Origin of the sequence: Enterobacter asburiae, from assembly GCF_008080435.1 — a bacterium.
Lineage (GTDB): Bacteria > Pseudomonadota > Gammaproteobacteria > Enterobacterales > Enterobacteriaceae > Enterobacter > Enterobacter asburiae_C.
In genome coordinates this window covers 1-56,959 of sequence record NZ_VRKN01000007.1, presented here as the reverse complement: position 1 = coordinate 56,959, position 56,959 = coordinate 1, and the positions used below count along the sequence as shown (strand labels likewise).

General features: G+C 55.8%; 51 protein-coding genes and 5 tRNA genes (1 of these 56 cut by a window edge). 29 read left to right on the top strand and 27 right to left on the bottom strand.

Features of this window, described 5'->3' with window-relative positions; genetic code table 11:
• Together FU672_RS14750 and FU672_RS14745 are read right to left on the bottom strand one after the other, a co-directional pair.
• Positions 1–297, bottom strand: the beginning of a protein-coding gene (locus FU672_RS14750) for a glycoside hydrolase family 127 protein (RefSeq protein WP_148243913.1). It extends 1,653 nt beyond the left edge of the window; the window shows 297 of its 1,950 coding nt (coding positions 1–297); the start codon lies at positions 295–297; the stop codon falls past the left edge of the window.
• 10 nt (positions 298–307) lie between these two features.
• Positions 308–1,708, bottom strand: coding sequence for an MFS transporter (locus tag FU672_RS14745; protein WP_148243786.1), 1,401 nt, complete (start codon positions 1,706–1,708; stop codon positions 308–310).
• A gap of 225 nt (positions 1,709–1,933) precedes the next feature.
• On the opposite strand from FU672_RS14745, the gene FU672_RS14740 reads away from it, so the two are divergent.
• Positions 1,934–2,743: an AraC family transcriptional regulator gene (locus FU672_RS14740; RefSeq protein WP_148243785.1), complete on the top strand. Its 810-nt coding sequence runs from the start codon at positions 1,934–1,936 to the stop codon at positions 2,741–2,743.
• Here the strand turns inward: FU672_RS14740 and araD are convergent, their stop codons facing one another.
• From araD to yiaK, 8 genes are all read right to left on the bottom strand, one after another.
• The gene (gene araD / locus FU672_RS14735) at positions 2,744–3,439 is read right to left on the bottom strand and encodes an L-ribulose-5-phosphate 4-epimerase (RefSeq protein ID WP_148243784.1); all 696 of its coding nucleotides are present in this window, start codon (positions 3,437–3,439) and stop codon (positions 2,744–2,746) included.
• Positions 3,433–4,293 carry an L-ribulose-5-phosphate 3-epimerase gene (locus tag FU672_RS14730; RefSeq protein WP_148243783.1) on the bottom strand — a complete coding sequence of 287 codons (861 nt, stop codon included), beginning with the start codon at positions 4,291–4,293 and terminating at the stop codon, positions 3,433–3,435. Before FU672_RS14730 ends, araD begins: the two co-directional genes overlap by 7 nt.
• A 2-nt stretch (positions 4,294–4,295) precedes the next feature.
• Positions 4,296–4,949 (bottom strand): 3-keto-L-gulonate-6-phosphate decarboxylase UlaD, encoded by a 654-nt coding sequence (gene ulaD / locus FU672_RS14725; RefSeq protein WP_148243782.1) that lies wholly within the window; start codon positions 4,947–4,949, stop codon positions 4,296–4,298.
• On the bottom strand, positions 4,946–6,451 hold the full coding sequence (locus FU672_RS14720) for an FGGY-family carbohydrate kinase (RefSeq protein WP_148243781.1): 1,506 nt from the start codon (positions 6,449–6,451) through the stop codon (positions 4,946–4,948). The genes ulaD and FU672_RS14720 overlap by 4 nt, the downstream gene beginning before the upstream one ends.
• Positions 6,452–6,527: 76 nt before the next feature.
• A complete protein-coding gene (locus FU672_RS14715) occupies positions 6,528–7,847 on the bottom strand; it encodes an MFS transporter (protein WP_148243780.1) in 1,320 nt (439 codons plus the stop codon).
• Positions 7,848–7,891: 44 nt separating this feature from the next.
• Entirely contained in the window at positions 7,892–8,818 is a 927-nt protein-coding gene (locus FU672_RS14710; protein WP_148243779.1) for a DUF4862 family protein, read from the bottom strand.
• A gap of 26 nt (positions 8,819–8,844) precedes the next feature.
• On the bottom strand, positions 8,845–9,312 hold the full coding sequence (locus FU672_RS14705) for a YhcH/YjgK/YiaL family protein (protein WP_148243778.1): 468 nt from the start codon (positions 9,310–9,312) through the stop codon (positions 8,845–8,847).
• A gap of 10 nt (positions 9,313–9,322) precedes the next feature.
• Positions 9,323–10,321 (bottom strand): 3-dehydro-L-gulonate 2-dehydrogenase, encoded by a 999-nt coding sequence (yiaK, locus tag FU672_RS14700; protein ID WP_148243777.1) that lies wholly within the window; start codon positions 10,319–10,321, stop codon positions 9,323–9,325.
• A 225-nt stretch (positions 10,322–10,546) separates the two neighbouring features.
• Here yiaK and yiaJ point away from each other — a divergent pair, with 225 nt between their 5' ends.
• On the top strand, positions 10,547–11,365 hold the full coding sequence (gene yiaJ, locus FU672_RS14695) for an IclR family transcriptional regulator YiaJ (RefSeq protein WP_148243776.1): 819 nt from the start codon (positions 10,547–10,549) through the stop codon (positions 11,363–11,365).
• A gap of 3 nt (positions 11,366–11,368) precedes the next feature.
• On the top strand, positions 11,369–11,824 hold the full coding sequence (locus FU672_RS14690) for a 4Fe-4S dicluster domain-containing protein (RefSeq protein ID WP_148243775.1): 456 nt from the start codon (positions 11,369–11,371) through the stop codon (positions 11,822–11,824).
• 4 nt (positions 11,825–11,828) lie between these two features.
• Here FU672_RS14690 and avtA read toward each other — a convergent pair whose 3' ends face one another.
• The gene (avtA, locus tag FU672_RS14685; RefSeq protein WP_032643757.1) at positions 11,829–13,085 is read right to left on the bottom strand and encodes a valine--pyruvate transaminase; all 1,257 of its coding nucleotides are present in this window, start codon (positions 13,083–13,085) and stop codon (positions 11,829–11,831) included.
• 196 nt (positions 13,086–13,281) lie between these two features.
• Positions 13,282–15,312 (bottom strand): alpha-amylase, encoded by a 2,031-nt coding sequence (locus FU672_RS14680; protein WP_148243774.1) that lies wholly within the window; start codon positions 15,310–15,312, stop codon positions 13,282–13,284.
• Positions 15,313–15,626: 314 nt separating this feature from the next.
• Between FU672_RS14680 and FU672_RS14675 the strand changes: the two genes are divergently transcribed.
• Positions 15,627–16,451, top strand: coding sequence for a protein bax (locus tag FU672_RS14675; RefSeq protein ID WP_148243773.1), 825 nt, complete (start codon positions 15,627–15,629; stop codon positions 16,449–16,451).
• Positions 16,452–16,490: 39 nt separating this feature from the next.
• Here the strand turns inward: FU672_RS14675 and xylR are convergent, their stop codons facing one another.
• The 4 genes from xylR to xylF all read right to left on the bottom strand — a co-directional run bounded on the left by xylR (position 16,491) and on the right by xylF (position 21,467).
• Positions 16,491–17,669, bottom strand: a complete 1,179-nt coding sequence (gene xylR, locus FU672_RS14670; protein WP_148243772.1) for a D-xylose utilization transcriptional activator XylR — start codon at positions 17,667–17,669, stop codon at positions 16,491–16,493.
• A gap of 32 nt (positions 17,670–17,701) precedes the next feature.
• On the bottom strand, positions 17,702–18,883 hold the full coding sequence (xylH, locus tag FU672_RS14665) for a xylose ABC transporter permease XylH (protein WP_111964333.1): 1,182 nt from the start codon (positions 18,881–18,883) through the stop codon (positions 17,702–17,704).
• Entirely contained in the window at positions 18,861–20,402 is a 1,542-nt protein-coding gene (locus FU672_RS14660; RefSeq protein ID WP_148243771.1) for a xylose ABC transporter ATP-binding protein, read from the bottom strand. Before FU672_RS14660 ends, xylH begins: the two co-directional genes overlap by 23 nt.
• A 72-nt stretch (positions 20,403–20,474) precedes the next feature.
• The gene (xylF, locus tag FU672_RS14655; protein ID WP_032650791.1) at positions 20,475–21,467 is read right to left on the bottom strand and encodes a D-xylose ABC transporter substrate-binding protein; all 993 of its coding nucleotides are present in this window, start codon (positions 21,465–21,467) and stop codon (positions 20,475–20,477) included.
• A 371-nt stretch (positions 21,468–21,838) separates the two neighbouring features.
• On the opposite strand from xylF, the gene xylA reads away from it, so the two are divergent.
• The 4 genes from xylA (at position 21,839) to FU672_RS14635 (ending at position 26,239) form a co-directional block, all read left to right on the top strand.
• On the top strand, positions 21,839–23,161 hold the full coding sequence (xylA, locus tag FU672_RS14650) for a xylose isomerase (RefSeq protein ID WP_148243912.1): 1,323 nt from the start codon (positions 21,839–21,841) through the stop codon (positions 23,159–23,161).
• Positions 23,162–23,221: 60 nt separating this feature from the next.
• Positions 23,222–24,676 (top strand): xylulokinase, encoded by a 1,455-nt coding sequence (gene xylB, locus FU672_RS14645; protein ID WP_148243770.1) that lies wholly within the window; start codon positions 23,222–23,224, stop codon positions 24,674–24,676.
• A gap of 103 nt (positions 24,677–24,779) precedes the next feature.
• On the top strand, positions 24,780–25,319 hold the full coding sequence (locus tag FU672_RS14640) for an isochorismatase family protein (protein ID WP_063145360.1): 540 nt from the start codon (positions 24,780–24,782) through the stop codon (positions 25,317–25,319).
• Positions 25,319–26,239 (top strand): GlxA family transcriptional regulator, encoded by a 921-nt coding sequence (locus FU672_RS14635; protein ID WP_148243769.1) that lies wholly within the window; start codon positions 25,319–25,321, stop codon positions 26,237–26,239. The genes FU672_RS14640 and FU672_RS14635 overlap by 1 nt, the downstream gene beginning before the upstream one ends.
• Here FU672_RS14635 and FU672_RS14630 read toward each other — a convergent pair.
• Positions 26,232–27,227: an acyltransferase gene (locus tag FU672_RS14630; protein WP_148243768.1), complete on the bottom strand. Its 996-nt coding sequence runs from the start codon at positions 27,225–27,227 to the stop codon at positions 26,232–26,234. The two genes, FU672_RS14635 and FU672_RS14630, sit on opposite strands and share 8 nt — an antisense overlap.
• A gap of 183 nt (positions 27,228–27,410) precedes the next feature.
• Between FU672_RS14630 and FU672_RS14625 the strand changes: the two genes are divergently transcribed.
• The 4 genes from FU672_RS14625 (at position 27,411) to FU672_RS14610 (ending at position 32,741) form a co-directional block, all read left to right on the top strand.
• Positions 27,411–27,716 (top strand): YsaB family lipoprotein, encoded by a 306-nt coding sequence (locus tag FU672_RS14625; protein ID WP_148243767.1) that lies wholly within the window; start codon positions 27,411–27,413, stop codon positions 27,714–27,716.
• 160 nt (positions 27,717–27,876) lie between these two features.
• On the top strand, positions 27,877–28,788 hold the full coding sequence (glyQ, locus tag FU672_RS14620; RefSeq protein WP_003860141.1) for a glycine--tRNA ligase subunit alpha: 912 nt from the start codon (positions 27,877–27,879) through the stop codon (positions 28,786–28,788).
• Between the two features lie 9 nt (positions 28,789–28,797).
• A complete protein-coding gene (glyS, locus tag FU672_RS14615) occupies positions 28,798–30,867 on the top strand; it encodes a glycine--tRNA ligase subunit beta (protein ID WP_148243766.1) in 2,070 nt (689 codons plus the stop codon).
• 254 nt (positions 30,868–31,121) lie between these two features.
• Entirely contained in the window at positions 31,122–32,741 is a 1,620-nt protein-coding gene (locus tag FU672_RS14610; RefSeq protein WP_148243765.1) for an ABC-F family ATP-binding cassette domain-containing protein, read from the top strand.
• A 39-nt stretch (positions 32,742–32,780) separates the two neighbouring features.
• Here FU672_RS14610 and FU672_RS14605 read toward each other — a convergent pair whose 3' ends face one another.
• On the bottom strand, positions 32,781–33,068 hold the full coding sequence (locus FU672_RS14605; protein WP_148243764.1) for an HTH-type transcriptional regulator: 288 nt from the start codon (positions 33,066–33,068) through the stop codon (positions 32,781–32,783).
• Between the two features lie 331 nt (positions 33,069–33,399).
• On the opposite strand from FU672_RS14605, the gene FU672_RS14600 reads away from it, so the two are divergent.
• Together FU672_RS14600 and cspE are read left to right on the top strand one after the other, a co-directional pair.
• A complete protein-coding gene (locus FU672_RS14600) occupies positions 33,400–34,110 on the top strand; it encodes a DUF3053 domain-containing protein (RefSeq protein WP_148243763.1) in 711 nt (236 codons plus the stop codon).
• A gap of 246 nt (positions 34,111–34,356) precedes the next feature.
• Positions 34,357–34,569: a transcription antiterminator/RNA stability regulator CspE gene (cspE, locus tag FU672_RS14595; protein ID WP_014168131.1), complete on the top strand. Its 213-nt coding sequence runs from the start codon at positions 34,357–34,359 to the stop codon at positions 34,567–34,569.
• A gap of 58 nt (positions 34,570–34,627) precedes the next feature.
• Here the strand turns inward: cspE and ghrB are convergent, their stop codons facing one another.
• The 6 genes from ghrB to FU672_RS14565 all read right to left on the bottom strand — a co-directional run bounded on the left by ghrB (position 34,628) and on the right by FU672_RS14565 (position 40,680).
• Positions 34,628–35,602: a glyoxylate/hydroxypyruvate reductase GhrB gene (gene ghrB, locus FU672_RS14590; RefSeq protein WP_148243762.1), complete on the bottom strand. Its 975-nt coding sequence runs from the start codon at positions 35,600–35,602 to the stop codon at positions 34,628–34,630.
• Positions 35,603–35,628: 26 nt separating this feature from the next.
• Positions 35,629–36,909 (bottom strand): MFS transporter, encoded by a 1,281-nt coding sequence (locus tag FU672_RS14585; protein WP_148243761.1) that lies wholly within the window; start codon positions 36,907–36,909, stop codon positions 35,629–35,631.
• 117 nt (positions 36,910–37,026) lie between these two features.
• Positions 37,027–37,965, bottom strand: a complete 939-nt coding sequence (locus tag FU672_RS14580; RefSeq protein WP_148243760.1) for a sugar kinase — start codon at positions 37,963–37,965, stop codon at positions 37,027–37,029.
• 3 nt (positions 37,966–37,968) lie between these two features.
• Positions 37,969–38,718 (bottom strand): sugar phosphate isomerase/epimerase family protein, encoded by a 750-nt coding sequence (locus FU672_RS14575; RefSeq protein ID WP_148243759.1) that lies wholly within the window; start codon positions 38,716–38,718, stop codon positions 37,969–37,971.
• 103 nt (positions 38,719–38,821) lie between these two features.
• A complete protein-coding gene (locus FU672_RS14570) occupies positions 38,822–39,838 on the bottom strand; it encodes a LacI family DNA-binding transcriptional regulator (protein ID WP_148243758.1) in 1,017 nt (338 codons plus the stop codon).
• Between the two features lie 179 nt (positions 39,839–40,017).
• On the bottom strand, positions 40,018–40,680 hold the full coding sequence (locus tag FU672_RS14565; RefSeq protein ID WP_148243757.1) for an OmpA family lipoprotein: 663 nt from the start codon (positions 40,678–40,680) through the stop codon (positions 40,018–40,020).
• 212 nt (positions 40,681–40,892) lie between these two features.
• Here FU672_RS14565 and FU672_RS14560 point away from each other — a divergent pair, with 212 nt between their 5' ends.
• Complete coding sequence (locus tag FU672_RS14560) at positions 40,893–43,172, top strand: molybdopterin guanine dinucleotide-containing S/N-oxide reductase (protein WP_262349020.1); 2,280 nt, start codon at positions 40,893–40,895, stop codon at positions 43,170–43,172.
• On the opposite strand, the gene FU672_RS14555 is transcribed toward FU672_RS14560, so the two are convergent.
• Entirely contained in the window at positions 43,135–43,581 is a 447-nt protein-coding gene (locus tag FU672_RS14555) for an N-acetyltransferase (protein WP_148243755.1), read from the bottom strand. The two genes, FU672_RS14560 and FU672_RS14555, sit on opposite strands and share 38 nt — an antisense overlap.
• Complete coding sequence (gene tag / locus FU672_RS14550; protein ID WP_148243754.1) at positions 43,559–44,140, bottom strand: DNA-3-methyladenine glycosylase I; 582 nt, start codon at positions 44,138–44,140, stop codon at positions 43,559–43,561. The genes FU672_RS14555 and tag overlap by 23 nt, the downstream gene beginning before the upstream one ends.
• 162 nt (positions 44,141–44,302) lie before the next feature.
• Here tag and FU672_RS14545 point away from each other — a divergent pair, with 162 nt between their 5' ends.
• From FU672_RS14545 to dppF, 9 genes are all read left to right on the top strand, one after another.
• Complete coding sequence (locus FU672_RS14545) at positions 44,303–45,001, top strand: autotransporter domain-containing protein (RefSeq protein WP_148243753.1); 699 nt, start codon at positions 44,303–44,305, stop codon at positions 44,999–45,001.
• Between the two features lie 238 nt (positions 45,002–45,239).
• Positions 45,240–46,442, top strand: a complete 1,203-nt coding sequence (locus FU672_RS14540; RefSeq protein ID WP_148243752.1) for an L-lactate MFS transporter — start codon at positions 45,240–45,242, stop codon at positions 46,440–46,442.
• 236 nt (positions 46,443–46,678) lie between these two features.
• Positions 46,679–48,373, top strand: a complete 1,695-nt coding sequence (gene eptB, locus FU672_RS14535) for a kdo(2)-lipid A phosphoethanolamine 7''-transferase (protein WP_148243751.1) — start codon at positions 46,679–46,681, stop codon at positions 48,371–48,373.
• 91 nt (positions 48,374–48,464) lie between these two features.
• Positions 48,465–48,541: transfer RNA gene (locus FU672_RS14530), tRNA-Pro, on the top strand.
• A gap of 620 nt (positions 48,542–49,161) precedes the next feature.
• Positions 49,162–50,769 (top strand): dipeptide ABC transporter periplasmic-binding protein DppA, encoded by a 1,608-nt coding sequence (gene dppA / locus FU672_RS14525; protein WP_148243750.1) that lies wholly within the window; start codon positions 49,162–49,164, stop codon positions 50,767–50,769.
• A 161-nt stretch (positions 50,770–50,930) separates the two neighbouring features.
• Complete coding sequence (gene dppB, locus FU672_RS14520) at positions 50,931–51,950, top strand: dipeptide ABC transporter permease DppB (RefSeq protein WP_024909087.1); 1,020 nt, start codon at positions 50,931–50,933, stop codon at positions 51,948–51,950.
• A 9-nt stretch (positions 51,951–51,959) separates the two neighbouring features.
• The gene (gene dppC / locus FU672_RS14515) at positions 51,960–52,862 is read left to right on the top strand and encodes a dipeptide ABC transporter permease DppC (RefSeq protein WP_148243749.1); all 903 of its coding nucleotides are present in this window, start codon (positions 51,960–51,962) and stop codon (positions 52,860–52,862) included.
• A gap of 10 nt (positions 52,863–52,872) precedes the next feature.
• Positions 52,873–53,856, top strand: coding sequence for a dipeptide ABC transporter ATP-binding protein (dppD, locus tag FU672_RS14510; protein WP_148243748.1), 984 nt, complete (start codon positions 52,873–52,875; stop codon positions 53,854–53,856).
• Positions 53,853–54,866 (top strand): dipeptide ABC transporter ATP-binding subunit DppF, encoded by a 1,014-nt coding sequence (gene dppF, locus FU672_RS14505; protein WP_148243747.1) that lies wholly within the window; start codon positions 53,853–53,855, stop codon positions 54,864–54,866. The genes dppD and dppF overlap by 4 nt, the downstream gene beginning before the upstream one ends.
• Positions 54,867–54,909: 43 nt before the next feature.
• Here dppF and coaA read toward each other — a convergent pair whose 3' ends face one another.
• On the bottom strand, positions 54,910–55,860 hold the full coding sequence (gene coaA / locus FU672_RS14500) for a type I pantothenate kinase (protein WP_021242480.1): 951 nt from the start codon (positions 55,858–55,860) through the stop codon (positions 54,910–54,912).
• 317 nt (positions 55,861–56,177) lie between these two features.
• Here coaA and FU672_RS14495 point away from each other — a divergent pair.
• The 5 genes from FU672_RS14495 to FU672_RS14475 all read left to right on the top strand — a co-directional run.
• Positions 56,178–56,253, top strand: a tRNA-Thr gene (locus FU672_RS14495).
• 8 nt (positions 56,254–56,261) lie between these two features.
• A tRNA-Tyr gene (locus FU672_RS14490) sits at positions 56,262–56,346 on the top strand.
• 117 nt (positions 56,347–56,463) lie between these two features.
• Positions 56,464–56,538: transfer RNA gene (locus FU672_RS14485), tRNA-Gly, on the top strand.
• A 6-nt stretch (positions 56,539–56,544) separates the two neighbouring features.
• Positions 56,545–56,620, top strand: a tRNA-Thr gene (locus FU672_RS14480).
• 118 nt (positions 56,621–56,738) lie between these two features.
• The coding region (locus tag FU672_RS14475) for a GTP-binding protein (RefSeq protein WP_227502482.1) at positions 56,739–56,959 on the top strand (221 nt) is incomplete at its 3' end.

Here is a 56,959-nt window from a genome sequence, read left to right as displayed (position 1 = left end):
CTCATCGGCGGTTTTTTCCAGTTCCGGGTCAGGCTTTTGGCACAGCGACCACGCCACGGCCTCCAGCCATTTCGCGACGTCGCTGTCCTGAAACACCATGCCGTAGAATTCACCTTGTTCCAGGCCCGCCGCAATGCGGAAGTTGGTGATGGCGTGGCTGGGTTCGGCTTCCGTCACGCGATCGTTTAGCGCATCCCACTGGTAGGGGATCACTACCTCACGCACCAGTCGTTGATACTGCCCGAGAAACGGGTCGTTAATTTTCAGTTTATGCAGGTCGGCTTCCATTATGGACATCATGTTCTCCTCAGGATGGTACGTGACGCTGGCGCAGGTCGGTGGCAATGCGCGACATCACAGGGTTGTTGAGTCTGCACCAGCGGATAGAGACGGCCAGCAGCAGATGGAAAAGGGCGGGGAGCAGCGTCTCCATGGCGGTGATACCCTGCAGTGAAGCCGGCGTTTGATTGCCCGCGCCTGGCTGGTAGGCGACGGCGATAAACATCAGGCTGATGATCCCGGCGCTGGACGCCCACGCGAGTTTGATGAAAAACAGGTTGAAGGCGAAGTTCATGCCCGACGAACGCACGCCGGTTTTCCACTCGCCGTAGTCATCGGCAAACGCCATCAGCGAGAAGTGCAGCGGCAGGGTAAACCCGAGAATGACGCCGTTGCTCAAAATGACGATCAGCCAGAGTGTCTGGTGGGCCGGGCCGCCTGGCAGGAACCACATGCCCACCGCGAGCGCGGCGAGTACCAGGTTGGTGCAGGAGTAGAGTTTGACGGTATCAATACGGCGCGACAGCGGGCTGACGATCACCGCGCCCAGAATGGCCGCAAAGGTCACCATGGTGAAAAACAGCGAGGTATAAGCGGTGCTGCCCTGCAGCACGTAGGTGATGAAGTACATATACCCGCCGCCACGAATGTTGAAGACGTTGATCAGCAGGAACGACATCACCAGCATCAGCAGCAGCTGATCGTTTTTACGCAAACCGGCCAGATGCTCACGCAGGGTGAATTTGCCCATCAGCGCCAGCGGGACGCGCTCACGTACCCAGAAGAAGCAGCACAGGAACATTACCACGGCGACAGCGCACAGCACCCCGACGCCTAGCTGGTAACCTTTTGCGGCATTGCCCTGGCCCAGTTCCGCGACCAGCCACGGCAGACCCACCGAGACCAGGAAGCCCGCAACGCCGCAGAGTACAAAGCGCCATGACTGGCAGGAGATCACCTCACTGTGACGGGTCGTCATGGTGTTGATCAATGCGCAGTAGGGCACGTTGATGGCGGTATAGCCCACGGACAACAGCAAATAGGTACCGAATGCCCAGGCGATTTTCACGCCCATGCTGGCTTCCGGAACGGTGAAAGTCAGTACGCCGATAATCCCGATCGGGAAGGCAACCCACAGCTGCCACGGGCGAAAGCGCCCCCAGCGGCTTTGCGTGCGGTCAGCAATAATGCCCATTACCGGATCGGAAATGGCGTCAAATACACGCAAGGCAATAAAGAGCGTGCCAACGAGCGCAGGCGTCAGACCAAAAATATCGGTATAGAAAAAGGTCAGAAAATTCATGATCAGGCAGGTAATAACCGTACCGCCAGCATCCCCCAGGCCGTAGCCAATTTTTTCGCGGATGGACAAGTGGCCATCTGTTGCCTCTTGTGTCACGTCTGATTCTGTAATCGGTGTGGAAGTCATGAAGTAACTCCTCGGTAATCGAATTTATTATCGTATTTGTGCAAGGTACTCATTTATTCTGCACCGAATGGAAAGGCCAACAAGGGAAGGGAAAAGTATAAAAAGATGACGATTCCGACCTGATGATAAAAATGTGATTCCGATCGGACAGTTATTCGAATATTAATTAATAATCAAAGCGTAAGTTGAATATTAATGGCAATAAAAGCGGAATGGTGAATATCAATGCTTGAATTATCCATAGCGCTTCCGATTAAGGTCCAGAATGGCGGGTTATTTATCTCCCGGGGCGTAGGCCGCCACCCTGCGCGAAAATTAACGTCATGGGAGATTATTTTTGTCGAAAAAGGGACATTAACGATCCAGGAAGAAAGCACGTTATTTGAGGTAAAAGCAGGAGAGAGTTTGCTGCTTTGGCCAGACCGACGCCATGTGGGCGTGGACGACTTTCCGGCCGATCTTAAATTTTACTGGCTGCATTTTGAGGTTGAGCATCACCCGCCCCGGTTGCCAAATTTGGCAATAGAACAACATTGCCGAGTGAGGGATGCACAGTATGTGATTTCTCTTTTTCGCCAGTTCCTGAGTGAGCAGGAGAAATTACAGCGAAGCGTGGCGCTGGAAATCATTTTATTACTGATTTTGCAGCAAATTTCCATTTCATCAGGATATGAAGATAAAGCTGATGAAGCCGGTGCGGCGATAGCGTGGAAGGCGAAGCAGCTTATTCGCACGCAGTTTCATTTGCCCCTTTCTACGTCGCAACTGGCAAAAGCGTTGCACTGCAATGCCGATTACCTCGGACGCGTGTTTCGCCGGACTTTCCATTTAACCCTGACGGAGGCGATACATCGCCAGCGCGTCAGGGCAGCGGAAAAGCTGTTGCTGGATGGCTCCGCCTCGCTCACCGAAGTGGCAACCCGCTGCGGTTTTAATGACGTGGGGTATTTTCGGCAGATCTTTTCAAAGCATACCGGGCTAACACCCGCCGTCTGGAAACGGCGGTACTGTAAAGAGCATATTAATTCCGGCTGATCACTGGCCGTAATAGGCATTCGCCCCGTGCTTTCGCAGATAATGCTTGTCGAGCAGCTCCTGCTGCATAACCGGCAACTGCGGTGCAAGCTGGCGTGAGAACAGGCCCATGTACGCGCACTCTTCCAGTACAACGGCATTGTGGACCGCATCGGCAGCGTCTTTACCCCAGGCAAACGGGCCGTGGGAGTGGACCAGCACTGCCGGGATCTGCATTGGGCTGAGATCGCGCTCCTCGAAGGTTTTGATGATCACTTCGCCCGTCTGATACTCGTATTCCCCGGCAATTTCTGCCGAGGTCATCAGGCGCGTGCAGGGAATGGTTCCGTAGAAATAGTCCGCGTGCGTTGTGCCCCAGGCGGGTAAGTCCTGCCCCGCCTGCGACCAGATGGTGGCGTGGCGAGAATGGGTATGCACGATGCCGCCGATCCCCGGATAACGACGGTACAGCGCAAGATGGGTGGGCGTGTCTGAAGAGGGTTTTTTATTACCCTCGACAACCAGGCCCGTGGCGATATTCACCACTACCATATCCTCCGCCGTCATCACGTCGTACTCCACGCCGGAGGGCTTAATCACCATCATGCCGCTTTGGCGGTCCACTGCGCTGACGTTGCCCCAGGTAAAGGTCACCAGCTGGTGGGCGGGCAGCGCCAGGTTTGCTGCCAGCACCTCGGCTTTGAGTTGTTCTAACATGTCATGCCTCCTTCCTGCATACGGGCTTCAATCCAGCGGCGTGCCTGGATAATCTCCAGCACCGGCTCTTTTGCTTTTTCGGTCCACATTTCAATCAGAAACGCGCCGCGATAGTTCAGCTTATTCAGCGTGTTAAAGACGCCGACAAAATCGACGCAGCCTTCGCCAAACGGTACGTCGCGGAACTGCCCGGGGCTTTGCGCGGTGACGGGTTGGGTATCTTTCAGGTGAATAGCCGCAATGCGGTCAATGCCCAGCGTCAGCTCGGCGGTGACGTCGTTGCCCCACGCGCTCAGGTTGCCAACGTCCGGGTAAACGCTGAACCACGGCGAGGCGAGCATGTCGTCCCACTTTTTCCATTTGCTGATGGAGTTCATAAACGCGGTATCCATGATTTCCACCGCCAGCATCACCTGCGCGGCGGCGGCCTGCTCGACGGCCCACGCCAGCCCTTCGGCAAAGCGCTGCTGCGTGCCCTCATCGTGCTCTTCGTAGTAGACGTCATAACCCGCAAGCTGGATGGTGCGAATACCTAAGTCACGCGCCAGCTTAATGGCTTTGGTCATGATCTCGCGGGCGCGTTCACGCACGGTCTCGTCGCGGCTGCCAAACGGGAAGCGACGGTGGGCTGACAAACACATGGACGGGATCGCCACGCCGGTTTCCAGCATCGCTTCCACCAGAGAGGTACGCTGCGTGGTGCTCCAGTCGAGGCGTGATAAACGCTCGTCGGTTTCATCAACCGACATCTCAACAAAATCGAACCCGCAGCTTTTTGCCAGAACCAGGCGCTCGGGCCAGGAGAGATCTTTTGGCAGCGCTTTTTCGTAAATCCCTAACGGATGCTGACGCATAGTTACGCTCCCCAGATGTCGCGAATTTGCGAATGGAATGCCTGTGCCACCTGCGACGGATTAGCGGCGCCTGCCAGCGCGCGCCCGGCAATAAAGGCTTTAACGTTGATCTGCTTAAACAGCGGCAGATCGGCGGGGGTGATACCACCGGTAACCGAAAGCTGTAAACCGATGTCGGAGAGCGCTTTCATTTTCGCGAGATCCGTTTCGCCCCATTGCTGACCGCTCGCCTGTGCGTCGCGCCCGCGGTGGTAGATTGCCTGCTTCACGCCGACGCGATGCCATGCGCGAGCGTCGTCCAGCGTCCAGTTACCAAAGAGTTCCATCTGAATTTCTCCCCCGCAGCGCAGTGCCACCTCATGGCCTCGTTCAACGGTCGCCAGCGGAGCGGCGCAGATGATGGTCATCCAGTTCGCGCCCGCGCCAAACGCCTGTTCTGCCAGCGTTTCTCCAGCATCGGCGACTTTCCAGTCCGCAACGATGATTTTATCCGGGCATTGCTGACGCAGGGCGCGCACGGCATTCAGCCCTTCGGTCAGGCACAAAATGGTGCCCGCTTCGACGATATCGACGTGATCTGCAAGCGTCACGACGTCGCGCTGCGCGGCCTGAAGAGAGGTGTGGTCGAGCGCCAGCTGCAGTAATGGTCGGCTCATAGGTCGTACTCCTTAACGCGGGCGTGATAGCCCTGTAGTGCTGAAATCAGTAGCTGGTAGCGCTGATACTTGCGCTGATAGGCCTCATGGGCGCGCATGTCAGGTTCAATGACACGAATGTCGTGTCGGAGGGCGCATTGCGCCGCATGGAAATTGGGGTACACACCGGTGCCGACCAGCGCCGCGAGCGCCGCACCGGAACACCCCGTCTCTTCCACCTGTGGCAGCTCAATCGCCAGCCCGCTGACGTCGGCGAGCATTTGCATCCACACGTCGGAATGGGTCGGGCCACCCGTGACGCGTAGTGCCTGCACCAGGGTAAAGCGCTCAAGCATGCGGTTGAGGTGGGTCATGTGGCTGAACACCACGCCCTCGTAAACGGCCTGCAGCAGGTGCGCGCGGGTGTGTAGCGCCTGCATGCCGTAGAAACCACTGGTCATCTCCAGCCCGGCGTTGCTGCCGTAGAGGAACGGCAGGAAGAACAGATCGCTTTCGGCTTTCGGCAGGCTGGCGACGGCCTGGTTGATCTCATCGAATGAGATGTCGCCCCACTGTGCGGTAAGCCATTCAAGGTTGCCGGACGAGGTGGGGCTGGCTTCGTGAACGATGTACTGCTGCGGATGCACGTAGCGGCCATAGACGTACGGAAAGGGTTCGTTGTCGCGAAGCGCATTGGCGATCCCGCTGGTGACGGCCCAGGTGCCCATCACGGCATTTAGCGTGTGTTGGTCTTGCAGCCCGGCGCAGACTGCGGTGGAAACCACATCAAACAGTCCACCCACGACGGGCGTGCCCGCCGCGAGACCGGTAAGTGCGGCTGCCTGAGTGGTGATTTCCCCGCAAATTTCTGCTGAACCGACAATCGGCGGCAGGGCGCCGTCAATTTCGCTGATACCGAGCCAGCGCGTAAGTTGTGGGTCGTATTTCCCGGTATTCATGTTGTAGAGATTGGACTCGGAGATATTGCTCTCCTCGCAGCCTTTCACGCCGGTCAGACACCAGCGCAGATAGTCGTGCGCCATCATTACGCAGCCAATCTGTTGGTACCGCTGCGGTTCGTTCTCTTTGACCCAGCGCAGAAGCGAGGCCGGGTGCCCGGTCCACAGCGTCTGGCGCGTATGCGGATAAAGTTTTTCGGGAATACCGTCCTGCTGCCAGCGCTGCACTATTTCCAGCGCCCGGCGGTCAGAGGAGAGTATGGCGTTGCCCAGCGGTTGGTCCTGTTTATCGAGCAGAAACAGTCCTTTGCCCTGTGCAGAAATGCCGACGCCTTTGATCTGTTTACCGTTTACGCCTGAATGTTTGAGCAGCGTGGCGACGGTAGTGTGGCAGTGCTGCCACAGTGGGGGCATATCCCGTTCGGCGTAGCCAGCACGCGGGCTGAGCGTGGCAACGGAGCGACGTTCGATACACACTTCCTTACCCTGGCTGTTGTATAAACCGGCTTTCAGATAAGTACCGCCACAATCGATACCCAGCCAGAAGGGTTCTTTTTCACTCATCTTCATCTCACTTAATTGCCGGGTGGCGCTTCGCTTACCCGGCCTACGGTTCGGTTTAGTGGGTCAGGTGAGGGCATCAGGCCGCACGCTTGTGTGGCGTCACCTTGGGATTAGGCTCTCCGCCGGCATCGCATTTCGCCGGTAACAGCAGGGCCAGCAGCGACGCCAGCGCCAGAGAAACGGCCAGGCAGTAAACGCCTGCATCTTTGTTGTACAGGGTGATCAGCACGCCAACCGCATACGGGCCACAGAAGCCGCCGAGGTTGCCCAGAGCGTTGATCACGCCGCGCGCACCGCCTGCCATTTCGGCGCTGAACAGTCGCGCCGGAATGGTCCAGAACACGCCCGCGGCGGATTGCAGGAAGAACCCGCAGCCCACCAGGGCGGCATAGGCCAGCCAGGTGTTTGCTTTCAGCGCCACGGAGAGGAACATGCAGAGCGCAAAACCAATCAACGGAAGGGAGACAAACAGCTTGCGCTTGCCGGTGCGGTCAGAAAGCGTAGAGAACAGGAACATCCCCGCAATGGCGCCGATGTAAGGCAGAATAGCGAGCATCCCCACCTGACCAATGCTGGTGTGCGTCAGCTCCTTCAGAATGGTGGGCAGCCAGAGGGTGTAACCGTAAATCCCGGTCTGGTAGAAGAAGTTCAGGGCGATCAGCTGCCACATGGTTTTGTCAGACAGCACTGCGCTGAGCGAGGCATTTTTCACCTCTTTGCCGGCGATGGCCTGCTGTTCAGCCGCCAGCGTTTGCACCAGATAGTTTTTCTCAGCGTCTGAAATCCAGCGCGCTTCCTGCGGTCGGTCGTAAACGGTGAATGCCCACAGCACCAGCACAACGACGGACATCAAACCTTCAATGATGAACAGCCAGCGCCAGTCGAGTGCGGTAATAATCCAGCCCGACAGCGGGGCGGTGATGATCCCGGCGATGGGCACGAACATGATCACAATCGCGTTGGCGCGACCGCGCTCGGCATCCGGGAACCAGTTGCTGATCATGGTGAGCACAACGGGCAGCATCCCACCTTCCGCCACACCGAGTAAGAAGCGCAGCACCAGAAGCTGATACTGATTCGTCACGAGACCCGTGAGCACCGAGATCACCGCCCAGGCAACCAGCGACCAGCCGATGAACTTCTTGCCGCTGCCGTGCACGGCAATCTTGCCGCCGGGAACCTGCAGGAACAGATAGCCGATAAAGAAGATCCCGCCCGCCAGGCCTGCCATCGTCGCGGTAATACCTAATTCTTCATCCATACCACCCGGCATCGCAAACGCGATATTCACGCGGTCCATATATGAAATAATGCAGGCGATAAGAATGGGAGGAATGATTCTTAGCCAGCGCTGGCGCGGAATGTCCGCATGTAGAGCATGAGTAGAAATATTCATAGTTAATCTCTCAGTAATGTAACCGGAATAAACTTTTATTATTGTTATTGCGTCGCTTTATTCATTTCGCTAATACCGTCGCGCAAAATGGCGATGCGATGGCTGACGTCAGCATTAGCATTTATTTCCAGTAATTTAATACCGGAGAATTTCAACGTTGCGGCGCTCGCCGCAGTAAAGAGTGATTTTGCGTGTTCAGTTGACATCAAACTGTCGGCGCAGAATGAAGAAAACGGCGCGTGCTGATCCTGCCATTCACCGTACTCCCCGCGTGTGGTTGTGCCCGAAAACATCAGCGCCCCCAGTTTCCCGGCTTTGAGCGCAGCCTGAACATGGTCAAGCGGAAGGGTCATGCTACGACCTTCGATGGCCGAACGCGCCCAGTTGATGCAAACGCTGATATCCGTCTCTTTCACCACCTCCAGCACCTGCTCTAAGGGCAGGAAACCCTTGCGCGGTGCCGGGCCGTTCATAGCATCGCAGTGTTCCAGTACCAGATCGCAATCCCAGTCCCAGCCCGCGATTTCCCGGATCGAACGGGAAAACGCCTCGGTGGCCTGTTCGACGGAAACATTCCCCGCCTGCGGGGCTGCCTGCATTTCCAGGGCAATCACTTTGCCCGGATAACGGGCGTTCACGGCGTTAACTTTCTGGTGCAGATGACGGTAGAAATCGACGCAGGCTTTACGCTGCGCTTCGTCGGCTGACGCCAGGCCAAACGCGCCGTTGATGCCGCGGCGGCGCATGGTTTCCATCACTGCCGTGACCACAATTTGCCATTCACCCGGCGTATGGCGGAACAGCCATTCGTCGCCAAGAGGATGCAGATTTTCAAGGCAAGGCTGTTCCAGCCCGCGGATATGCGGCGTGTCGGAAAGTTCCCGCCAGAAGGTTTGTTCTTCTTGTTCCCCTTTCTGGTGAAACGAAGGTGCACAGGGGTACGCACCAATAATAAAACCGGTGTTGGTCATTTCGCGTTCCTGTATTTATTAGAAAATTAATCTAATTCGCTGATTGCCACTTTCACCACAATTTTACGAATTGTGGATCCCTTGTTTTTAATACAGGCAGGACGATGCACATCCTGCGGAAAAAATATGGCATAGCTGCCGGGTATCATTTCGATAAACGATTCATTTTCACTGTCGCGATAAAAAATAATATCTCGCTGTTCCAGTAATGATTCGCTTATTTCGTTATTACCGGTATCAATAGCGATACCGATTTTCTCTTCACCCCATGCCAGAAACTGAATATCCAGATAGCGGCGGTGCACTTCCGGGCGATTCTCGTGCCGTTCCTTTGTTGTAAGGTCGAGAACCTGGGCAAAAATAGTGCGGCCTTCAATTTCCACCACGCCTGGCGGCAGGGTGGTGAAATCCGTGGTGCGCAAAAAATTCAGTGCTTTTTCAATCGCCCGCGGCAGACGACACGGATTGGGCTGGGAAATATGTCCGAATATCATGGTCCACTCCTTACAGAGACTGGATTTTCGCCCACACGCTGTCGTCAACCGTGATGCCGTTACGGCGGTTCTCTTCCAGTAAACGGGTGAATTCATGCCCCGGCAGACGGACGGCGATATTTTCATCAGCGCGTTCGGCGGTGGTAACGAAGTCCATGATGCGCTGAAGTTTGGCATCTCGGGTTGGGCCGTCGATCAGGCGATCAACCTCGATGGCGATAAAGATCTGCGACACGCCATACTCGTCGCTGTTGTCCTGGGTCACTTCCGCGACGGAGGAACCGTTGGAGAGCAGGGTGGCGATCATATCGAGCACGATGGATAAGCCGGAACCTTTCCAGTAGCCCATCGGCAGAATACGGCGGTTTTTCTCAATCACGCCCGGCTCTCTGGTCAGATTGCCTTCATCGTCAAAACCGCCGTCTACCGGCAATTCGCGACCGGCCAGACGGTTCACTTCCAGCATGCCGTAGGAGAACATCGACATCGACATGTCGACCATGGTGATCGGGCTGGAGGGGATCGCAACGATCAGCGGGTTGGTGCCGATGCAGCATTCTTTTGATCCCCACGCGGGCATGACGGCAATGGAGTTGGTCCAGCAAATGCCGATATAGCCTTTCTCCGCTGCCTGCCAGCCGTAGCTGCCGCCGCGCATCCAGTGGTTCGCGTTACGCAGTGCCACCAGACCAATACCGTGGTCGGATGCCAGCTCGGTGGCGCGATCCATCATCTTTTTCGCCGTCAGGTTGCCGATAGCGCGCTGGGCGTCCCACTGTTCGATGGCGCCTAAAGTCATCACCCGTTTTGGCTGAGCGTCGGGAATGATATCGCCTGCATCAAGCTGCTGAATAAAGCGCGGGAAGCGGTTCACACCATGTGAATAGACGCCGGACTCCGTGGTGCGGGCGAACATGTCGGCGCAGGCGTCTGCGGTTTCCGCTTTCACGCCGCGATCGAGCAGAACCCGATTGAACGCCGCTTTCAACTCTTCAAAGGTCACTTTCATCCCTGTTCTCCTGTTCTTTTAAGGGGCAAGTGCGAATGCTTTTTTATCGCCAAATTTCACTATGCGAAATCTGATTTCAAATATAGCGATCAAATTTTGTCAGATCAACGACATTCATGTTTTTCAAAATCGATTAAAATCAAATGGTTGTGTTTTTTCTGTTGAGATCGTGAACTGAACCACACTTTGCGCTACCATCAGGGCGCGATAAAAAGGAGCCATTTAATGAGCATGAAAGAGAGCGAAATGACGCAAGAAAAAGAGAGGCCAGCAGGCAGCCAGAGCTTGTTTCGCGGCCTGATGCTGATTGAGATCCTCAGCAACTATCCGAACGGGTGTCCGCTTGCGTATTTATCGGAACTGGCGGGGCTGAATAAGAGCACCGTGCATCGCTTGCTGCAGGGGCTACAGTCGTGCGGGTACGTCACGCCGGCACCCGCGGCGGGCAGCTATCGCCTGACCACCAAATTTATCGCCGTTGGTCAAAAGGCGCTGTCGTCGCTGAATATCATTCACGTGGCCGCTCCGCACCTCGAAGCGCTGAACATTGCGACCGGCGAGACGGTGAACTTCTCCAGCCGGGAAGACGACCACGCGATCCTGATTTACAAGCTTGAGCCGACAACCGGTATGCTGCGCACGCGCGCCTATATCGGTCAGCATATGCCGCTCTACTGCTCCGCAATGGGCAAAATCTACATGGCGTTTGGTCATCAGGATTACGTGGCGAGCTACTGGGAAAGCCATCAGGAACAGATCCAACCTTTGACCCGCAACACCATCACTGAGCTGAGTGCCATGTATGATGAGCTGGCGGAAATCCGCGATCGCAGCATGGCGATGGACAAAGAAGAGAACGAGCTGGGCGTTTCCTGCATTGCCGTGCCGGTATTTGATATCCACGGCCGCGTCCCGTATGCGATCTCTATCTCGCTATCGACGTCGCGCATGAAGCAGGTAGGTGAGAAGAACTTGCTCAAGCCGCTGCGCGAAACGGCAGAGGCTATCTCAAAAGAGCTGGGTTTTAACGTGCGCGAGGCGTAACAGATGAACCGATTTATCATGGCGGATTCGGAAAAATGCATTGGGTGCCGCACCTGCGAAGTGGCCTGCGCGATGTCGCACCAGGGCGCTGTCTCCGCTAATGCCTTTACGCCCCGCCTTCGGGTGGTGAAGGGAGGCGCCTACACTACGGCAGTGGGTTGCCATCAGTGCGAGGATGCGCCCTGTGCTAACGTCTGTCCAACCCATGCCATCAGCCGTACGGCGGGAGCCTGGCTCGTTGAGCAGACGCGCTGCATTGGGTGCAAAAGCTGTATGGTGGCGTGTCCGTTTGGGGCGATGCAGGTTCGACTGGTGGGAAATAGGGCGCAGGCGCTGAAATGCGATTTATGTGTGCATCGCGAAGGCGGACCGGCCTGCGTTCAGGCTTGCCCGACCCACGCGTTAAGTTATGTCGATCCCACCAGATTACGTGCCGAGCGGCTGCATAATCTGGCGTAAGAACTTATTGACCGTCTTCGCGCCAGGCTTTTTCGATTTCTTCGGCGAGAATCTTAACCCCCGCTTCGATTTTTTCCGGGTCGGGCACATAGTTCATGCGCATGCACTGGTGCGTATGCGGCCACGGCTTATCCAGTCCCGGGAAGAAATAATCGCCCGGTACCATCAGCACACCGCGCTTTTTCAGGCGCTGGTAGAGCAGCTCGGTGGTGATAGGCAAATCCTTAAACCACAACCACAGGAAAATCGCCCCTTCAGGCTTGTGGATCAGGCAGCGTTCTTCCGGCAAGTAGCGGCGAATTGTCGCAATTGTCTCCTGAACGCGCTGATAATAGAACGGTTTGATCACGTCATTCGACAAACGCAGCAGGTCGTTGCGCTTAATCATTTCGCACATCATTGCCGGGCCAATGCCGCCCGGTGAAAGGCTGATAATGCCGTTCATATTGGTAATGGCGGTGATGATTTTCTCGTTAGCGATGATGATGCCGCAGCGGCTGCCCGGCAGACCGAGCTTAGAGAGGCTCATGCACAGGACGATGTTCGGGTTCCACAGCGGACGTGCTTCGCTGAAGATAATGCCCGGGAACGGCACGCCGTAGGCGTTATCGATCACCAGCGGAATACCGTGCTGATTCGCCAGCGCATCCAGCTTCATCAGTTCGTCGTCGGTGATCACGTTGCCCGTTGGGTTAGTCGGACGCGATACGCAGATCATGCCCGTCTCTTCACCAATATGCAGGTGTTCAAAATCGACGTGATATTTGAACTGGCCTTCCGGCAGCAGCTCAATATTCGGGCGCGCGGAGACGAACAGATCCTCTTCCAGGCCGGAATCGGCGTAGCCGATATACTCCGGTGCCAGCGGGAACAGCACTTTTTTGGTGGTGCCGTCGGCGCGACGACCTGCGAACAGGTTAAACAAGTAGAAAAATGCGCTCTGGCTGCCGTTTGTCAGTGCAATATTCTGTGGTTCGATATCCCAACCCAGCTCGTCACGCAGCATTTCGGCGAGGAGTGCCAGCAGCTCGGTTTTACCCTGCGGGCCGTCGTAATTGCAAAGCGCATCGGTTGCTTTGCCGCTTTCCAGCATCTGAGCGAGCAGTGTCTGGAAATAGGTCGTCATCTCCGGGATTTGAGCCGGGTTTCCGCCGCCGAGCATGATGGCGCCCGGTGTGCGCAGCCCGTCGTTGAGGTCCTCCATCAGGCGAGTAATGCCTGAATGGCGGGTAAATTTGTCGCCGAAAAGTGAAAACGTCATAGCAGGTGATCTGTCGAGCTTATTTTGAAAGTGGGTAACCATAACGCTAGCACCGTGCTGGTGCAAATCGGGTGATGTGGTCGGATTTGTTGTTTTGTATGGCGGAGTTGGATTTGTGTAGTGAATAGTTCTTGTGGGTTCCCCCCTCACCCCGGCCCTCTCCCCTGCGGGGAGAGGGTTAGGGTGAGGGGGATGATTATTGATTACCTGCCCATACCACCATTACCTTATCGTCCTTGTGCTCGCGCACGAAGCCGTACCCCTCTTTCAGCGACAGCGTGGTTTGCTTGCCTTCACCGATCGCGGGATGACGGGCGCGGAACTGGCCCAGCGTTTGCCAGTGGGCGACGGTTAGGGCCTGCTTGCCCGTGACGTCCTGCCAGTTCATATCCGAACGGGTGCCCTGCAGCGGGTCGGAGCCTGTCGGCCCGAACGGACGCTCGGATTCATCCCCGTAATAGATTTGTACGCTACCCGGAGCCAGCAGAAGCAACTCCGCCGCACGCTGGCCCCCTTCGCGGAACAGACGGGTATCGTGCGACGAAAGGTAGCTCAGCACGTTGAAGCTTTGCAGCTTCTCCGCCATCTGCTGCCAGGTGAGATCCATGTCGGCCAGGCAATCCACTGCTTTTGCCGCCTGCTCCTGATAATCAAAGTTGATCATCGCATCAAAACCGTGACGGTAATAATCGCTTTGCATCACCCCGTGGCCCCAGGATTCCCCGGTCATCCAGAACGGTGCGTTGTCGAGCTTTTTGTCCGGGTTCGCCCCTTTCCAGGCGGCCAGCGCCTGGCTTGCCTGATCTTTCAACTGTTGCCAGGCCGCAAGCTCAACGTGTTTAGCCGTATCCACCCGGAAACCGTCGATGCCGTAGTCACGGACCCACTGGCTGAGCCAGTGGGTCAGATAATCGCGCGGGGTATATCCCGTGATGGCCTTCGCGTGGGTGTCGGGCTTGTGTTGGTAAAAGTTTGGCAAGCCGGAAGGCGTCGTGGATTCCGTTTTCAGATCCGGCAGAAATGCCAGCGACATGGTCAAATCATCGAAGCCGGGGTTGTCGTAATCGCCGATATCGGTGCGGATCCATTTCTTGCCCCACCATTTTTCCCATGCGGCTTTGTCGCTAAAGTTGATGTAGTCGTTAAAGCTGTGCCAGCTTTGGCCCGCGCCCGGCTTCCAGTCTGTCCAGCGTTCTCCCAGCGTCTTTTTCAGCTCATCACCCTGCAGGTACAGGGCGCCAAAGTGATACTCCTGCATGTCTGCCAGCGTGGCATAACCAACGTGGTTCATGACGATATCGAACAGAACGCGGATCCCGCGCTTGTGCGCTTCGTCGACAAGCTGGCGCAGGTCATCCTCAGTTCCCATATTGGCGTCGAGCTTTGTCCAGTCCTGGGTGTAGTAGCCGTGATAGGCGTAATGCGGGAAATCCCCTTTGGTACCACCGCCTACCCAGCCATGGATCTGCTCAAGCGGGGAGCTTATCCAGAGCGCGTTCACCCCCAGCTGCTGTAAATAATCGAGCTTGCTGGCGAGTCCTTTGAGATCCCCGCCGTGGAATGTCCCTATTTCCTGCATACCGTCTTTGTGGCGACCGTAGCTGTTGTCGTTGGCCGGATCACCATTCACATAACGGTCGGTCAGCACAAAATAGACGGTGGCGTTTTGCCAGTTAAACGGCGCAGGTTTGTTGGTTTCGGCGCGCTCAAGCAGCAGCAGGCCGTTACTGTTGGCGGCTGGCTGCAGGGTGATTTTTCCATTCTGCACCGTCGCCGTCTGTTTACTGTAGTAGTCGCGCACCACGGAGCCTTCCGGGAAGGCAGTGCTGACTTCCAGCGTCAGCGGTTTACCATCCCACTTCGGGCACTGGCGGATGACGTTTGCAACCGGCTGTTCTGCGGCACTCTGAATCGTCAGCAGCAGGGTGGGCGTGCCGGAGCGGGTATCAATCCGCATCTGGTAGTCACCGTCGCGGAAAAGGCGCCACTGCGGCGGCGTGCCGTCACAGGGTTTGAGCGACAGCATCTCATTGAGTTTTATCGCATCCGTAGGCTGCCAGCACGTCTTGTCAAAACTCAGCGTCAGAGGACGCGTACCCTTCGCAAGCTTTGCCTGGCTGGTGAAGACCCCGGTGCCTTCGGCGCTAAATGCGCTAAACCCCGGCGATGACCAGTCGGCATGGGCCAGTGCGGGTAACATCAGAAAGGCTAATGCGGTGCGTTTCATTCCTTTTTCCTGTCGCGGCATTTTTGACCAGTGTGCCATCAGGTGGGGGGCAAAAACTCATCCCCTGTCGTTTTCTGCCAGGAGGATGCGTGAGGATGAGTGATCTCGCGCAAAATTAGGCAGTTATCTGCGATAGCGCACACAATTTTTGCGGAATGATTTTTTTATGAGCAAGTTTCAGGTGACATAGTTTCGGAATTGGACTATTTCTATACGTGCTCTTGAAGTCTATTTTTGATATGATTTGAGATTCCGCTCTCAAATTTGTGAAAAAAATAAGGTGTTGGGATGATTACATCCGACCAGGAGACCTAATGATATCGACTCCCATTCGACGATATGGGGCTGCGATACTCATGTTACTCACCACGGCATTTTCGGGTGAGGTGCTTGCGAAGACGCACACGGATACAACGAGTAAGAAAGCCCACGTAATAAAGACGACAAGTAGTAAGGTTAGCAGTAAACAAGAGTATTCTCGCAATAGTGCAAAGAGTAGTTCACTTCCTGATTTGCGAAAATACCCTTCCGGAACACCAAGGAAAAAAGCGTTTCTCCGGACGGTAATGCCTTACATCACGAGTCAAAATGCCGCGATTACTGCGGATCGTAACTGGCTGATTTCCAAACAGTACGATAGCCGCTGGTCGCCGTCAGAGCGCGAGCGTCTGAAAGATATCACGAAGCGCTATAAGCTGAGCTGGAACGGTAACACACGTCGTGTGCCGTGGAATGCTCTCCTTGAGCGAGTGGATATCATCCCGGGCAGCATGGTTGCGACCATGGCTGCTGCCGAAAGCGGCTGGGGGACTTCTAAGCTTGCGCGTAGCAACAACAACCTTTTTGGCATGAAATGTGTGAAAGGTCGTTGTAATAATGCCCCTGGCAAGGTGAAAGGCTATTCGCAGTTTGAATCAGTGAAAGATTCCGTCAGCGCCTACGCGGTGAATCTGAACACGCACCCGGCCTACTCATCGTTCCGTAAATCACGCGCTCAGCTGCGTAAAGCGGACCAGGAAGTCACGGCCAGTACGATGATCCACAAGCTGAAAGGTTATTCGACAAAGGGACAGAGCTATAACAACTATCTGTTCGCCATGTACCAGGATAACCAGCGCTTAATCGCCGCCCATATGTAATCTCAAAAAAACGCCTTCCAGTGGAAGGCGTTTTCTTTTCTATATCAGCACCTCGCTGTGGCGATCCCGATACTCCTTCGGCGTGGTGTCATACTCTTTGCGGAACACCGAGTAGAAATATTGCAGAGACGGGTAACCGCACATCTGCGAGATTTCGTTGATCGACAGCGACGTGGAAATGAGCAGGCTGCGTGCTTTCTCCAGCTTTTCAGCATGGATAACGGCATGAATGGTTTCGCCCACCTCTTCTTTAAAACGCTTCTCCAGATTCGAACGTGAAATGCCCACCGAATCCAGCACCTGATCGACCTTAATCCCTTTGCAGGCGTGGTTGCGAATATAGTGCATAGCCTGAATAACGGCCGGGTCGCTTAAGGAGCGATAATCGGTTGAGCGACGTTCTACGACGCGGACAGGAGGAACCAGCAGGCGCTGAAGCGGCAGAGATTCTTTATCCAGCAGACGATGCAGCAGCTTCGCCGCCTGATAACCCATCTGACGCGTGCCTTGTGCAACGGAGGAGAGCGCTACGCGAGACAGATAGCGGGTCAGTTCTTCATTATCAATGCCAATCACGCACAGCTTTTCGGGCACCGGAATGTGTAAGTGTTCGCAGACCTGCAGCACATGCCGCGCGCGAGCGTCCGTCACGGCAATAATACCGGTTTGCGGCGGCAGCGTTTGCAGCCAGTCTGCCAGGCGGTTTTGCGCGTGCTGCCAGTTTTCCGGCGCGGTCTCCAGCCCCTGGTACACCACGCCGCGATACTTCTCCTGTGCGACCAACTGGCAAAACGCGTGTTCGCGCTCAACGGCCCAGCGTTTGCCGCTGGTGGTCGGTAACCCATAAAACGCGAAGCGATGGACGCCTTTCTCTTTCAAATGGAGAAAGGCGGCCTCGACCAGGGCATGGTTATCGGTGGCAATATAGTGGACCGGCGGATAGTGTTCGGGCGAATGGTAGGAGCCGCCGACGCCCACAATCGGGACGTCGACGTCGGTCAGCAGCTGTTCGATGACGGGATCGTCATAGTCGGCGATGACGCCATCGCCCAGCCACTCTTTGATGTTCTCCAGACGGGTGCGAAAATCTTCTTCAATAAAAATATCCCATTCAGATTGCGACGCCTGCAAATATTCACCAACACCTTCCACCACCTGACGGTCGTAGGCTTTATTGGCATTGAATAACAACGTAATGCGGTGACGCTTTTCAAACATGGTCGCTTCCCAATTAAGTCACAATACGGTTATCAGGCCCGTCGCTTGGTGGCCGAGTCCATCCAGACTGCCAGTAAAAGAATGGCCCCCTTGACGATATACTGCCAAAACGTCGGGACGTCCATCATACTCATCCCGTTATCCAACGACGCCATGATAAATGCCCCCATGACCGCACCTGCCACGCTACCGATACCCCCAGCGAGGCTGGTGCCGCCAATAACGCAGGCGGCGATAGCATCCAGCTCGGCGATGTTCCCAGCGGAGGGAGAGCCGGCGCCCAGACGCGAGCTGAGGATCAACCCGGCGATAGCGACCATCAGGCCGTTAATGGCGAAAACCGCCAGCTTGGTACGCTCAACATTGATACCCGAGAGGCGGGCAGCTTCAAGGTTGCCGCCAATGGCATAAATACGGCGGCCAAACGCGGTGCGCGTGGCCATAAACATGCCGCCCAACAGTAAAAGCGCCAGCAGCAGGACGGGGGTCGGGACGCCGCGATAGTCATTCAGAAGCCAGATAGCACCCAGCACAATGACCGCCGTGAGCGCCTGACGCCCCACCACCGACGTTGATGCAGGCGACGCCAGCCCCAGCGCCTGACGACGCATGCGTCCACGCCACTGCCACGCGACAAACGCCAGCAACCCCACAACACCGATCGAAAAGCCCACGCTATCGGAGAGGTAACTCTGGCCAATCTGCGACATGGCTGCACTGGTCGGGGAGACGGTGGTACCGTTAGTGATGCCGATTAAGATCCCGCGGAAGGCCAGCATCCCCGCCAGGGTGACAATGAACGATGGCACCTTACGGTAGGCAACCCACCAGCCGTTCCAGGCTCCCAGAACCAGACCCAGCACCAATGTGACCGCCACGGTCAGCGGCAGCGGCCAGCCGAGCCATACGTCAAAAATCGCCGCCACGCCACCGAGGAGCCCCATCATCGAACCGACCGACAGGTCGATTTCCGCGGAGATAATCACGAACACCATGCCTACGGCCAGAATGCCGGTGATGGCAGTCTGGCGGAGCAGGTTGGAGACGTTACGCGCGCTTAAGTACGAGCCATCGGTCATCCAGGTAAAGAACAGCATGATGACGATAATTGCCGCGATCATCACGAAAACCTGCAGGTTCAGCGCTTTTAGCCCCGCGAACGCACCGGGCGTCGGAACAGCGACTTTGATATCAGACGGATTGCTTTTCGACATGACGTTCGCTCCTTAAAGCGGCTTCCATCACCTGCTCCTGCGTCAGGTTCTGGTTAATCAGGTTGGCTTTCAGTTTTCCCTCGTGCATGACCAGCACGCGGTCGCTCAGGCCGAGCACTTCGGGTAACTCCGACGAAATGACAATGACGGCAATCCCTTGCTGTACAAGCTGATTAATCAGTTTGTAGATTTCATATTTGGCACCGATATCAATCCCGCGCGTGGGCTCATCAAGGATTAATATGCGTGGATTGAGAAGCAGGCAGCGCGCCAGAATCGCCTTCTGCTGGTTTCCCCCGCTCAGGCGGCCAATTGCCAGCTCCGGCGAGGAGGTTTTGACCTTCAGCCGGGCAAGCGACTGGAGGATGCACTGCTGCTCGGCGGCATCGTCCAGGCTGCTCAGCGCGCCGGAGAACCGATCGAGTGCCGCAAGCGTAATGTTTTTACCCACCGCCATGACCGGCACGATGCCGTCTTTTTTGCGATCTTCCGGGACCATGGCAATGCCGCGGGCAATCGCCTGCTGGCAGTTATCGATTTTCACCGGCTGGCCGTCGATATAAATCGTGCCCTCCCAGCGCCCCGGCCACACGCCAAACAGACACTGTACGGCTTCGGTGCGCCCGGCACCGACGAGGCCCGCAATACCAAGAATTTCGCCACGGTGAAGGGAAAACGAGACGTTATTGACACGCTTGATGTGGCGGTTAACGGGATGCCACGCGGTCAGGTTTTCTACGCGCAGCACTTCATCACCTGTTGCGTGGGGTTCATTCGGGTAGAGTGCCGTCAGCTCGCGACCCACCATCATGGTGATGATGTCATCTTCGCTCATCCCGGCGGCTTCACGCGTGCCGATGTGCTGCCCGTCGCGGATCACGCAGATGGTGTCCGAAATAGCTTTGACCTCGTTCAGCTTGTGCGAAATGTAGATGCAGGCGATGCCGTGGTTTTGCAGATCGCGGATGATATTGAGCAGAACCGCCGTTTCCTGTTCGGTGAGCGAGGCCGTGGGCTCATCAAGGATCAGCAGCCTGACCTGTTTATTCAACGCTTTCGCGATTTCGACCAGCTGCTGTTGCCCGAGGCCAAGATCCCCCACGCGGGTATCCGGTGAAATGTTGAGGCTCACCTGCGCCAGCAGCTTTTCGCAGCGGAGCGTCATGGTGTCGTAATCCAGCACGCCGTGGCGGGAAATTTCGGCCCCAAGGAAAATGTTCTCCAGCACGGTAAGATGCTTCACCAGTGCCAGCTCCTGGTGGATGATGGCGATGCCTTTGCGTTCGGTATCGCGGATGTGTGTCGCCTGGATAACTTCACCGGCAAAGACGATTTCGCCTTCGTAGCTGCCGTGTGGGTAGATCCCGCACAACACTTTCATCAGTGTCGACTTGCCCGAACCGTTCTCACCGCACAGCGAAACCACTTCGCCGGGGTTTAACCGGAGGCTGACGTTGTCGACAGCTTTCACCGTACCGAAGCGTTTGGTGATGCTTTTCATTTCAAGTAAATAAGGCATAACCGCTCCACATAACCCGAGGGAAGAACAGTACAACGTGATGCGCCCCCGCAGAGCAGGGGCCGCGCCGGATTACAGTTCGCTCTTCTTGTGGAAACCGTCTTTAACCACGGTGGCGTCAATGTTCTCTTTGTTGACTTCAATCGGTGTGAGCAGGCGAGCCGGAACGTCTTTCAGCCCGTTATTCAGCGTTGCGTCTGCTTTAGGTTGTTTGCCATTGCCCAGCTCTACGGCGATTTCCGCCGCCGTATTGGCCAGTTGGGTAATCGGTTTGTAGACCGTCATGGTTTGGGTGCCTGCGATAATGCGTTTTACGCCAGCCAGATCGGCATCCTGTCCTGAAATGGCGACTTTACCGGCCAGCCCCTGGGCGCTCAGGGCCTGGATAGCGCCGCCTGCGGTGGCATCGTTGGAGGCCACAACCGCGTCAATTTTGTTGTTGTTGGCCGTCAGCGCGTTTTCCATAATCTTCAGCGCGTTTTCTGGCAGCCAGCCGTCGGCCCACTGATCGCCAACCACTTTAATTTTCCCGTTGTCGATGTACGGCTTAAGGACTTTCATTTGCCCTTCGCGGAACAGTTTGGCGTTGTTATCCACCGGAGAGCCGCCCATCAGGAAATAATTACCCTGAGGCACTTTGTCGATCAGGCTTTGCGCCTGTAATTCCCCGACTTTTTCATTGTCGAACGAAATATAATAATCAATGTCCGCATTATTAATCATGCGGTCATAGGCCAGGACTTTTATGCCTTCCTGTTTGGCTTCTTTCACCACGTTACTTAATACCTGGCCGTTATAGGGGATAATGACCAGAACATCGACGCCACGGTTGATCATATTCTCGATCTGCGACATTTGTGTTTCTTCGTTCCCGTTAGCCGACTGAACAAACACGCTGGCGCCGAGGGATTCTGCTTTCTTCACAAAAATATCGCGATCTTTTTGCCAGCGCTCCAGGCGCAGGTCGTCAATCGCCATGCCAATTTTGACCTCTTTGGCATGTCCTGCAAAGCTTGCAAGGAGGAGCGTAGTGCAGAGCGTTAGAGTCAGGTTCTTTATCTTCATAATTATTAGGCCTTTTTGTAGGGGTATGTGTTGCTGAGATAAAAGAAACATTCACTGCTGAGACGCAGCAAATTTTTAACGCGGAAAGGCGGGCTGGCAATTACAGATTTTTATCTTCTCATTATGATATTTGGTTTATTTCTGAATTTATGACCGCGATCGTATTTTAAAATACGTAACGTCTTAATTACATTTGATTCTGGAATACGCACCGAAAAATAGTTTGTCTGCGCATTATTTTGCGAGCCAGCGCACAGTTGTGCATTCTCTCAATAGCAGTGTGAAATAACGTAATTGAGCAACCCAAAATGTCTATTCACTATTACTCCTGTATCAACGACTCGCCGCATACCCTGATTATGGAGCTCAATATGCAAGCTTATTTCGACCAACTCGATCGTGTTCGTTACGAAGGCCCAAAAACGACCAATCCTTTAGCATTTCGTCACTACAACCCGGATGAGCTGGTGCTGGGTAAGCGCATGGAAGATCATCTGCGCTTTGCCGCCTGTTACTGGCATACCTTCTGCTGGAACGGCGCCGATATGTTCGGCGTGGGTTCCTTTGACCGCCCATGGCAGCAGCCGGGTGAGGCGCTTGAACTGGCGAAGCGTAAAGCCGATGTGGCGTTTGAGTTCTTCCACAAGCTGAACGTGCCGTACTACTGCTTCCACGACGTGGACGTGTCGCCGGAAGGGGCGTCGCTGAAAGAGTATCTGAACAACTTCGCGCAGATGGTGGATGTGCTGGCGGCGAAACAGCAGCAAAGCGGCGTGAAGCTGCTCTGGGGCACGGCAAACTGCTTTACCAACCCTCGCTACGGCGCGGGCGCGGCAACTAACCCGGATCCGGACGTGTTTAGCTGGGCGGCCACGCAGGTGGTGACGGCAATGAACGCCACGCATCAGCTGGGCGGTGAAAACTATGTTCTGTGGGGTGGCCGTGAGGGCTATGAAACCCTGCTCAACACCGACCTGCGCCAGGAGCGCGAACAAATTGGCCGCTTTATGCAGATGGTTGTCGACCATAAGCACAAAATCGGCTTCCGCGGCACGCTGCTGATCGAGCCGAAACCGCAGGAACCGACCAAGCACCAGTATGACTACGACGTGGCGACGGTGTATGGCTTCCTGAAGCAGTTCGGTCTGGAAAAAGAGATTAAAGTGAACATTGAAGCCAACCACGCCACGCTGGCGGGGCACTCTTTCCATCACGAAATCGCGTCTGCGATTGCGCTGGGCATCTTCGGCTCAGTCGATGCTAACCGTGGTGATGCGCAGCTGGGCTGGGATACAGACCAGTTCCCGAACAGCGTGGAAGAGAATGCGCTGGTGATGTACGAAATCATCAAAGCGGGCGGCTTCACCACCGGCGGCCTGAACTTTGACGCCAAGGTGCGTCGTCAGAGCACCGACAAATACGATCTGTTCTACGGCCACATTGGCGCGATGGACACCATGGCGCTGGCGCTGAAAGTGGCGGCCCGTATGATTGAAGACGGCGAGCTGGATAAACGCGTAGCGAAGCGTTACAGCGGCTGGAACAGTGAGCTGGGCCAGCAAATTTTGAAAGGCCAGTTATCGCTTGCTGAGATCGCGAAGTACGCTGAACAGCATCAACTGGCACCGCAGCATCAGAGCGGACACCAGGAACTGCTGGAAAACCTGGTCAATCATTACCTGTTCGATAAATAACAGCATCCAGGCCCGGTAAGCGCAGCGCCACCGGGCATTTCTGTCAAAGGAGTCACCACAATGTATATCGGGATCGATCTTGGCACATCGGGTGTGAAAGCCATCCTGTTGAGCGAGCAGGGCGACGTGTTAGCAACGCAGACGGAAACGTTGCAGGTTTCACGTCCGCATCCGCTGTGGTCGGAACAGGATCCGGAGCAGTGGTGGCAGGCGACGGACCGCGCAATCAAAGCCTTAGGTGGGCAGCACAGCCTTCGTAACGTGAAAGCGCTGGGGATTGCCGGACAAATGCACGGCGCTACGCTGCTCGATAGCCAGCATCGCGTGCTGCGTCCTGCGATCCTCTGGAATGATGGCCGCTGTGCGGAAGAGTGTGCGCTTCTCGAGGTGCGCGTACCTGCCTCCCGCGAGATTACCGGCAACCTGATGATGCCCGGCTTTACTGCGCCTAAATTACTGTGGGTGCAGCGCCACGAACCGGAGATTTTCCGTCAGGTGGCGAAAGTCATGCTGCCGAAAGACTATCTGCGTTTTCGCATGACGGGCGATTTCGCCAGCGACATGTCCGATGCCGCCGGCACGATGTGGCTCGACGTGGCGAAACGCGACTGGAGCGAGGCGATGCTGGATGCCTGCCATCTGACCCGTGAACATATGCCCGCGCTGTACGAAGGCTGTGAGGTGACAGGCGCACTGCTGCCAGCCGTTGCTGAGCGATGGAATATGCCTGCCGTACCGGTGGTGGCCGGGGGCGGTGATAACGCGGCGGGCGCTGTCGGTGTCGGGATGGTTGAGGCGGGGCAGGCGATGCTGTCGCTGGGAACGTCTGGCGTCTATTTTGCCGTCAGCGACGGGTATCGCAGTAATCCAGAAAGTGCTGTGCACAGCTTCTGTCATGCTCTTCCCGGGAAATGGCATTTGATGTCGGTAATGCTCAGTGCGGCATCCTGTCTGGACTGGGCGGCAAAACTCACCGGCATGGCCGACGTCCCGGCGCTCATTTCCGCGGCGCAGCAGGCGGATGACGCTGCCGGTACCGTCTGGTTTTTACCCTATCTTTCCGGCGAGCGTACGCCGCACAACAATCCGGAAGCAAAAGGGGTGTTCTTTGGTTTAACCCATCAACATGGCCCGGCAGAACTGGCGCGTGCGGTTCTGGAAGGCGTGGGCTATGCGCTGGCCGACGGGATGGACGTGGTACACGACTGCGGCCTGAAACCGACGAGCGTCACCCTGATCGGCGGCGGCGCGCGAAGCCCTTACTGGCGACAGATGCTGGCGGATATCAGCGGGTTGCAGCTGGATTTCCGCACAGGAGGTGATGTTGGCCCCGCGCTCGGTGCCGCGCGTCTGGCGCAGATAGCCATTCATCCGGAACAACCGCTTTCGCAACTGTTGCCGCAGCTTACGCTTGAACAGGCGCATGTACCTGACGCGGCGCGCCATGCGCGCTATGCGGAAAGGCGCGACGTGTTCCGCAAAATCTACCAGCAGCTGCTGCCGCTGATGTCGTAAATACGCTTGTCCGGGAGAGGTACGAGGATGTCCTTTTTTGGTCTGTGCGTGCCTTCATTTCCTTGCCAGTATGGTGTCACACCCACTGGCGAGGAGATCCATCATGTCACGCACTGCATTAATCAACATCGATACTCAGCAGTCATTCCATCACCGCAATTACTGGCAGGAAAGCGAGATCCCTGCTTTTCAGCAGGCGATGCTGGGGCTGATTGAAGGCTGCCAGGCGCGCAATATTCCGGTCGTTGATATTTTTCATGTGGATGAAGACGGACCTTTCACCCTGGAAAGCGGCTACGTCAAACCGATGGCCTTTTTGCGTCATCAGCCGGATGTGGTTTTCCAGAAACACGTCCATAATGCCTTCACGGATACCGGGCTTGACCGCTGGCTGCGCGAGCGTGATATCAACAGTGTGATTATCTGCGGCATTCGCACTGAACAATGCTGTGAAACCACCGCCCGGGTGGCATCCGATCTGGGTTATGCTGTGACCTTTGTCAGTGAGGCAACGCTGACGTTTCCCATGACGTACAAGGGCATTACCCTTAGCGCAGCGGAAATTCGCCATCGTACCGAGACGGTACTTTCGGGGCGTTTTGCCGAGATTAAAACGGTAGCGGAGACGCTGGAGTCACTGTAATGAGCATCGACGTTTGGTTCGTGATGTTGCCCGGGGTGCTGTCATTAGACATGACCGGCCCGGCAGAGACCTTTGTGCTGGCTGGCGACGCGTTTCGTCTGCATTACATTGGCCCGCAACCTGAGGTTCCGACGTCGATAGGCTTGACGATGAGCGGCATTCAGCCGCTGCCGGAGCGTCTCCCGGAAGGCAGTTTGCTGGTGCTGCCGGGGGTGAGCGACTCCCGCTTTCAGTTCTCAACGCCACAGGCGCAGCAGATCCAGCACTGGCTGATGCGCCTGCAGCCGCAGATCCAGCGCCAGGAGATCGCCGTGATGTGCGTCTGTTCAGGAGCCCTACTGGCGGCTAAATCGGGCCTGCTGAACAACCGACAGTGCACAACCCACCATGATGTTATTAGCCGTTTACGCACCGCGGCCCCCACGGCGACGATTAAAGAAAACCGCATATTTGTGCAGGACGAGAACATCTGGACCAGCGCAGGGATCACCTCAGGCATCGATCTGGCACTGCACATGATTAACCGCCTGTGCGGCCCCGAAAAGGCGCTGACCGTGGCGCGTGAGATGGTGGTCTGGTTCCGCCGTTCCGGTGACGATCCCCAGCTATCTCCCTGGTTACGCTACCGCAACCATCTTCACCCGGCGATTCATCGGGCGCAGGATGCGCTCACCGCCGAGCCGCAAAAGACGTGGAGTTTGCCTGATATCGCCGCACTGGCGCACGTTAGTCCTCGTCATCTCACCCGGCTTTTCCAGTCACACTTAGGTATTAGCGTTCGCGATTATCTGGAGCAACTGCGTCTGGCGGTGGCGGAGCAGTGGCTATTGCAGGGGCGCGGCGTGGAACAGGCTTCACTGGCGGCAGGGTTTTCCTCCCCGCGCCAGTACCATCGCGCCCGGCAGCGAAGCATTAACTGACGAAGCGGCGAGTGTCTATTTTTTGCAGCAGCATCGACAGCAGCAGGCTGATCGCCAGCGTAGCGGCAAAAATCCAGACGATATCCAGCACCGGCCAGCTTTTTAGCTCAATGCCTCTCGTGCGCAGCGCGTGGATCACCAGCGCGTGAAAACCGTAAATTCCGAGAGAGTGCCGCGAGATAATACTCAACACGGGCAGGGGACGCGCGTTCAGGGTGTTTTTGGCGAGCGTGAGCAGCGAAACGGCACAGATAAAGACCATCGGCCCGCAATAGAGATACCAGGTATCGGCAAAATTGCCGCGCCACTGCAGCTCGTGCAGCGTCCCGCGTGAAATCACCGCCACGCCAGCGATAAACAGCGCCCCGCAAAGCCAGTTCAGCCCGCGTTTTTGCGTGTCCATCATCCCGATGGCGCGCCCCAGCATGCCGTACAGCACATAGTAAAAAGTATCGCCGTTGATATAGAGATTGACCGGCAACCACTCAAATCCGTCGATTTTCTGTGAGAGCGTATTCGGGTTGGCGATAATGCCAGCCACCACCATCAGGGCCAGCAGCATTTTACCGCTGACGTTTTTTACCTGGATGAGCGGGGAGACCAGATAGATAACAATAATGGCGAAGAAGAACCACAGGTGGTAGAACACCGGTTTTTGCAGCACGTATTTCAGCGATAACCCGGCGTTAATGGAGGTGAACAGGGTGATATAGAGTAAGGCAACGGCGCTGTAGAATCCCAGGCAGGCCGCGATGCGAATGAAATTCCTCGGCTGCGCGCTACGCTCGCCAAAAAAGAGAAAGCCGGAAATCATAAAGAACAACGGCACGCTGACGCGTGACGCAGAGTTGAGAATATTGGCGATATCCCAGTTAACGGGGCTGACGCTGTGGGCATTCGTGACGTACCAGGTCGTCGTGTGGATCATGACCACCATCAGACACGCTATTCCCCGCAGGTTATCAATCCAGTTAATTTTTGACTGCATCAGTTCCTCGTATTCCCTGTAAATGGAGTGTGACTGCCGTTGTCCAAAAGTCTTCGTTTGGAAAATTCTGAGTTTTATTCAGCAGGCTTGTAGGGAGGCCGCGAGATTCGCAGAATGCCGGACCGTAATCTATAAAAGCTTTGATACTAAAAATAACAGCCACTGACCAGGGCGGTAATAAAAATGATGATGAAGCGTGTGGCGTCACTCTTTCTGCTGTTGATCCTGACGGGATGCAGTGCGCCGCAAGAAGCACCTGTGCAAAAAGCGCAGCAGGGTAAAATGAGCCCGGAACGTTCACTGAATATGGAAGCGCTCTGTAAAGATCGGGCCGCTCGCCGCTATAACTCGGACGTGCAGAAAATTGATGTCACCGGGTTTGAGCGTTTTCAGGGAAGCTATGAGCTGCGGGGCCATACGTCGCGCAAAGAGGGCTTTGTCTGCTCGTTTGATGCGGACGGTCAGTTTTTACACCTCTCCATGCGCTAGCCTGCTCGGATAATCAACAGCCAGACGCCGTCAGCGTTCTGGCCGCAAGGCTTATTTCCCAATTTTCCCTAAACAACCCCGTTTCGTACTGTATATCTTGCAGCCAGCGGGTATACTGGTCCCTTCCATTTAAAACCACACGTATCCAGCACGAAATACTATGCAAAAGTTTGATACCAAGACCTTCCAGGGCCTGATCCTGACCTTACAGGATTACTGGGCTCGTCAGGGCTGTACCATTGTTCAACCTTTGGACATGGAAGTCGGCGCCGGCACTTCACACCCGATGACCAGTCTGCGCGCGTTGGGGCCAGAGCCAATGGCGACCGCGTATGTGCAGCCTTCCCGTCGTCCGACCGATGGTCGTTACGGTGAAAACCCGAACCGTCTGCAGCATTACTATCAGTTCCAGGTGGTGATTAAGCCATCACCAGACAACATTCAGGAACTGTATCTCGGGTCGCTGAAAGAGCTGGGTATGGATCCCACCATCCACGACATTCGCTTCGTGGAAGATAACTGGGAAAACCCAACGCTGGGTGCCTGGGGTCTGGGTTGGGAAGTGTGGCTGAACGGCATGGAAGTGACCCAGTTCACTTACTTCCAGCAGGTGGGTGGTCTGGAATGTAAGCCGATCACCGGTGAAATCACCTACGGTCTGGAACGTCTGGCGATGTACATTCAGGGCGTAGACAGCGTTTACGACCTGGTCTGGAGCGACGGCCCGCTGGGTAAAACCACCTACGGCGACGTGTTCCATCAGAACGAAGTGGAGCAATCCACCTATAACTTCGAATACGCGGACGTGGACTTCCTGTTCACCTGCTTCGAGCAGTACGAGAAAGAAGCGCAGCAGCTGCTGGCGCTGGAGACTCCGCTGCCGCTGCCTGCCTACGAGCGTATTCTGAAGGCCGCCCACAGTTTCAACCTGCTGGACGCCCGCAAAGCCATCTCCGTGACTGAACGTCAGCGTTACATTCTGCGTATTCGCACCCTGACCAAAGCCGTTGCAGAAGCTTACTACGCGTCCCGTGAAGCCCTTGGCTTCCCGATGTGCAACCGAAACAAATAAGAGGCGGCCATGTCTGAGAAAACTTTCCTGGTGGAAATCGGCACCGAAGAGCTGCCACCAAAAGCCCTGCGCAGCCTGGCTGAATCTTTCGCTGCGAACGTGACCGCTGAGCTGGATAACGCTGGCCTGGCACACGGTAAAATTGAGTGGTTTGCCGCACCGCGCCGTCTGGCGCTGAAAGTGGCAAATCTGGCGGCGTCTCAGCCGGATCGCGAAGTCGAAAAACGTGGCCCGGCGATTGCCCAGGCGTTTGACGCGGAAGGCAAGCCAAGCAAAGCGGCTGAAGGCTGGGCGCGCGGTTGCGGCATCACCGTTGACCAGGCCGAGCGTCTGGCCACGGATAAAGGCGAGTGGCTGCTGTATCGTGCGCATGTGAAAGGCGAAAGCGCGGAAGCGCTGCTGCCGGACATGATTGCCACGTCTCTGGCGAAGCTGCCGATTCCTAAGCTGATGCGCTGGGGCGCGTCTGACGTACACTTCGTGCGTCCGGTTCACACCGTGACCCTGCTGCTGGGCGATACCGTTATTCCTGCTACCATTCTGGGCGTGGCATCCAATCGCGTGATCCGCGGTCACCGCTTCATGGGCGAGCCGGAATTCACCATCGACAATGCCGACCAGTACCCGCAGATCCTGCTGGAGCGCGGTAAAGTTATTGCCGACTACGAACAGCGTAAAGCCAAAATCAAAGCGGACGCCGAAGAAGCGGCGCGCCAGATTGGCGGTAACGCAGACCTGAGCGAAAGCCTGCTGGAAGAAGTGACTTCTCTGGTTGAATGGCCGGTTGTGCTGACCGCGAAGTTCGAAGAGAAATTCCTGGCCGTTCCGGCTGAAGCGCTGGTGTACACCATGAAGGGTGACCAGAAGTACTTCCCGGTTTACGCCAACGACGGCAAGCTGCTGCCAAACTTCATCTTCGTGGCGAACATCGAATCGAAAGATCCGATCCAGATTATTTCCGGAAACGAGAAAGTGGTGCGTCCGCGTCTGGCGGATGCCGAGTTCTTCTTCAATACCGACCGTAAAAAGCGTCTGGAAGATCATCTCCCGCGTCTGCAGACCGTGCTGTTCCAGCAGCAGCTGGGTACGCTGCGCGACAAGACAGACCGTATTGCGGAACTGTCCGGCTGGATCGCCCGCGAAATCGGTGCAGACGTCAACCACGCGACGCGTGCTGGCCTGCTGTCAAAATGCGACCTGATGACCAACATGGTGTTCGAATTTACCGACACCCAGGGCGTTATGGGTATGCACTACGCGCGTCACGATGGCGAAGCGGAAGACGTGGCCGTGGCCCTGAACGAGCAGTATCAGCCGCGCTTTGCGGGTGACGAACTGCCGTCCAACCCGGTTGCCTGTGCCGTGGCGATTGCCGATAAGATGGACACCCTGGCGGGTATCTTTGGTATCGGCCAGCATCCAAAGGGCGACAAAGACCCGTTTGCGCTGCGTCGTGCTGCGCTGGGCGTGCTGCGTATCATCGTTGAGAAGAACCTGAACCTCGATCTGCAAACGCTGACCGAAGAAGCGGTGCGTCTATACGGTGATAAGCTGACCAACGCGAAGGTTGTGGATGATGTGATCGACTTTATGCTCGGTCGTTTCCGCGCGTGGTATCAGGACGAAGGTTACACCGTTGACACCATTCAGGCAGTGCTGGCGCGTCGTCCAACCCGTCCGGCTGATTTCGATGCGCGTATGAAGGCGGTTTCCCACTTCCGTACGCTGGAAGCGGCATCTGCCCTGGCCGCGGCCAACAAGCGTGTATCTAACATTCTGGCGAAATCCGACGAGACGCTGAACGAGCGCGTGAACGCCGCGACCCTGAAAGAGCCGGAAGAGATCGCTCTGGCGATGCAGGTTGTGGTGCTGCGCGACAAGCTCGAGCCGTACTTCGCGGAAGGTCGCTACCAGGAAGCGCTGGTGGAGCTGGCTGAGCTGCGTGACGTTATCGACGCCTTCTTCGAGAAAGTGATGGTGAACGTAGAAGATAAAGAGCTGCGTGTTAACCGTCTCTCCATGCTCGAGAAACTGCGCGAGTTGTTCCTGCGCGTAGCGGATATTTCGCTGCTGCAGTAATGTGCCCGTTGCCCGGCGACGCTTCGCTTGCACGGGCCTACAGGTGAGAAAAACCCGCTTCGGCGGGTTTTTTTATACCGTACCGCACAAAATTTAACCTTGAAACCGTCAACACATTACCGCTATCCTTATCGCGTTAACTTTCTCGCGCTGGAGCGCCCCCCAAAAATGAACAAACACGACTGATGAACTTCGATCCTTGCTAAACGCCACCGCGTCGGCAGGGGATGTTTTGATTTCATTCAGGAGTGCTTATGGCTCATTTTGCGCAGTCCCCTTCTTTTATTTTGCATCAGGTCACCTGTCAGTTTCCGACGGGCGATACCCTTTTTGGTCCGCTGAATCTCACGCTGGAACCCTCCCTGTGCGCGCTGGTTGGCCGCAACGGCAGCGGGAAAACGCGTCTGCTGCGTCTGCTGGCGGGGCTGGACGAACCGGCTACCGGTCATATTGAGCGCTTTGGCTCGCATGCCTGGGTGGCGCAGCAGCACGTTATTTCTCCGCAGACGACGCTTGCTGAACTGCTCGGGTATGACGCGATTTTTACGGCGCGTAAGCGCATCGACAGCGGCGATTACCAGCCTGACGATCTGGAGATGCTCGACGGTTACTGGGATGTAGCCGAGCGCCTGAGCGAGGCGTTTATCAATGCGAAGCTCCCACCGTTTGACCCGGATAAACCTGCCGGTGAACTCAGCGGCGGCGAGCGCATTCGCGCCCTGCTGTGCGGGGCGTTTACGGCTGAAGCGGATTTCATGCTGCTGGACGAACCCACTAACCATCTGGATCGACAAGGCCGGGCGTGGTTCTACGACCAGCTCAGCCGTTTTCAGGGCGGCGTGCTGGTGGCCTCCCATGACCGTGAACTTCTGGAGCAGGTGCCGCGTATCCTTGAACTGAGCGCCTCGGGTCTGCGCAGCTACGGCGGGAATTATGCGGATTATCACACCCAGCGCGATGCCGAACAGCAGGCGGCCCGCGCGGCGCTGGAACATGCTGCAACCGAGCGCAAACGCACTCGGGCACGCATGCAAAAAGAGCATGATGACAGCCAGCGGCGTTCGGCAAAGACATTACGCACCGTCGATACCCTGAATATCGCGTCGTTCGAGCGGGTCAAATATAAAGGCGCGGCAAAGGAGCGGATCGGCTCCTGGAAAAAACAGCACAGCGAGCAAAATGAAGCCCTGAACGCCGCGGTAAACAAGGCGCGTGAACGCGTTGAAGAAGATAATCCGGTGATGTTCACCCTGCCGGGGAGTCAGATCCCGGAGGGGAAGCAGGTACTGGTGCTGGAGGATCTGGTGCTGCCGCATGTGCCTGTTCCTCCGCTCAACTGGCGGATGGACGGACCAATGCGCGTGGCGTTAAAGGGACCGAACGGCTGCGGAAAATCGACGCTGTTAAAAACTATCCTCGGCGAGATTGCCCCCCGTTCGGGTACCTGTAGGGTTTCCGTCAGCTGCGCTTATCTCGACCAACATCTGTCCCGGCTCGATCTGTCGCAGTCGGTCATGACGCATCTCAACTTGAGTCATACGCCTCTGGAAGAGGGGGTATTGCGAACCCGTCTGGCGCAGCTTCAGCTGGGTGCCGACAAAGTTACGCTTCCGCTGGCGGAGCTCAGCGGCGGCGAGCGTCTTAAGGCCGCCCTGGCCTGCGTGCTGTGGCGCGCGGAAGCCACGCAGCTTCTGCTGCTGGATGAACCGACCAACCATCTGGACTTGGCCTCAGTCCAGGCCATTGAAGCGGCGCTGGCCGGTTTCCCCGGGGCTTTACTGGTGGTATCACACGATGAGGTTTTTTTAAAAGGATTAACATTAACGCATGAATGGGTATGGGAAGAGGCGGGTTGGCGTTGTGATAGCCTTTAAAACACAAGCCCCCGCAAAGGCGGGGGCATTCAAACTTCACTACGCTATCTGTTTGCTGAATGCAGGGTTGGCCTGAATCAGGCGCATCAGCCTTAACTCGGTTGGGGTGGGTTTCTCTCGTTTTGACTCCCACTCCTGCACCATAGCCACGCTGACACCCATCGCTCTGGCGAATTCTTCCGTTTTCAGTCCTGTCCCTTTGCGCAATTGCTCATATTCTGTAAAGGGATTGGATTTTTGTTGCAGGGTAATCGTCTGCGGTACATCTTTAAAAATGATCTGTTCCAGACTGCTCAGCAGCTCAAACTCAGGATCTTTATATTCCATTGAGGACTCCTCTTAAATCTCACATCGTGATCAAGAACATCAGAGAGCCAATTAAGAATAGTCCCTAATACCAACCCAGGATCGTCGCGGTTGTGATTAATCGTGCGGTAACGATCGCTTTACCCGATTCAGCGATATGGATAGTTATGCTAATTCCCTGATTAGTCATATGTCGGCTTCGTCAGGTATTTTTTTGTAAATGGTAAGAAATAAATCGGCAATAGCCGTTTTGCATGAAAAGAGTATCTTGCAAGGCTGACCTGGACTATCCTTGTCAGCGTCGGGCACGCGTGTGCCGGTGTGCGCTTTTTTGGGTGAAAGGAGTAATAAAATGGCGACAGGAAAGTCCTGCTCTCGCTGGTTTGCGCCTATTGCGGCGTTGTTGATGGTTGTTAGCCTGAGTGGGTGTTTTGATAAAGAAGGCGATCAGCGCAAAGCGTTTATCGATTTTCTGCAGAATACAGTGATGCGCAGCGGCGAGCGGTTGCCGACGCTGACTGCGGATCAGAAAAAACAGTTTGGCCCCTTCGTGTCCGATTACGCCATTCTTTATGGTTATTCACAGCAGGTGAGCCAGGCGATGGATTCCGGTATCCGTCCCGTGGTGGATAGCGTGAACGCCATTCGCGTTCCGCAGGATTATATGACGCAGCGTGAACCGCTTCGCCAGTCCAACGGCGCGCTTGGCGTGCTGAGCCAGCAGTTGCAGAATGCGAAAATGCAGGCTGATGCGTCACGTTCTGCGCTGAAGCAGGGCGACGATCTCAAACCGGTCTTCGACAAAGTGTATGAGAAAGTGGTGACGAAACCGTCTGAAGCACTGCAACCGTTGATTCCGGCCGCGCAAATCTTCACGCAGCAGCTGGTTCAGGTGGGTGACTTTATCGCCCAGCAGGAGACTCAGGTGAGCTTTGTTGCCAACGGCATTCAGTTCCCGACCTCGCAGCAGGCAAGCCAGTACAATACGCTGATTGGGCCGCTGGCCTCCCAGCATCAGGCCTTTAGCCAGGCCTGGGGTGTCGCAGTCACTGCCACAGAATAAACCGAAAAAACCTCGCTTCCGGCGGGGTTTTTTATGCATATCGAAAATAACGCTTGTCATTCTTCTACCACATCGGTATAACTATCCCCGTCGGTTTGTTACACAGACCTAAAGCAGTTTAGTAAAGCAGTCCAGATTGTTATCCATAGATACCCTTCGTAGTGACCCTTCCTTCATCGCTTAAAACTCTGTAACGCAATCCATCAAGCCGGAAGGCACAATATATTTGTTAATAAGGTAATTTCTATGTCTGCTAAAATGACTGGTCTGGTAAAATGGTTCAACGCTGATAAAGGTTTCGGCTTCATCACTCCTGACGATGGCTCAAAAGACGTGTTCGTACACTTCTCTGCTATCCAGAACGAAGGCTACAAATCTCTGGATGAAGGTCAGAAAGTTTCCTTCACCATCGAAAGCGGCGCTAAAGGCCCAGCAGCTGGTAACGTTGTAAGCCTGTAAGCTTCCAACCCAGTAGCACAAAATTCAAAAACCCGCCTTCTGGCGGGTTTTTTCGTTTCTATCGTTGCACCTGCGGGTTCACGCAGTTTATCTCCACCTTTCCGCTAAGGGCGGCAATAAGATTATCGACCGCAGTGGCCGCCATGTTGTAGCGCGTCTCATGGGTGGCTGAGCCGATGTGCGGCAGGGCAACCACGTTTGGCAGCGAAAGCAGCGGGGAATCCACCGGCAGCGGTTCCTGCTCAAAGACGTCCAGACCTGCTGCATGGATCTCACCGTTCTGCAGGGCCTCAATCAGCGCCTTCTCATCCACCACCGGGCCGCGACCTGCATTGATGAAAATGGCTGACTGCTTCATTTTCTTAAACGCCTCTTTGCCAATCAGATGACGCGTTTCGTCCGTCAGCGGCAGAACCAGGCAGACAAAATCGGCTTCCTCCAGCAGGGTATCCAGCTCGCAGTAACGGGCGTTGAAGCGTTCTTCGGCTTCACTGTGATGGCGACGCGCGTTATACAGAATCGGCATGTTAAAACCAAAATGCGCGCGCTGCGCCAGTGCCAGCCCGATACGCCCCATGCCAACAATGCCCAGCGTTTTGCCGTGGACGTCCACGCCAAACCAGTCCGGTCCAATGCTTTTTGTCCATTCGCCCGCTTTCACGCGCTCAGCCACTTCCACCACGCGACGGGCCGTGGTGAGTACCAGCGCCATCAGCGTGTCGGCCACGGTTTCCGTCAGGGCGTGTGGCGTATGCATCAGCAGGATCTTGCGGGCATTAAGGGCATCCACATCGAAGTTGTCGTAACCCACGGAAACGGTAGAGGTAGCACGAAGCTTCGGCATTTTCTCCAGCAGGGCGACATCCACTTTCTCGCTTGAACCCAGCAGACCTTCGGCGCGGGCGAACGCTTCGGCGTGCTGTGCCACGGTTTCCGGGCTCAGGTTCTTCACCTGCGTGACGGTGAAGTGTTCTTCAAGGCGTTTCTGCAGATCTTCCGGCAGTGCTTTATACAAAATGACGGACGGCTTCATGCTAATCTCCGTTGATTTTTAAGGATTCAGGCGTGGCGAGCGCCGACAGGGTGTTGTTGATTATTAGCAGGCTTAACAATCAAAGTAAGCCACACGGAGGCGAAAAGCGCCACCCCCATAAAGATGTACGATGCGGACGGACTGCCGGTGGCACCGTTCAGGTAGCCGACGAACCAGGAGCCGCAGAACGAACCCAGCGCACCCATACTGTTAATCAGCGCCATCGCGCCGCCCGCTACGTTACGCGGCAGCATTTCCGGGATGATGGCAAAGAACGGACCGTACGGGGCGTACATGGCTGCACCGGCAATGACCAGCAGGGCGTAAGAGGCCCAGAAGTGATTCGCGCCTACGGCCCAGGAACCAATGAACGCAAAGGCTGCGATCAGCAGCAGCGGCCAGACAAACAGCTTACGGTTCTGCAGCTTGTCCGATGCCCATGAAGCAACGATCATGGCGATGGTCGCGGCCAGATACGGTACGGAAGAGAGCCAGCCTACCTCTACCATGCCGAGGTTCTCGCCGCCGCTGCGGATAATCGACGGCAGCCACAGCACAAAGCCGTACACGCCAATGCTCCAGGTAAAATACTGTGCGCAGAGCAGGATCACGTTACGCGAGCGGAAGGCTTCACCGTAGTTGCGTACCGCCTTCAGACCTTGCTGTTCTTTATCCAGCTGTGCCTGCAGCGCCGCTTTTTCGTCTTCGGAAAGCCATTTCGCCTGGGCAGGTTTATCTTTCACCAGCACCCACCAGCAGAATGCCCAGATCACTGCCGGAACCCCTTCGATGATAAACATTTCACGCCAGCCGAAGGACTGGATCAGGTAGCCAGACACCACCGACATCCACAGTACCGTGACCGGGTTACCGAGGATCAGGAAGGTATTCGCTCGCGAGCGTTCAGATTTGGTAAACCAGTTGCTGATGTAGATCAGCATCGCTGGCATGACCGCCGCCTCGACGATGCCGAGGATAAAGCGAATGGCGGCCAGGGCAGGAATATTGTTCACCACGCCGGTCAGTGACGCGCAGGCACCCCACAGGATCAGACAGACGAAGATCAGCTTACGCACGCTGCGGCGTTCCGCGTAAATCGCGCCGGGGATCTGGAAGAAGAAGTAGCCCAGGAAGAAAAGGGCACCCAGCAGGGAGGAGATACCTTTGGTGATGCCGAGGTCCTCTGTGATCCCCGCCGCGGACGCGAAGCTGAAGTTGGCACGGTCAAGGTACGCCAGGCTGTACGTGATAAACACGATCGGCATGATGTACCACCAGCGTTTTACTGCATTGGTCGAACTGTTCATAGGCTTGCCTCTGTTGTTGAGGTTGTTACCGCCGTTGTCTGTAGGGTACACGGTGGCTTAATTATTTGGTGCGGCTTGCTGCCCTCACCCTGGCCCTCTCCCTGTGGGAGAGGGAATTTAAACGCCGAGCGCTGCTCGCGTTGGTAATCCTTCGCTGTCGCCCTGCACCTGAATGGCCAGCGAACCAATCTTGTTGCCCCGTGCGACGGCCTGCTGCAGCGTTTTGCCTTCCAGCAGGGCACTAATCACGCCCACGGCAAAACCGTCGCCCGCGCCGACGGTGTCGACCACGTTCTCAACTTTCACCGCCGCGACCGCGCCCTGTTCGCCGTCGGCCGTTTTAAACCATGCGCCATCGGCACCGGTCTTCAGCACTACCGCTTTTACTCCTTTATTCAGGTAGAAATCGGCAATGCCTTCCGGCGTGTTTTCGCCGGTCAAGATCATCCCTTCTTTCAGACCCGGTAGAACCCAGTCCGCTCTGAACGCCAGACGGTTGAGTTTCTCAACCATTTCCGCTTCGCTTTTCCACAGCACCGGGCGCAGGTTCGGATCGAAAGAGATCGTTTTACCCTGGGCTTTCAGAGTGGCTGCCGCGTGATCCAGCAGTTCATACGAGCTGGCAGACAGCGCTGCCGCCACGCCGCTCAGGTGCAGATGGCGCGCGGAGGCGAAATAGTCGGCGTGGTAATCCGCCACAGAGAGGTGGCTTGCGGCCGATCCTTTGCGGAAATACTCCACAATGGGATCGGTTCCATTTTCGACCTTAGATTTAAGCTGAAAGCCGGTAGGGAAGCGTCCGTCGAGGGTGACACCTGCGGCATCAATACCCTCTTTTTTCAGCGAATCGAGAACGAAATGGCCAAAGCTGTCGTCCCCCACGCGGCTGACCCAGCCGACGTTCAGGCCGAGACGCGCCAGGCCGGTCGCGACGTTCAGCTCTGCGCCTGCTACGCGTTTGATAAAGTGCTCCACCGCGCTCAGTTCGCCCGTTTCAGTGGCGACAAACATCGCCATGGCCTCGCCAATCGTGATGACATCCAGCGTCTTGTGCATGGTCTACTCCTCGCGCAGCAGGTTGACGTAATGGCGGGTAACGGCGGTTAAATCCGTCCCTTCCAGCGGGAACTCGATACCGCGCGGGGCATCGGCAGGCAGCTGGCTGAGCAGATCCAGCCAGCGCGCATCAGCGTGGTCCGGTGCCACGGCGCGGAAGTTATCTTTATGCGGTACGGCGGCTTTAACGTGGATATAGCTCACCGCTGGGGCCAGATGACGCGCGGCCTCTTCGGGGGAATCGCCAACCCACAGCCAGTTGCCCATGTCGAAGGTCAGCGTGATGGGCAATGCCATTTCCCGACAGGCTGCCTGGAAGCGCTGCATGGGCGCGAGCTGACCGCAGTCGGTCTGGTCGTTCTCCACAACCAGCGCCATGCCGCTTGCGCTCAGCAGGGCATGCAGGGCGTCGAGAGGCTGCGTGTCGCGGAAGTGGCCGAGGGAAACCTTCAGCCACAGGGCGTTCAGGGTGTTAGCCTCAGAGAGATAGCGGGTCAGATCCGGGTTGAGGGTGCCGTCGGGCATAAACAGGGCGGCGGGGGCGGAGTAGCACGCCAGCAGGCCCAGCAGCTCAATGGATTCTCCCAGCGCAGGCAGCGCCAGCAGCTCTTCGCTGGTGAACAGTTCACGGCGGATCTCCACGCCGTCTGCTCCTGCACCTGCAATAACGGGCAGCATCGCCCGTTGACCGCCTGCCTGTCGCACCTGTTCCGCACCGTACGCGGCGGTGACCACCATAATTTTCCTGCCCATCTTCGGACTCCATCGCAACATATCAATACTATTACGCTAGATGGAACCGGTTCCAAAGAAAAGATCAGGATGTCGAATTTATGATCGGTATCACAAGGGAAAATTAACGTGCGGTGGAGCCGCGAACGATCAGCTCGCCGGAGAAGACCTGCTCGCGAACGCTATCGCTGGTGCCTTCAATGCGACGAACCACTTGTTCAACAGCAGCATAGCCAATCTGCCAGGTGGGTTGTTTGAGGGTAGTAATGCCAACGCCGGCCAGCTCCGCCCACTCCAGTTCATCAAACCCCAGCAGACCGATATCGCTGCCCCAGTGCAGGCCAATGCGCTTGAGCGAGCGGGCGACCTGAAGCGTCAGCGCACCGTTGGCGGAGATAACGGCTTTGCGCATCCCGCGATGGCGCGTGTGGAACTGACGCAGAGTGTTGTCGAGCTGGTCGGCTTCGTGAAGCGGCGTTTCGGCATTTTCGGCGATCACGCCAGGATAACGCTCCAGCGTGGCGCGAAATGCGCTCAGGCGCTCGCGACGGGTGTTGACCATTCCCAATGGTTCGCTCAGAAACAGAATCGCTTCGAAGCCCTGTTCAATCAGATGTTCGGTCGCGGTAGTAGCGGCCTGAGTGTTATCCAGCCCGACCACATCGCAGGCAAATTCCGGAATTTTACGGTCGATGAGGACCATGGGCAGGGAGGATTGCTGCAGGCGGTTTAAACCCTCTTCCCGCATGCCCACCGCGTTAACCACAATCCCTTCAACCTGGTAGCTGCGCAGCAGATCGAGGTAATGCAGCTCCTGGTCGACTTCGTTGTTGGTATTACAGACCAGCGGCGTGAAACCCTTCTCGCGACAGGCGGCTTCAATACCGCTGAGCACGTTAACGGAATAGGGGTTGGTGATATCGGCGATGATAAGCCCGATAAGGCGAGTGCGACCGCGTTTGAGCCCGCGTGCCATAAGGCTGGGACGGTAGTCGAGATCGGCAATGGCTTGTTCAATTCGCGCCAGCAATGCGTCGGACAACAGGTGTTTCTCGCCGTTAAGGTAGCGCGAAATGCTGGTTTTACCGGTTTTGGCGGCTTTTGCCACGTCGCTGATGGTGGCCCGGGCTGGTTTGCTCATCGCTGATTTCCCTGAATTTAGTGAGAATACCTTAACGGGAAAATCTGACGAATCAAGTAATTTGCCCGGTGGCGCTGCGCTTACCGGAGGTTGCGGTCTGATGCCCTCACCCCAACCCTCTCCCACGGGAGAGGGCGCAAACACTAAAAACGGCAACGGGGTTGCCGTTTTGCTTTTACCTACTGCACAGGACTTAACGTAATCTCAACGCGGCGGTTCTGCGCTTTGCCTTCCGCCGTGCTGTTGCTGGCGATAGGGTTGGCAGGACCCATGCCGCTGGTGCGGATGCGGTTCGCTTCAACACCCTGGGTAATCAGCGCGCTGGCCACGGCGTCTGCACGCTGCTGGGACAGACGCATGTTCAGATCCTGGCTGCCGGTGCTGTCGGTGTAGCCCATCACGTTTACGGCGGTCTTGTTGTACTCTTTCAGCACCATCGCCACGCCGGTCAGGGTGTTCGCGCCCGCGGGTTTCAGCGTTGCGCTGCTGCTGTCGAAGGTCACGTTGTTCGGCATGTTCAGGATGATGTTATCGCCGCTGCGCGTCACGCTCACGCCGGTTCCCTTCATTTTGTCGCGCAGTTTTGCTTCCTGCACGTCCATGTAATAACCGACGCCGCCGCCCAGTGCTGCCCCCGCCGCTGCGCCAATCAGGGCGCCTTTGCCGCGGTCTTTCTTGGAGGAGGAGAGCGCCCCAACGCCTGCGCCGACCAGCGAGCCGATACCCGCGCCAATGCCGGATTTACCCGCTTCGCGCTCACCGGTGTAAGGGTTGGTTGTGCAGCCAGAAACAGCCAGGGCACCGCTCACCAGAGCGGCAATAACGAGTACGCGTTTTTTCATCTTCTTTCCTTAATCCTTTTTATTCTTTGCCACGGCGAGCGTGGCAGTTGATTATGACGTCCAGATACGGAGAAAATTCCGGGTATAACTCTGAAATTTGTGACAAACCATAAACGGCCTCAGCAAGAAGGCCGTAAAACCTGCACGCAACCAGGAGCGCACGCTTGAGCACCTCAACAAAAACCATTCTGACCGCCGCCCACTGGGGGCCGATGCTGGTCGAAACCGATGGCGAAAATGTTCTGTCGTCCCGCGGGGCACTGCCAACACAACATCCCAACTCGTTACAGACCGTCGTTCGCGATCAGGTGCATAGCAAAACGCGCGTGCGCTGGCCGATGGTGCGTAAAGGTTTTCTGGCCTCGCCGGAAAAACCGCAGGGGATTCGCGGTCAGGATGAGTTTGTTCGCGTGAGTTGGGATGACGCGCTGGCGCTGATCCACGCCCAGCATAAACGCATTCGCGACAGTTACGGTCCGTCGTCCATTTTCGCCGGGTCGTACGGCTGGCGTTCTAACGGCGTGCTGCACAAAGCCTCAACGCTGCTGCAGCGCTACATGAGCCTGGCGGGAGGCTATACCGGTCATCTGGGTGATTACTCCACCGGTGCGGCGCAGGCGATCATGCCGTACGTCGTGGGGGGGAACGAAGTGTACCAGCAGCAGACCAGCTGGCCGCTGGTGCTGGCGCATACCGACGTGGTGGTGCTCTGGAGTGCTAACCCCCTCAATACGCTGAAAATTGCCTGGAATGCCAGCGACGAGCAGGGCATCGGGTATTTTGACGCGCTACGCAAAAGCGGCAAGCGCATCATCTGCATTGACCCGATGCGCTCTGAAACCATGGATTTCTTCGGCGACAGCGCCGAGTGGATTGCCCCCCATATGGGCACCGACGTGGCGATGATGCTGGGTATCGCCCATACGCTGGTCGAAAACGGCTGGCACGATGTCGAATTCCTGACGCGCTGTACCACCGGCTTCGATAAATTCGCCGACTACCTGACGGGCCAATCCGATGGGGTAGCGAAAACGGCTGAGTGGGCAGCAAATATTTGTGGCGTTTCTGCAGAGAAAATCAGCGAACTGGCGGCGTTGTTCCATAAAAACACCACGATGTTAATGTCTGGGTGGGGAATGCAGCGCCAGCAGTTTGGCGAGCAAAAACACTGGATGCTGGTAACGCTTGCCGCAATGCTTGGGCAGATCGGTACGCCGGGCGGGGGTTTTGGTCTCTCCTATCACTTTGCGAACGGCGGTAACCCAACACGTAAAGCGGCGGTGCTGGCGTCTCTGCAAGGCTCGGTGCAGGGCGGTGTGGATGCCGTGGATAAAATCCCGGTAGCGCGGATCGTTGAAGCCCTGGAAAAACCTGGCGGTTTTTATCAGCACAATGGTCTGGACCGCCACTTCCCGGATATTAAATTTGTATGGTGGGCGGGCGGGTCAAACTTCACGCACCATCAGGATACCAATCGCCTTATCCGCGCCTGGCAAAAGCCGGAGCTGGTGGTGATTTCAGAGTGCTTCTGGACCGGCTCGGCCAAACACGCCGACATTGTGCTGCCGGCGACCACCTCGTTTGAGCGTAACGATCTCACCATGACCGGCGACTACAGCAACCAGCATATGGTCCCGATGAAGCGCGTTGTCGCCCCGCGCGATGAGGCGCGTGATGATTTTGACGTGTTTGCTGAACTGAGCGAGCTGTGGGAAGCGGGCGGTCGCGAGCGTTTTACCGAAGGGAAAAGCGATCTGCAATGGCTGGAGACCTTCTACCAGATTGCCGGACAGCGCGGCGCAGCGCAGGGCGTGACGCTGCCGCCCTTTGCTGAGTTCTGGGAGGCGAACCAAATCGTCGAGATGCCGGAGAGCGAACAGAATGCGAAGTTTGTCCGTTTTGCCGATTTCCGCCGTGACCCGGAGAACCATCCGCTGAAAACCGAGAGCGGAAAGATCGTGATCCACAGCGAGCGCATCGCCAGCTTTGGGTATGCCGACTGTCCGCCACACCCTATGTGGCTCGAACCGGACGAGTGGCACGGCAACGCCCGGCCGGAACAGCTGCAGGTATTATCAGCGCATCCCGCGCACCGCCTGCACAGCCAGCTTAACTATACGTCCCTGCGCGAGCAGTATGCGGTCGCCGGGCGAGAGCCGATCACGCTGAATACCCTCGATGCGAAAGCCCGCGGGATCGCGGACGGCGACATGGTGCGCGTCTGGAACTCGCGTGGGCAGGTGCTGGCAGGGGCGGTGGTGAGCGACGGGATTAAACCGGGCGTGATCTGCATTCATCAGGGCGCATGGCCCGATCTTGAGCCCGCCGAAGGCGGTATCTGTAAAAACGGGGCGGTTAACGTGCTGACCAAAGATCTCCCCAGCTCGAAGCTGGGGAATGGTTGCGCAGGGAATACGGCCCTGGCCTGGGTCGAGAAATATCAGGGACCCGAGCTTACCTTAACGGCGTTTGATCCGCCTGCCAGCTCATGATCCAGGTCGGGTGCTGGGTATCATCCTGCCAGGCGCTGTCTTCAATGCGAAAGCCCTGAGCATGGTAGAAATTCACCGCCCGAACATTTTTCTGATACACCTCCAGGCTTAAGTGCGGGAAGCGCTGTTGAACATAGTTCAGCAGCGCGCGCCCGATGCCTTTCCCGATGTACGATGGGGCGACAAACAGTGCGCCGACAAACTGAGACTGCATCACGCTGATAAATCCGCAAGGTTCGCCGTCCTGCTCCCAGACCCAGGTTTCCGCCGACGGCAGGTAAACGTCCCGCACCATGGCCTCGTTCTCTTTCCAGTAACCCGGCTCGATAAACGGATGCGCTTCTGTGGTGCTTTCAAGCCATAAGCTCAGAAGCGGTGCGGTATTCTCACTTTGCCATTTGCGGATCACGATGGCCTCCCGGATGACAGAAGCAGCCGGTAACGTGGTCGTTGACCAGGCCACAGGCCTGCATAAAGGCGTAGCAGATGGTGGAGCCGACAAACTTAAAACCGCGTTTTTTCAGGGCCTTCGAGAGAGCATCCGAGGCCGGGGTGGAGGCCGGGATTTCCGCGAGCGTGGCGGCCTGGGTGACCTGCGGATCGTTGTTCACAAACGTCCAGACAAAATCTGAGAACGATTCACCGTTTTGTTCCATCGCCAGGTAAGCGCGTGCGTTACCGATGATGGCCTGGATCTTACCGCGATGGCGGATGATGCCGGCATCCTGCACCAGCCGTTCCACGTCCTCATCGGTCATGGCGGCGACGGCGACAGGATCGAACTGGTGGAAGGCGTTGCGGTAGTTTTCGCGTTTCTTCAGCACCGTAATCCACGATAACCCCGCCTGCTGGCCCTCCAGGCAGATCATCTCAAAGAGTTTTTTGCCATCCGTTTCCGGCACGCCCCATTCCCGATCGTGATAGTCGATATAAAGCTGATCCTGGCTTACCCAACCGCAACGTTCCATCCGTCATCTCCCTTATTGATACTGATTTCGCAAAAATTTCATTCTGCCTGGCTTGACGTGTCTACTATAAAGACAATAGTTAATACAGGGCCATATGATCCTTAAGCTCTTCCTGAATAACGACAAATATCGCCGAATTCGGCTCTCTCTGGGGTCGCGTTGATGATGATAAAAAAAATCAGTGGTCGCCATGCTGCTTCTGGCCTGGTGGGAATTTCAGTCTGCCTGTTTTTTTGTAATACAGCGTCTGCCTGGCAACAGGAATATATCGTTTCAGACGCACAAAATAATACGGCGGAACGCTATACATGGGACGCGGATCACCAACCGCGTTATGAAGATATTCTTGCTGAGCGTATCCAGTCTTCGCAAAATGCGCCAGGTCTTGCCCTGAATATACCGTCTGGCAGTACGACAGAGGGGGCGATGAGCGTGGGCTGGAATTTTCCGGTTTCAGCGCGTATCACCACCGGCCCGGTAGTGGCGTGGCGGTACGACGGCACGGCTCCGATGATGATCAACGAGTTTGGTGATAGCGCGTCGACGCAGGCAATCACCGACCCGCTCTGGCACGCCAGCGTCAGCACGCTGGGGTGGCGCGTGAATACCCAGTACGGCGATCTCCGTCCCTGGGCGCAGATCAGCTATAACCAGCAGTTTGGTGAAAACCAGTGGAAATCGCAGTTTGGCATGCCGCAAACGCCAGCCCCTGCCCAAAACGGTAGCTGGATGGATGTTACCGTAGGAACAGATATTCCTTTTAATACGCACATGGCGGCCTATGCGTCGCTGGCTCAGGGGGAGCACACCACCACCGGTGAGGAGTTTTTATACACCCTCGGCGTCAGCGCGAACTTCTAGAGTTGTTACTTTTTTAAACGTCACGATAACATCTCGAATACAACAACCACGGGCTTTACAGCGATAGCAGATACTAACACGCTGTCGCTTTATTCCCGGGCCAGGTCATTCATTCCCGATTCCAGGCATTTCATTCCGTACCGCCTGCATTTCATGCCGTTTTACCCCAGGCGTATTAAGGTTTTGTTTATCGTTGTCCTCAGCGAACTTCCTTAATTTCTCTTGCAGGACAACTGCCATGAACACATCAACTTATAACCGCACGCGCTGGCTCACGCTCTTTGGCACCATCGTCACTCAGTTTGCGCTGGGGTCGGTCTATACCTGGAGCCTGTTTAACAGCGCGCTTTCCGACAAACTCGGCGCACCGGTCAGCCAGGTCGCGTTCTCCTTTGGTCTGCTGAGCCTGGGTCTGGCGATTTCGTCTTCCGTCGCAGGCAAGCTGCAGGAGCGTTTTGGGGTGAAGCGTGTGACCATGGCATCCGGCATTCTGCTGGGGCTGGGTTTTTTCCTGACGGCGCATTCCAGCAACCTGATGATGCTATGGCTGAGCGCCGGCGTGCTGGTGGGGCTGGCCGATGGCGCAGGTTACCTGCTGACCCTGTCGAACTGCGTGAAGTGGTTCCCGGAGCGTAAAGGCCTGATCTCTGCGTTCGCCATTGGTTCCTATGGCCTGGGCAGCCTCGGGTTCAAATTTATCGACTCCCACCTGCTGGCGTCCGTTGGCCTCGAAAAAACCTTTATGATCTGGGGCGCAATCGTGCTGGTGATGATTCTGTTCGGCGCCACGCTGATGACCGATGCGCCGCAGCAGGAGGTCAAATCCGTTAACGGCGTGGTGGAGAACGACTTCACTCTCGCGCAGTCCATGCGTAAACCGCAGTACTGGATGCTGGCGGTGATGTTCCTGACGGCCTGCATGAGCGGTCTGTATGTCATCGGCGTGGCGAAGGATATCGCGCAGGGGATGGTGAAGCTGGATGCGGCCACGGCGGCGAATGCGGTGACGGTGATCTCCATTGCCAACCTTTCGGGTCGTCTGGTGCTTGGTATTCTGTCTGACAAAATTGCCCGCATCCGTGTGATTACGATTGGGCAGGTGGTTTCGCTGGTCGGCATGGCGGCGCTGCTGTTCGCTCCGCTGAATGAAGCCACCTTCTTCGCGGCGATTGCCTGCGTGGCCTTTAACTTCGGCGGCACCATTACCGTCTTCCCGTCACTGGTGAGCGAATTTTTTGGCCTGAACAATCTGGCAAAAAACTACGGCGTTATCTATCTGGGCTTCGGGATCGGCAGTATCTGCGGCTCGCTGATTGCTTCCCTGTTTGGCGGGTTCTACGTGACCTTCGGCGTGATATTTGCCCTGCTGATTATTTCGCTGGCGCTGTCCACGACCATTCGTCAGCCGCAGCGCGAAGTATATAAGGAAGCGCATGCATGATTCGACGAAAAGAGGCCGCAGGGCCTCTTTTTTATCTACGCATCGTTTCCAGACGAGTTATTTTGTAAAAATCTTCATTGATCACATTCTCTGCTGCCACTTTTTTTCCCCGCTGTGGTCTACTTACCGCGCTTGTAGACGTTTCTGATAACGATTTCTCCCGCACCTACTTACTCTGTCTGCTCTCTCCATGAGATTCGACGGGTCTTTATACCCCTTCCCCCAGGGTTGTTTGCATGAAATATATTAGATCTCTTACCCAGCAAAGATTGTGTCTGATGCTGGCTGTCTATATCGGTTTGTTTCTGAATGGCGCGGTGCTGTTCAGAAGAGTGGAAGGCTATTTTGAACACCTCACCGTAAGCAATGGGATTTTCGCCGCGATTGAAGTGTTTGGCTCTGTTCTGGCTACCTTTTTCCTGTTACGCCTGCTCTCTCTCTTCGGCCGCCGAACCTGGCAAATTTTGGCCTCGCTGGTGGTGATTATCTCCGCCGCCGCAAGCTATTATATGACCTTTATGAACGTGGTCATTGGGTACGGTATTGTTGCCTCGGTGATGACCACGGATATCGATCTCTCGAAAGAGGTGGTAGGGAAAGGCTTTATCGTCTGGACGGTTTTAACCTGTCTGATCCCGCTTTTCTTTATCTGGAACAATACGTGCCGCTATACGCTGTTACGCCAGCTGCGTACGCGTGGACAGCGGATCCGCAATATCGTCGTTGTCCTGCTGGCCGGTCTGCTGGTATGGGCGCCTATCCGCCTGATGGAAACACAGCAAAAACGCGTCGAGAAAGCGACGGGCGTCGATATGCCAAGCTATGGCGGCGTGGTGGCAAACTCGTATTTGCCGTCTAACTGGCTGTCAGCGTTAGGTCTTTATGCCTGGGCGCAGGCGGATGAATCCAGTGATGTGAAATCGCTGATCAATCCACTGAAAAAATTCACCTACCAGCCGCCAGCCGACGGGATTGATGATACGTACGTCGTCTTTGTCATCGGTGAAACGACGCGCTGGGATCATATGGGCATTCTCGGTTATGACCGGGATACCACGCCAAAGCTGGCGCAGGAAAAGAACCTGGTGGCTTACCGAGGCTACTCCTGTGATACCGCAACCAAGCTCTCGCTGCGCTGTATGTTTGTGCGTGAAGGCGGTGCAAGCGATAACCCGCAACGCACGCTGAAAGAACAAAACGTGTTTGCCGTGCTGAAGCAGCTTGGATTCAGCTCTGACCTGTTCGCCATGCAAAGTGAGATGTGGTTCTACACCAACACGCTGGCAGATAACATCGCGTACCGCGAGCAGATTGGTGCCGAGCCGCGTAACCGCGGTAAAAACGTCGACGACATGCTGCTGCTGGAAGAGATGTCGGAGTCCCTCAAGAACCATCCACAGGGTAAGCATCTGATTATTCTGCATACCAAAGGGTCGCATTACAGCTATTACCAGCGCTACACGCGTGATTTTGCGAAGTGGCAGCCTGAGTGTGTGGGCATTAATAAAGACTGCAGCAAGCAGGAGCTGATCAATGCCTACGATAACTCGGTGCTTTATGTAGATACCTTCCTGAGCCGGGTCATTGACCAGCTGCGCGATAAAAAAGCGATTGTAATTTACGCGGCCGACCACGGTGAGTCCATCAACGAGAAAGAGCATCTGCACGGTACGCCGCGCAAGCTGGCACCGCCGGAGCAGTTCCGCGTGCCGATGATCATGTGGATGTCGGATAAGTATCTTGAAAATCCGGAGAAGGCGAAGATGTTTGCTCACCTGAAGAAAGAGGCGGAGATGAAAGTGCCGCGTCGTCACGTTGAGCTGTACGACACCATTATGGGTTGTCTCGGTTATACCTCACCGAATGGTGGGATTAACGAAAACAACAACTGGTGTAAACTCCCTGACAACACCGCAAAAGCCGCGCAGTAGCTGCTCTGGCGAGAATATCGCCAGTTGAATGGCTTTTTGAAAATAAGGGATTGACGGGGGCGCACCTCAGCAGTAAGATGCGCTCCGCATTCGGCGAGTAGCGCAGCTTGGTAGCGCAACTGGTTTGGGACCAGTGGGTCGGAGGTTCGAATCCTCTCTCGCCGACCACATTCTGAAAAGGGCTAACCGCAAGGTTAGCCCTTTTTGCATTATGACCTTATCCCGTCAGAGTATCCAAAACGCCCCTTAGGCCTGCTTCTTCCTGCCTGTTAACGATTTTGTGACATAATCCATTGTATTTTTTTATATATAGATTGATCTTTTTTCGCGTTGCTTATGGATAACCTCAGCATTTTTCGCTGTGCGTTTTAACGTTCGCGGTATTTAGTGCTCAGATAATCACCATTCTGCAAGAAAATTTACCCATTCTGAATAAAAGTTAATCACTGATTGTGACGAAATATGAAGAGACTTGTGCTGCAGGATGGCGAGTAGCATAAATTTCCCTGCTGAAAACTGGCATGCATAGTTTTTTTAATCTTTGTTTGCGGTTTCTCACACTCAGCGTAAATCCCCGTCACCTGTATTGACGTTTTCACATTCTGTTGACAGATTGTAGGGCATGAGGGGCATTTCAGGGACGATCTGCGCTGCAACTCAAACGCTCTTCTGAAAGGATTCTCCATCCCTTTAAAGCCTTCGGGCATCACCGACCGGACCGGGTAAAAAATAAATAAAGGTCTGGCGGCGTAACACAACAAAGCAAAACATCACATTGGAGCAGAATAATGAGTATTTCCTTGAAGAAGTCAGGGATGCTGAAGCTTGGTCTGAGCCTGGTGGCTATGACCGTGGCAGCAAGCGTACAGGCAAAAACCCTGGTTTACTGTTCTGAAGGCTCGCCGGAAGGCTTTAACCCACAGCTCTTTACCTCTGGTACGACTTACGACGCAAGCTCTGTACCGATCTATAACCGTCTGGTTGAATTCAAAACCGGTACCACGGAAGTTATTCCGGGTCTGGCCGAGAAGTGGGAGGTCAGCGAAGACGGTAAGACCTATACCTTCCATCTGCGTCAGGGCGTGAAGTGGCAGGACAACAAAGAATTCAAACCAACGCGCGACCTTAACGCCGACGACGTTGTGTTCTCCTTCGACCGTCAGAAAAATGCCCAGAACCCGTACCACAAAGTGTCTGGCGGCAGCTATGAATACTTCGAAGGGATGGGTCTGCCTGACCTGATCGCTGAAGTGAAAAAAGTTGACGATAAAACGGTACAGTTCGTGCTGACTCGCCCGGAAGCGCCATTCCTGGCTGACCTGGCCATGGACTTCGCCTCAATTCTGTCCAAAGAGTACGCGGACAACATGCTGAAAGCCGGTACGCCGGAGAAAGTCGACCTGAACCCAATCGGTACCGGTCCATTCCAGCTGCTGCAGTACCAGAAAGACTCCCGCATTCTGTATAAAGCATTCGAAGGCTTCTGGGGCACCAAGCCGCAGATCGATCGTCTGGTCTTCTCTATCACGCCTGATGCGTCAGTGCGTTATGCAAAACTGCAGAAAAACGAATGCCAGGTGATGCCGTACCCGAACCCGGCTGATATCGCCCGCATGAAGCAGGACAAGAACATCAACCTGCTGGAGCAGGCTGGCCTGAACGTGGGCTATCTCTCCTTCAACACCGAGAAGAAACCGTTTGATGACGTGAAAGTGCGTCAGGCGCTGACCTACGCGGTGAACAAAGAAGCGATCATCAAAGCGGTTTATCAGGGTGCAGGCGTTGCGGCTAAAAACCTGATCCCACCAACCATGTGGGGCTATAACGACGACGTTAAAGACTACACCTACGATCCTGAGAAAGCGAAAGCGCTGCTGAAAGAAGCAGGCCAGGATAAAGGCTTTACCGTTGAGCTGTGGGCGATGCCGGTACAGCGTCCGTACAACCCGAACGCACGCCGTATGGCGGAAATGGTTCAGGCTGACTGGGCTAAGGTTGGCGTTCAGGCCAAGATTGTGACCTACGAGTGGGGCGAGTACCTGAAGCGCGCCAAAGCGGGTGAGCACCAGGCGGTAATGATGGGCTGGACCGGTGATAACGGGGATCCGGACAACTTCTTCGCCACCCTGTTCAGCTGCGCGGCGGCGAAAGACGGTTCTAACTACTCTCGCTGGTGCTACAAGCCGTTTGAAGACCTGATCCAGCCGGCGCGTGCGACCGACGATCACAACAAACGTATTGAACTGTACAAGCAGGCTCAGGTTGTTATGCACGATCAGGCTCCGGCGCTGATTGTTGCTCACTCCACCGTGTACGAGCCTGTGCGTAAAGAGGTGAAAGGCTACGTGGTTGATCCACTGGGCAAGCACCACTTCGAAAACGTATCGGTTGAATAATAAGTAGGGTGTTCTCCCTCTCCCTGTGGGAGAGGGCAGGGGTGAGGGGCGTGCATGCATCCCCTCACCCTAACCCTCTCCCACAGGGAGAGGGAATTTACATTTGTGAGCAATACAGACGTCACGCCACTGGTCGTGCGTCATCAGAGAGAATCCGGGTTATGTTGCAGTTCATCCTCCGACGTCTGGGACTTGTTATCCCCACGTTTATCGGTATCACCCTTCTCACTTTTGCCTTCGTCCATATGATCCCCGGCGACCCGGTAATGATTATGGCGGGCGAGCGTGGTATTTCCCCTGAGCGCCATGCACAGCTGCTGGCGGAACTCGGTCTCGATAAGCCGATGTGGCAGCAGTACCTCCACTATATCTGGGGCGTGTTGCACGGTGATTTAGGGATTTCGCTGAAAAGCCGTCTTCCGGTGTGGGACGAGTTCGTGCCGCGTTTTAAAGCGACACTGGAGCTTGGCGTCTGCGCCATGATTTTCGCTACTGCGGTGGGTATTCCTGTTGGGGTACTGGCTGCCGTCAAGCGTGGCTCTATTTTTGACCATACCGCCGTAGGCCTGGCGCTGACCGGCTACTCCATGCCTATCTTCTGGTGGGGCATGATGCTGATCATGCTGGTATCGGTGCAGCTTAACCTGACACCGGTCTCCGGGCGCGTCAGCGATATGGTCTTCCTCGACGACACCAATCCGTTAACCGGCTTTATGCTGATTGATACGGCTATCTGGGGCGAAGAGGGCAACTTCATGGATGCCGTCGCGCATATGATCCTGCCTGCCATGGTGCTGGGCACCATTCCCCTTGCGGTGATCGTGCGTATGACCCGTTCATCGATGCTGGAAGTGTTGGGTGAAGATTATATCCGCACCGCGCGCGCCAAGGGCCTGACGCGTATGCGCGTCATCATCGTTCATGCGCTGCGTAATGCCATGCTGCCGGTGGTGACCGTTATTGGTCTCCAGGTGGGGACGTTGCTGGCGGGGGCGATCCTGACGGAAACCATCTTCTCCTGGCCGGGGCTTGGACGCTGGCTGATTGATGCGCTGCAACGCCGTGACTATCCGGTTGTGCAGGGCGGTGTGCTGCTGGTCGCGACGATGATTATCCTCGTCAACCTGCTGGTCGATTTGCTGTACGGCGTGGTGAACCCGCGTATTCGTCATAAGAAGTAAGGGACCATCATGTCACAAGTCACTCAAAATAAAGTGGTCGCTGCACCGGTGCCAATGACGCCGCTGCAGGAGTTCTGGCACTACTTCAAGCGCAATAAAGGCGCTGTGGTAGGGCTGGTGTATGTCGTAATCATGATCCTCATTGCGGTATTTGCGAACGTCCTATCACCGTATAACCCTGCGGACCAGTTCCGTGATGCGCTGCTTGCGCCTCCAGCCTGGCAGGACGGTGGTAGCCTGACGCACCTGCTGGGTACCGATGATGTGGGCCGCGACGTGCTGTCGCGCCTGATGTACGGCGCACGTCTGTCGCTGCTGGTGGGCTGCCTCGTGGTTGTGCTGTCGCTGGTCATGGGTGTCGTGCTCGGTCTGGTGGCGGGCTACTTCGGAGGAATCGTTGATAACATCATTATGCGCATCGTCGATATCATGCTGGCGTTGCCAAGCCTGCTTCTGGCGCTGGTGCTGGTGGCGATCTTCGGCCCGTCGATTGGTAACGCCGCGCTGGCGTTGACCTTCGTGGCACTCCCTCACTACGTACGTTTAACCCGTGCGGCGGTGCTGGTGGAAGTGAACCGCGATTACGTCACGGCGTCTCGCGTGGCGGGTGCCGGTGCGATGCGCCAGATGTTCGTTAATATCTTCCCTAACTGCCTTGCGCCGCTGATTGTTCAGGCGTCGCTCGGTTTCTCTAACGCCATTCTTGATATGGCCGCTCTTGGCTTCCTGGGCATGGGTGCGCAGCCGCCAACACCGGAGTGGGGCACCATGCTCTCCGACGTGTTGCAGTTCGCACAAAGCGCCTGGTGGGTTGTCACCTTCCCGGGTCTGGCAATCCTGCTGACGGTGCTGGCATTTAACCTGATGGGTGATGGTCTGCGTGATGCACTTGATCCCAAACTGAAGCAGTAAGAGGCACGAGATGGCGTTATTAAATGTAGATAAATTATCGGTGCACTTCGGGGATGTTGGCACTGAGTTTCGCGCCGTGGACCGCATCAGCTACAGCGTAAATCAGGGCGAAGTGGTTGGCATTGTCGGGGAGTCCGGTTCCGGTAAGTCAGTAAGCTCACTGGCAATCATGGGGCTGATTGATTATCCGGGCCGCGTGATGGCGGAAAACCTGCAGTTCAACGGTCAGGACCTGAAGCGCATTTCTGAAAAACAGCGCCGCCAGCTGGTGGGCGCCGAAGTGGCGATGATTTTCCAGGATCCCATGACCAGCCTGAACCCTTGCTACACCGTTGGTTTCCAGATTATGGAAGCAATTAAGGTGCATCAGGGCGGGAATAAGAAAACCCGTCGTCAGCGCGCGATCGATCTGCTGAATCAGGTGGGTATTCCTGACCCGGCATCGCGTCTGGACGTATACCCGCACCAGCTCTCCGGTGGGATGAGCCAGCGCGTGATGATCGCGATGGCGATTGCCTGTCGGCCAAAACTGCTGATTGCGGATGAACCGACGACGGCGCTGGATGTGACCATTCAGGCGCAAATCATCGAACTGCTGCTGGAGCTGCAGCAGAAAGAAAATATGGCGCTGGTGCTGATTACGCACGATCTGGCGCTGGTGGCCGAAGCCGCGCACAAAATTATCGTGATGTATGCCGGCCAGGTGGTCGAGACCGGGAATTCACACGATATTTTCCGTGCGCCGCGTCACCCGTATACCCAGGCGCTTTTACGCGCGCTGCCGGAGTTTGCCCAGGACAAAGCGCGTCTGGCATCGCTGCCGGGTGTGGTACCGGGTAAATATGATCGTCCGCAGGGCTGTCTGCTCAATCCGCGCTGTCCGTATGCGACGGACAAATGCCGGGCAGAAGAGCCAGAGCTTAACCAGCTTGCTGACGGTCGTCAGTCGAAATGCCACTACCCACTCGATGATGCCGGGAGGCCAACACTATGAGTACGCAACAGGCCACCACGCAACAGCCGCTGTTGCAGGCCATCGACCTGAAAAAATACTATCCGGTGAAGAAGGGATTGTTTGCCCCTGAACGCCTGGTGAAAGCGCTGGACGGCGTTTCCTTTAACCTCGAACGCGGTAAAACGCTGGCGGTGGTGGGGGAGTCAGGCTGCGGCAAATCCACGCTGGGCCGTCTGCTGACGATGATTGAAGTGCCGACCGGCGGAGAGCTCTATTATCAGGGGCAAGATCTGCTCAAGCACGATCCGCAGGCGCAGAAGCTGCGTCGCCAGAAAATCCAGATTGTGTTCCAGAACCCGTATGGTTCTTTGAACCCGCGTAAAAAAGTGGGGCAGATTCTGGAAGAGCCGCTGCAAATTAACAGTAATCTGAACAAAGAGCAGCGCCGTGAAAAAGCGCTGGCGATGATGGCGAAGGTCGGCCTCAAAACCGAGCATTATGACCGCTATCCGCACATGTTCTCCGGTGGTCAGCGTCAGCGTATCGCTATCGCGCGTGGTCTGATGCTCGATCCGGACGTGGTGATTGCCGATGAGCCGGTCTCCGCGCTCGACGTATCCGTGCGTGCGCAGGTGCTGAACCTGATGATGGATCTCCAGCAGGAGCTGGGGCTGTCTTATGTGTTCATCTCCCACGATCTGTCGGTTGTCGAACACATTGCTGATGAAGTGATGGTGATGTACCTGGGGCGCTGCGTGGAGAAGGGGACCAAAGACCAGATCTTTAATAACCCTCGTCACCCGTATACCCAGGCGCTGCTGTCTGCGACGCCGCGTCTGAACCCGGACGATCGTCGTGAGCGTATTAAGCTGACGGGTGAACTGCCAAGCCCGCTGAATCCACCTCCGGGATGTGCATTCAACGCCCGCTGCCGTCGCCGCTTTGGCCCGTGCACCCAGCTCCAGCCGCAGCTGAAGGATTATGGCGGCCAACTGGTTGCCTGCTTTGCGGTCGATCAGGATGAAAATGGCGAGAAGCCACAGGCATAACGAAAAAAACCGGCGTTAAGCCGGTTTTTTTATATCTGCTTTATTATTTCCGCAGGCGAATCTGGTCGACGGCGTGCTTCTCGCTCTTGGTGAGGATCAGGCTCGCACGCTCGCGCGTCGGCAGGATGTTCTCTTTGAGGTTCACGTAGTTAATCTCATTCCACAGTCCCGTGGCCACATTGATCGCTTCTTCTTCAGAAAGCTGAGCATAGTGGTGGAAATAGGAATCCGGGTCAGTGAACGCCCCTTCGCGGAACTTCAGGAAGCGGTTGATGTACCAGTTTTGCAGCAGGTCTTCCGGCGCATCGACATAAATAGAGAAATCGACGAAATCCGAGACGAATACATGATGCGGGTCGTGAGGATAGTCCATCCCGCTTTGCAGCACGTTCAGACCTTCCAGAATCAGGATGTCCGGCTGGACCACTGTTTTATCCCCACCCGGGATGCGATCGTAGATCAGGTGCGAATAGACTGGCGCAGTCACGTGCGGCACGCCGGATTTCAGGTCAGAGACAAATTTCACCAGACGGTGCATATCATAAGAGAGCGGGAAGCCCTTCTTCTTCATCAGCCCGCGTTCTTTTAACACCTCGTTCGGGTGCAGGAAGCCGTCAGTCGTGATCAGCTCCACGCTGCGGTGTTCCGGCCAGCGGCTCAACAGCGCCTGCAGGACACGCGCAGTGGTACTTTTACCCACGGCCACGCTGCCTGCGATACTAATGATATAAGGAATGCGTTGACCGTTCGTCCCGAGAAACTGCTCCAGCACAGCCTGACGGCGCAGGTTCGAGCTGATATAGAAGTTAAGCAAGCGAGAGAGGGGGAGATAAATTTCTGCCACCTCTTCCAGGGACAGATCTTCGTTTATCCCTTTTAACCGTGCGATTTCACCTTCCGTCAGCGTCATAGGGACGGAATCACGCAGGGCAGCCCACTGGCTGCGGTTAAAGTGAAGATAAGGCGTCATTAACGTTTGCTCTTTTTTGCTCATAAGCATGCTTCAGTGAGCCAGCATCACACTGCCGGATCATGGCTCATCACACAGTTAATTTTGGACAATGGGCAGGAGGTTAACACCAGATGACAGGAATAATAAGAAAAAAGATGGAAAGGGCTGCGTAACGCGGAAGCCGTCACGCTACGGTGAATACGGTGCAAATCACCCTGATATGTTGAATATTTGACCTCAAATGACTACTTTTACAGCGCCCGATACGCCGTTCGAATAAAATGTGAGCGAAAGAACGTTTTATGCAAATTTTTAGTTGCATGACCGCGCAGGTATCCATAGAATGCGCGCTACTTGATGCCGACTTAGCTCAGTAGGTAGAGCAACTGACTTGTAATCAGTAGGTCACCAGTTCGATTCCGGTAGTCGGCACCATCAAGTCCGGTGGGGTTCCCGAGCGGCCAAAGGGAGCAGACTGTAAATCTGCCGTCACAGACTTCGAAGGTTCGAATCCTTCCCCCACCACCACTTTCTGGCAGCGTAAATGCCGCCGGAGCTGGTTGGAAAAATTAGCCAGCTCAAACTGAAAAAGAGAGAAATCTCTTTTTTTGTTACAGAAAGAACTGGGTAGCCGAGTTTCAGGATGCGGGCATCGTATAATGGCTATTACCTCAGCCTTCCAAGCTGATGATGCGGGTTCGATTCCCGCTGCCCGCTCCAATACGTGCTGATATGGCTCAGTTGGTAGAGCGCACCCTTGGTAAGGGTGAGGTCCCCAGTTCGACTCTGGGTATCAGCACCACTTCACTTCTCCTTCCCGTTTCTCTCTGTTTCAATTTTACTGTATTCAACAATTCAGGCATTTCGTCTGGTTGATGTGGTGATATCACCGATTTATCCGTGTCTTAGAGGGACAATCGATGTCTAAAGAAAAGTTTGAACGTACAAAACCGCACGTTAACGTCGGTACTATCGGCCACGTTGACCATGGTAAAACAACGCTGACCGCTGCAATCACTACCGTTCTGGCTAAAACCTACGGTGGTTCTGCTCGCGCATTCGACCAGATCGATAACGCACCAGAAGAAAAAGCTCGTGGTATCACCATCAACACTTCCCACGTTGAATATGACACCCCGAC

What these genes read in the sequence shown, in the direction of transcription:
- xylB (WP_148243770.1), top strand. Translation starts at nt 23,222, where the DNA reads ATGTATATCGGGATCGATCTTGGCACATCGGGTGTGAAAGCCATCCTG.
- FU672_RS14585 (WP_148243761.1), bottom strand. Translation starts at nt 36,909, where the DNA reads ATGAACAGTTCGACCAATGCAGTAAAACGCTGGTGGTACATCATGCCG.
- avtA (WP_032643757.1), bottom strand. Translation starts at nt 13,085, where the DNA reads ATGACGTTTTCACTTTTCGGCGACAAATTTACCCGCCATTCAGGCATT.
- dppB (WP_024909087.1), top strand. Translation starts at nt 50,931, where the DNA reads ATGTTGCAGTTCATCCTCCGACGTCTGGGACTTGTTATCCCCACGTTT.
- FU672_RS14565 (WP_148243757.1), bottom strand. Translation starts at nt 40,680, where the DNA reads ATGAAAAAACGCGTACTCGTTATTGCCGCTCTGGTGAGCGGTGCCCTG.
- xylF (WP_032650791.1), bottom strand. Translation starts at nt 21,467, where the DNA reads ATGAAGATAAAGAACCTGACTCTAACGCTCTGCACTACGCTCCTCCTT.
- coaA (WP_021242480.1), bottom strand. Translation starts at nt 55,860, where the DNA reads ATGAGCAAAAAAGAGCAAACGTTAATGACGCCTTATCTTCACTTTAAC.
- FU672_RS14545 (WP_148243753.1), top strand. Translation starts at nt 44,303, where the DNA reads ATGATGATAAAAAAAATCAGTGGTCGCCATGCTGCTTCTGGCCTGGTG.
- FU672_RS14625 (WP_148243767.1), top strand. Translation starts at nt 27,411, where the DNA reads ATGATGATGAAGCGTGTGGCGTCACTCTTTCTGCTGTTGATCCTGACG.
- FU672_RS14610 (WP_148243765.1), top strand. Translation starts at nt 31,122, where the DNA reads ATGGCTCATTTTGCGCAGTCCCCTTCTTTTATTTTGCATCAGGTCACC.
- FU672_RS14705 (WP_148243778.1), bottom strand. Translation starts at nt 9,312, where the DNA reads ATGATATTCGGACATATTTCCCAGCCCAATCCGTGTCGTCTGCCGCGG.
- cspE (WP_014168131.1), top strand. Translation starts at nt 34,357, where the DNA reads ATGTCTGCTAAAATGACTGGTCTGGTAAAATGGTTCAACGCTGATAAA.
- ulaD (WP_148243782.1), bottom strand. Translation starts at nt 4,949, where the DNA reads ATGAGCCGACCATTACTGCAGCTGGCGCTCGACCACACCTCTCTTCAG.
- araD (WP_148243784.1), bottom strand. Translation starts at nt 3,439, where the DNA reads ATGTTAGAACAACTCAAAGCCGAGGTGCTGGCAGCAAACCTGGCGCTG.
- FU672_RS14675 (WP_148243773.1), top strand. Translation starts at nt 15,627, where the DNA reads ATGATATCGACTCCCATTCGACGATATGGGGCTGCGATACTCATGTTA.
- FU672_RS14600 (WP_148243763.1), top strand. Translation starts at nt 33,400, where the DNA reads ATGGCGACAGGAAAGTCCTGCTCTCGCTGGTTTGCGCCTATTGCGGCG.
- eptB (WP_148243751.1), top strand. Translation starts at nt 46,679, where the DNA reads ATGAAATATATTAGATCTCTTACCCAGCAAAGATTGTGTCTGATGCTG.
- FU672_RS14635 (WP_148243769.1), top strand. Translation starts at nt 25,319, where the DNA reads ATGAGCATCGACGTTTGGTTCGTGATGTTGCCCGGGGTGCTGTCATTA.
- xylA (WP_148243912.1), top strand. Translation starts at nt 21,839, where the DNA reads ATGCAAGCTTATTTCGACCAACTCGATCGTGTTCGTTACGAAGGCCCA.
- FU672_RS14730 (WP_148243783.1), bottom strand. Translation starts at nt 4,293, where the DNA reads ATGCGTCAGCATCCGTTAGGGATTTACGAAAAAGCGCTGCCAAAAGAT.
- FU672_RS14720 (WP_148243781.1), bottom strand. Translation starts at nt 6,451, where the DNA reads ATGAGTGAAAAAGAACCCTTCTGGCTGGGTATCGATTGTGGCGGTACT.
- FU672_RS14660 (WP_148243771.1), bottom strand. Translation starts at nt 20,402, where the DNA reads ATGCCTTATTTACTTGAAATGAAAAGCATCACCAAACGCTTCGGTACG.
- yiaK (WP_148243777.1), bottom strand. Translation starts at nt 10,321, where the DNA reads ATGAAAGTGACCTTTGAAGAGTTGAAAGCGGCGTTCAATCGGGTTCTG.
- xylH (WP_111964333.1), bottom strand. Translation starts at nt 18,883, where the DNA reads ATGTCGAAAAGCAATCCGTCTGATATCAAAGTCGCTGTTCCGACGCCC.
- glyS (WP_148243766.1), top strand. Translation starts at nt 28,798, where the DNA reads ATGTCTGAGAAAACTTTCCTGGTGGAAATCGGCACCGAAGAGCTGCCA.
- FU672_RS14570 (WP_148243758.1), bottom strand. Translation starts at nt 39,838, where the DNA reads ATGAGCAAACCAGCCCGGGCCACCATCAGCGACGTGGCAAAAGCCGCC.
- FU672_RS14540 (WP_148243752.1), top strand. Translation starts at nt 45,240, where the DNA reads ATGAACACATCAACTTATAACCGCACGCGCTGGCTCACGCTCTTTGGC.
- xylR (WP_148243772.1), bottom strand. Translation starts at nt 17,669, where the DNA reads ATGTTTGAAAAGCGTCACCGCATTACGTTGTTATTCAATGCCAATAAA.
- tag (WP_148243754.1), bottom strand. Translation starts at nt 44,140, where the DNA reads ATGGAACGTTGCGGTTGGGTAAGCCAGGATCAGCTTTATATCGACTAT.
- dppA (WP_148243750.1), top strand. Translation starts at nt 49,162, where the DNA reads ATGAGTATTTCCTTGAAGAAGTCAGGGATGCTGAAGCTTGGTCTGAGC.
- FU672_RS14630 (WP_148243768.1), bottom strand. Translation starts at nt 27,227, where the DNA reads ATGCAGTCAAAAATTAACTGGATTGATAACCTGCGGGGAATAGCGTGT.
- FU672_RS14560 (WP_262349020.1), top strand. Translation starts at nt 40,893, where the DNA reads ATGCTGGTCGAAACCGATGGCGAAAATGTTCTGTCGTCCCGCGGGGCA.
- FU672_RS14740 (WP_148243785.1), top strand. Translation starts at nt 1,934, where the DNA reads ATGCTTGAATTATCCATAGCGCTTCCGATTAAGGTCCAGAATGGCGGG.
- yiaJ (WP_148243776.1), top strand. Translation starts at nt 10,547, where the DNA reads ATGAGCATGAAAGAGAGCGAAATGACGCAAGAAAAAGAGAGGCCAGCA.
- FU672_RS14680 (WP_148243774.1), bottom strand. Translation starts at nt 15,312, where the DNA reads ATGAAACGCACCGCATTAGCCTTTCTGATGTTACCCGCACTGGCCCAT.
- ghrB (WP_148243762.1), bottom strand. Translation starts at nt 35,602, where the DNA reads ATGAAGCCGTCCGTCATTTTGTATAAAGCACTGCCGGAAGATCTGCAG.
- glyQ (WP_003860141.1), top strand. Translation starts at nt 27,877, where the DNA reads ATGCAAAAGTTTGATACCAAGACCTTCCAGGGCCTGATCCTGACCTTA.
- FU672_RS14745 (WP_148243786.1), bottom strand. Translation starts at nt 1,708, where the DNA reads ATGACTTCCACACCGATTACAGAATCAGACGTGACACAAGAGGCAACA.
- dppC (WP_148243749.1), top strand. Translation starts at nt 51,960, where the DNA reads ATGTCACAAGTCACTCAAAATAAAGTGGTCGCTGCACCGGTGCCAATG.
- dppF (WP_148243747.1), top strand. Translation starts at nt 53,853, where the DNA reads ATGAGTACGCAACAGGCCACCACGCAACAGCCGCTGTTGCAGGCCATC.
- FU672_RS14715 (WP_148243780.1), bottom strand. Translation starts at nt 7,847, where the DNA reads ATGAATATTTCTACTCATGCTCTACATGCGGACATTCCGCGCCAGCGC.
- FU672_RS14640 (WP_063145360.1), top strand. Translation starts at nt 24,780, where the DNA reads ATGTCACGCACTGCATTAATCAACATCGATACTCAGCAGTCATTCCAT.
- FU672_RS14690 (WP_148243775.1), top strand. Translation starts at nt 11,369, where the DNA reads ATGAACCGATTTATCATGGCGGATTCGGAAAAATGCATTGGGTGCCGC.
- FU672_RS14580 (WP_148243760.1), bottom strand. Translation starts at nt 37,965, where the DNA reads ATGCACAAGACGCTGGATGTCATCACGATTGGCGAGGCCATGGCGATG.
- FU672_RS14575 (WP_148243759.1), bottom strand. Translation starts at nt 38,718, where the DNA reads ATGGGCAGGAAAATTATGGTGGTCACCGCCGCGTACGGTGCGGAACAG.
- dppD (WP_148243748.1), top strand. Translation starts at nt 52,873, where the DNA reads ATGGCGTTATTAAATGTAGATAAATTATCGGTGCACTTCGGGGATGTT.
- FU672_RS14710 (WP_148243779.1), bottom strand. Translation starts at nt 8,818, where the DNA reads ATGACCAACACCGGTTTTATTATTGGTGCGTACCCCTGTGCACCTTCG.
- FU672_RS14605 (WP_148243764.1), bottom strand. Translation starts at nt 33,068, where the DNA reads ATGGAATATAAAGATCCTGAGTTTGAGCTGCTGAGCAGTCTGGAACAG.